Annotated in this window: 52 protein-coding genes and 3 tRNA genes (1 of these 55 running past the window's edge); 35 read left to right on the top strand and 20 right to left on the bottom strand. The window is 50.4% G+C overall.

The window, feature by feature from the left end:
* From PKH29_00935 to PKH29_00915, 5 genes are all read right to left on the bottom strand, one after another.
* Positions 1-45 carry the 5' end (the start) of a MurT ligase domain-containing protein gene (locus PKH29_00935; protein ID HNX13400.1) on the bottom strand. 1,260 nt of this gene lie to the left of the window's left edge, so the window shows 45 of its 1,305 coding nt (coding positions 1-45); the start codon lies at positions 43-45; the stop codon falls past the left edge of the window.
* A gap of 74 nt (positions 46-119) precedes the next feature.
* Positions 120-3,575, bottom strand: coding sequence for a transcription-repair coupling factor (mfd, locus tag PKH29_00930; GenBank protein ID HNX13399.1), 3,456 nt, complete (start codon positions 3,573-3,575; stop codon positions 120-122).
* Positions 3,572-4,189, bottom strand: coding sequence for an aminoacyl-tRNA hydrolase (pth, locus tag PKH29_00925; GenBank protein ID HNX13398.1), 618 nt, complete (start codon positions 4,187-4,189; stop codon positions 3,572-3,574). The genes mfd and pth overlap by 4 nt, the downstream gene beginning before the upstream one ends.
* 161 nt (positions 4,190-4,350) lie before the next feature.
* Complete coding sequence (locus PKH29_00920; protein HNX13397.1) at positions 4,351-5,310, bottom strand: ribose-phosphate pyrophosphokinase; 960 nt, start codon at positions 5,308-5,310, stop codon at positions 4,351-4,353.
* 191 nt (positions 5,311-5,501) lie between these two features.
* Complete coding sequence (locus tag PKH29_00915) at positions 5,502-6,890, bottom strand: D-alanyl-D-alanine carboxypeptidase family protein (protein HNX13396.1); 1,389 nt, start codon at positions 6,888-6,890, stop codon at positions 5,502-5,504.
* Between the two features lie 160 nt (positions 6,891-7,050).
* Here PKH29_00915 and PKH29_00910 point away from each other — a divergent pair, with 160 nt between their 5' ends.
* From PKH29_00910 to PKH29_00875, 8 genes are all read left to right on the top strand, one after another.
* Positions 7,051-8,328, top strand: a complete 1,278-nt coding sequence (locus PKH29_00910; GenBank protein HNX13395.1) for an O-acetylhomoserine aminocarboxypropyltransferase/cysteine synthase — start codon at positions 7,051-7,053, stop codon at positions 8,326-8,328.
* A gap of 19 nt (positions 8,329-8,347) precedes the next feature.
* Positions 8,348-9,040 (top strand): metallophosphoesterase, encoded by a 693-nt coding sequence (locus tag PKH29_00905; GenBank protein ID HNX13394.1) that lies wholly within the window; start codon positions 8,348-8,350, stop codon positions 9,038-9,040.
* Positions 9,041-9,064: 24 nt separating this feature from the next.
* On the top strand, positions 9,065-10,339 hold the full coding sequence (rmuC, locus tag PKH29_00900; protein HNX13393.1) for a DNA recombination protein RmuC: 1,275 nt from the start codon (positions 9,065-9,067) through the stop codon (positions 10,337-10,339).
* 33 nt (positions 10,340-10,372) lie between these two features.
* Positions 10,373-10,948 carry a GNAT family protein gene (locus PKH29_00895; protein ID HNX13392.1) on the top strand — a complete coding sequence of 192 codons (576 nt, stop codon included), beginning with the start codon at positions 10,373-10,375 and terminating at the stop codon, positions 10,946-10,948.
* Between the two features lie 23 nt (positions 10,949-10,971).
* Positions 10,972-11,973 carry a deoxyguanosinetriphosphate triphosphohydrolase gene (locus PKH29_00890; protein HNX13391.1) on the top strand — a complete coding sequence of 334 codons (1,002 nt, stop codon included), beginning with the start codon at positions 10,972-10,974 and terminating at the stop codon, positions 11,971-11,973.
* Positions 11,974-12,106: 133 nt separating this feature from the next.
* Positions 12,107-13,852, top strand: a complete 1,746-nt coding sequence (dnaG, locus tag PKH29_00885; GenBank protein HNX13390.1) for a DNA primase — start codon at positions 12,107-12,109, stop codon at positions 13,850-13,852.
* Positions 13,853-13,930: 78 nt separating this feature from the next.
* Positions 13,931-15,292 (top strand): RNA polymerase sigma factor RpoD, encoded by a 1,362-nt coding sequence (gene rpoD, locus PKH29_00880; GenBank protein HNX13389.1) that lies wholly within the window; start codon positions 13,931-13,933, stop codon positions 15,290-15,292.
* A 29-nt stretch (positions 15,293-15,321) separates the two neighbouring features.
* The gene (locus PKH29_00875) at positions 15,322-15,726 is read left to right on the top strand and encodes an Rrf2 family transcriptional regulator (protein HNX13388.1); all 405 of its coding nucleotides are present in this window, start codon (positions 15,322-15,324) and stop codon (positions 15,724-15,726) included.
* A 154-nt stretch (positions 15,727-15,880) separates the two neighbouring features.
* Here the strand turns inward: PKH29_00875 and PKH29_00870 are convergent, their stop codons facing one another.
* Together PKH29_00870 and PKH29_00865 are read right to left on the bottom strand one after the other, a co-directional pair.
* The gene (locus tag PKH29_00870; GenBank protein ID HNX13387.1) at positions 15,881-16,171 is read right to left on the bottom strand and encodes a hypothetical protein; all 291 of its coding nucleotides are present in this window, start codon (positions 16,169-16,171) and stop codon (positions 15,881-15,883) included.
* 32 nt (positions 16,172-16,203) lie between these two features.
* Positions 16,204-16,398 (bottom strand): hypothetical protein, encoded by a 195-nt coding sequence (locus tag PKH29_00865; GenBank protein ID HNX13386.1) that lies wholly within the window; start codon positions 16,396-16,398, stop codon positions 16,204-16,206.
* Between the two features lie 45 nt (positions 16,399-16,443).
* On the opposite strand from PKH29_00865, the gene PKH29_00860 reads away from it, so the two are divergent.
* From PKH29_00860 to PKH29_00825, 8 genes are all read left to right on the top strand, one after another.
* Positions 16,444-16,905: a YfcE family phosphodiesterase gene (locus tag PKH29_00860; protein ID HNX13385.1), complete on the top strand. Its 462-nt coding sequence runs from the start codon at positions 16,444-16,446 to the stop codon at positions 16,903-16,905.
* A gap of 68 nt (positions 16,906-16,973) precedes the next feature.
* Positions 16,974-17,924 (top strand): HPr(Ser) kinase/phosphatase, encoded by a 951-nt coding sequence (gene hprK, locus PKH29_00855; protein HNX13384.1) that lies wholly within the window; start codon positions 16,974-16,976, stop codon positions 17,922-17,924.
* A gap of 45 nt (positions 17,925-17,969) precedes the next feature.
* The gene (locus tag PKH29_00850) at positions 17,970-18,923 is read left to right on the top strand and encodes an ROK family protein (protein HNX13383.1); all 954 of its coding nucleotides are present in this window, start codon (positions 17,970-17,972) and stop codon (positions 18,921-18,923) included.
* A 9-nt stretch (positions 18,924-18,932) separates the two neighbouring features.
* Complete coding sequence (gene murB, locus PKH29_00845; protein ID HNX13382.1) at positions 18,933-19,832, top strand: UDP-N-acetylmuramate dehydrogenase; 900 nt, start codon at positions 18,933-18,935, stop codon at positions 19,830-19,832.
* 6 nt (positions 19,833-19,838) lie between these two features.
* A complete protein-coding gene (whiA, locus tag PKH29_00840; GenBank protein HNX13381.1) occupies positions 19,839-20,855 on the top strand; it encodes a DNA-binding protein WhiA in 1,017 nt (338 codons plus the stop codon).
* Complete coding sequence (locus PKH29_00835; GenBank protein ID HNX13380.1) at positions 20,852-24,355, top strand: DNA polymerase III subunit alpha; 3,504 nt, start codon at positions 20,852-20,854, stop codon at positions 24,353-24,355. Before whiA ends, PKH29_00835 begins: the two co-directional genes overlap by 4 nt.
* A gap of 71 nt (positions 24,356-24,426) precedes the next feature.
* Positions 24,427-25,086, top strand: a complete 660-nt coding sequence (locus tag PKH29_00830) for an HD domain-containing protein (GenBank protein HNX13379.1) — start codon at positions 24,427-24,429, stop codon at positions 25,084-25,086.
* Positions 25,087-25,287: 201 nt separating this feature from the next.
* Positions 25,288-25,536, top strand: coding sequence for a sporulation initiation factor Spo0A (locus PKH29_00825; GenBank protein HNX13378.1), 249 nt, complete (start codon positions 25,288-25,290; stop codon positions 25,534-25,536).
* A gap of 136 nt (positions 25,537-25,672) precedes the next feature.
* On the opposite strand, the gene fba is transcribed toward PKH29_00825, so the two are convergent.
* Entirely contained in the window at positions 25,673-26,608 is a 936-nt protein-coding gene (gene fba, locus PKH29_00820; protein ID HNX13377.1) for a class II fructose-1,6-bisphosphate aldolase, read from the bottom strand.
* 414 nt (positions 26,609-27,022) lie between these two features.
* Between fba and PKH29_00815 the strand changes: the two genes are divergently transcribed.
* Positions 27,023-28,084: a hypothetical protein gene (locus PKH29_00815; protein ID HNX13376.1), complete on the top strand. Its 1,062-nt coding sequence runs from the start codon at positions 27,023-27,025 to the stop codon at positions 28,082-28,084.
* 290 nt (positions 28,085-28,374) lie between these two features.
* On the opposite strand, the gene PKH29_00810 is transcribed toward PKH29_00815, so the two are convergent.
* The 3 genes from PKH29_00810 to PKH29_00800 all read right to left on the bottom strand — a co-directional run bounded on the left by PKH29_00810 (position 28,375) and on the right by PKH29_00800 (position 30,107).
* Entirely contained in the window at positions 28,375-29,034 is a 660-nt protein-coding gene (locus tag PKH29_00810; GenBank protein ID HNX13375.1) for an SH3 domain-containing C40 family peptidase, read from the bottom strand.
* Between the two features lie 361 nt (positions 29,035-29,395).
* Positions 29,396-29,935, bottom strand: a complete 540-nt coding sequence (locus tag PKH29_00805) for a GNAT family protein (protein HNX13374.1) — start codon at positions 29,933-29,935, stop codon at positions 29,396-29,398.
* Positions 29,936-30,020: 85 nt separating this feature from the next.
* Positions 30,021-30,107, bottom strand: a tRNA-Leu gene (locus tag PKH29_00800).
* A gap of 228 nt (positions 30,108-30,335) precedes the next feature.
* Here PKH29_00800 and PKH29_00795 point away from each other — a divergent pair.
* Positions 30,336-30,782, top strand: coding sequence for a DUF3788 family protein (locus PKH29_00795; GenBank protein ID HNX13373.1), 447 nt, complete (start codon positions 30,336-30,338; stop codon positions 30,780-30,782).
* 74 nt (positions 30,783-30,856) lie between these two features.
* On the opposite strand, the gene PKH29_00790 is transcribed toward PKH29_00795, so the two are convergent.
* Positions 30,857-32,215 (bottom strand): MFS transporter, encoded by a 1,359-nt coding sequence (locus PKH29_00790; protein HNX13372.1) that lies wholly within the window; start codon positions 32,213-32,215, stop codon positions 30,857-30,859.
* A complete protein-coding gene (locus PKH29_00785) occupies positions 32,205-33,479 on the bottom strand; it encodes a hypothetical protein (protein HNX13371.1) in 1,275 nt (424 codons plus the stop codon). Before PKH29_00785 ends, PKH29_00790 begins: the two co-directional genes overlap by 11 nt.
* A gap of 290 nt (positions 33,480-33,769) precedes the next feature.
* Between PKH29_00785 and PKH29_00780 the strand changes: the two genes are divergently transcribed.
* The 4 genes from PKH29_00780 to PKH29_00765 all read left to right on the top strand — a co-directional run bounded on the left by PKH29_00780 (position 33,770) and on the right by PKH29_00765 (position 38,813).
* Entirely contained in the window at positions 33,770-35,317 is a 1,548-nt protein-coding gene (locus PKH29_00780; protein HNX13370.1) for a spore germination protein, read from the top strand.
* Complete coding sequence (locus tag PKH29_00775) at positions 35,314-36,468, top strand: Ger(x)C family spore germination protein (GenBank protein ID HNX13369.1); 1,155 nt, start codon at positions 35,314-35,316, stop codon at positions 36,466-36,468. Before PKH29_00780 ends, PKH29_00775 begins: the two co-directional genes overlap by 4 nt.
* A gap of 228 nt (positions 36,469-36,696) precedes the next feature.
* Positions 36,697-37,809: an endospore germination permease gene (locus tag PKH29_00770; GenBank protein HNX13368.1), complete on the top strand. Its 1,113-nt coding sequence runs from the start codon at positions 36,697-36,699 to the stop codon at positions 37,807-37,809.
* A gap of 122 nt (positions 37,810-37,931) precedes the next feature.
* The gene (locus tag PKH29_00765) at positions 37,932-38,813 is read left to right on the top strand and encodes a carbon-nitrogen hydrolase family protein (GenBank protein ID HNX13367.1); all 882 of its coding nucleotides are present in this window, start codon (positions 37,932-37,934) and stop codon (positions 38,811-38,813) included.
* Between the two features lie 5 nt (positions 38,814-38,818).
* Here PKH29_00765 and PKH29_00760 read toward each other — a convergent pair whose 3' ends face one another.
* Positions 38,819-39,352, bottom strand: coding sequence for a DUF2284 domain-containing protein (locus tag PKH29_00760; protein ID HNX13366.1), 534 nt, complete (start codon positions 39,350-39,352; stop codon positions 38,819-38,821).
* A gap of 134 nt (positions 39,353-39,486) precedes the next feature.
* Here PKH29_00760 and PKH29_00755 point away from each other — a divergent pair, with 134 nt between their 5' ends.
* Positions 39,487-40,332 carry an AraC family transcriptional regulator gene (locus PKH29_00755; protein ID HNX13365.1) on the top strand — a complete coding sequence of 282 codons (846 nt, stop codon included), beginning with the start codon at positions 39,487-39,489 and terminating at the stop codon, positions 40,330-40,332.
* Positions 40,333-40,337: 5 nt separating this feature from the next.
* Positions 40,338-40,838, top strand: a complete 501-nt coding sequence (locus PKH29_00750) for a hypothetical protein (GenBank protein HNX13364.1) — start codon at positions 40,338-40,340, stop codon at positions 40,836-40,838.
* Between the two features lie 97 nt (positions 40,839-40,935).
* On the opposite strand, the gene PKH29_00745 is transcribed toward PKH29_00750, so the two are convergent.
* Together PKH29_00745 and PKH29_00740 are read right to left on the bottom strand one after the other, a co-directional pair.
* On the bottom strand, positions 40,936-41,568 hold the full coding sequence (locus PKH29_00745) for a thiamine diphosphokinase (GenBank protein ID HNX13363.1): 633 nt from the start codon (positions 41,566-41,568) through the stop codon (positions 40,936-40,938).
* A gap of 137 nt (positions 41,569-41,705) precedes the next feature.
* On the bottom strand, positions 41,706-42,467 hold the full coding sequence (locus PKH29_00740; protein ID HNX13362.1) for an exodeoxyribonuclease III: 762 nt from the start codon (positions 42,465-42,467) through the stop codon (positions 41,706-41,708).
* Positions 42,468-42,689: 222 nt separating this feature from the next.
* Between PKH29_00740 and PKH29_00735 the strand changes: the two genes are divergently transcribed.
* The 7 genes from PKH29_00735 to PKH29_00705 all read left to right on the top strand — a co-directional run bounded on the left by PKH29_00735 (position 42,690) and on the right by PKH29_00705 (position 48,857).
* Positions 42,690-43,478, top strand: a complete 789-nt coding sequence (locus tag PKH29_00735; GenBank protein ID HNX13361.1) for a helix-turn-helix transcriptional regulator — start codon at positions 42,690-42,692, stop codon at positions 43,476-43,478.
* 105 nt (positions 43,479-43,583) lie between these two features.
* Positions 43,584-44,177: a DUF3795 domain-containing protein gene (locus PKH29_00730; GenBank protein ID HNX13360.1), complete on the top strand. Its 594-nt coding sequence runs from the start codon at positions 43,584-43,586 to the stop codon at positions 44,175-44,177.
* A complete protein-coding gene (locus PKH29_00725; protein ID HNX13359.1) occupies positions 44,174-45,214 on the top strand; it encodes a hypothetical protein in 1,041 nt (346 codons plus the stop codon). Before PKH29_00730 ends, PKH29_00725 begins: the two co-directional genes overlap by 4 nt.
* Before the next feature lie 232 nt (positions 45,215-45,446).
* The gene (locus PKH29_00720; protein ID HNX13358.1) at positions 45,447-47,033 is read left to right on the top strand and encodes an ADP-ribosylglycohydrolase family protein; all 1,587 of its coding nucleotides are present in this window, start codon (positions 45,447-45,449) and stop codon (positions 47,031-47,033) included.
* Between the two features lie 145 nt (positions 47,034-47,178).
* A complete protein-coding gene (locus PKH29_00715) occupies positions 47,179-47,751 on the top strand; it encodes a sigma-70 family RNA polymerase sigma factor (GenBank protein ID HNX13357.1) in 573 nt (190 codons plus the stop codon).
* 92 nt (positions 47,752-47,843) lie between these two features.
* A complete protein-coding gene (locus tag PKH29_00710) occupies positions 47,844-48,113 on the top strand; it encodes a hypothetical protein (GenBank protein HNX13356.1) in 270 nt (89 codons plus the stop codon).
* Positions 48,114-48,731: 618 nt separating this feature from the next.
* A complete protein-coding gene (locus PKH29_00705) occupies positions 48,732-48,857 on the top strand; it encodes a hypothetical protein (GenBank protein HNX13355.1) in 126 nt (41 codons plus the stop codon).
* A 108-nt stretch (positions 48,858-48,965) separates the two neighbouring features.
* Here PKH29_00705 and PKH29_00700 read toward each other — a convergent pair whose 3' ends face one another.
* The 3 genes from PKH29_00700 to PKH29_00690 all read right to left on the bottom strand — a co-directional run bounded on the left by PKH29_00700 (position 48,966) and on the right by PKH29_00690 (position 52,068).
* The gene (locus PKH29_00700; GenBank protein ID HNX13354.1) at positions 48,966-49,190 is read right to left on the bottom strand and encodes a hypothetical protein; all 225 of its coding nucleotides are present in this window, start codon (positions 49,188-49,190) and stop codon (positions 48,966-48,968) included.
* A 144-nt stretch (positions 49,191-49,334) separates the two neighbouring features.
* A complete protein-coding gene (gene safA, locus PKH29_00695) occupies positions 49,335-49,898 on the bottom strand; it encodes a SafA/ExsA family spore coat assembly protein (protein HNX13353.1) in 564 nt (187 codons plus the stop codon).
* Between the two features lie 484 nt (positions 49,899-50,382).
* Complete coding sequence (locus PKH29_00690; protein HNX13352.1) at positions 50,383-52,068, bottom strand: AMP-binding protein; 1,686 nt, start codon at positions 52,066-52,068, stop codon at positions 50,383-50,385.
* A gap of 207 nt (positions 52,069-52,275) precedes the next feature.
* Here PKH29_00690 and PKH29_00685 point away from each other — a divergent pair, with 207 nt between their 5' ends.
* On the top strand, positions 52,276-52,920 hold the full coding sequence (locus PKH29_00685) for a helix-turn-helix transcriptional regulator (GenBank protein HNX13351.1): 645 nt from the start codon (positions 52,276-52,278) through the stop codon (positions 52,918-52,920).
* Positions 52,921-53,057: 137 nt separating this feature from the next.
* Here PKH29_00685 and PKH29_00680 read toward each other — a convergent pair whose 3' ends face one another.
* Positions 53,058-55,076, bottom strand: coding sequence for a right-handed parallel beta-helix repeat-containing protein (locus PKH29_00680; protein HNX13350.1), 2,019 nt, complete (start codon positions 55,074-55,076; stop codon positions 53,058-53,060).
* A gap of 170 nt (positions 55,077-55,246) precedes the next feature.
* On the opposite strand from PKH29_00680, the gene PKH29_00675 reads away from it, so the two are divergent.
* From PKH29_00675 to PKH29_00665, 3 genes are all read left to right on the top strand, one after another.
* Positions 55,247-56,947: an AMP-binding protein gene (locus PKH29_00675; GenBank protein ID HNX13349.1), complete on the top strand. Its 1,701-nt coding sequence runs from the start codon at positions 55,247-55,249 to the stop codon at positions 56,945-56,947.
* Positions 56,948-57,045: 98 nt separating this feature from the next.
* Positions 57,046-57,122, top strand: a tRNA-Met gene (locus PKH29_00670).
* Between the two features lie 135 nt (positions 57,123-57,257).
* A tRNA-Glu gene (locus PKH29_00665) sits at positions 57,258-57,332 on the top strand.
* The last annotated feature ends 339 nt before the right edge of the window (positions 57,333-57,671 follow it).

Below are 57,671 nucleotides of genomic sequence, written 5' to 3'. Positions count from 1 at the left end.
TAAGAAAGCGGCGATTTTGCCGACCAATATTGCAAAAGTAAACAAGTTCCGACCTCCCAGGGACGGATATTTTTATCTGTCCTTACGCTTTTTGAGCGTTGCCGTATATTGTACCACTTCTACATTGCGGAGTCAATTTTCGAGCCGGATAAAAATTCGAGTACGCGGGCGGCCAGAACCGCAGGGTCGTCTTTGAGCAGTTTGACATAGACATGCGGCCTTGCGCCGTTTGCGTTCATCATCACGCGGCCACGCAGCTTCTTGGTCATCTCGGGCAGGCAGGAGCGCTCTGGGTTGTTCATATAAAACACCAAACCGTCGCCGCGCTTGGAAAGCTCCGTGACTCCGCAGGCCGTGGCGCGGTTGCGCAGACGGGCGACTTCAAGCAGACGGGAGACCTGCACCGGCGGCTCGCCGAAACGATCCCGCAATTCGGCAAGAACTTCGGACTCGGCGTTTTTGTTGCCGGCAGCGGCAATTTTGCGGTAGATATCAAGCCGCTGGCCGGGCTCTTTGATGTAGGCCGGCGGGATGAAGGCGTCGATGGGAAGGTCGATAAGGCAGGGCGAATTCTGCACCTGCGGCTTTTCGCCTTTGGCCTCGGCGACCGCTTCGGCGAGGAGTTTGAGGTACATATCGTAGCCGACGGAAGCCATATGTCCGTGCTGGCGCGCGCCGAGCAGATCGCCCGCACCTCGGATTTCCATATCGCGGACGGCGATGGCGTAGCCCGCGCCGAATTCGGTGAATTCGTTGATGGCCTCCAAGCGCTTTTGGGCAATTTCCGAGAGCGCTTTTTCGGGGCGGTAAGTTAAGTAGGCATAAGCGCGGCGGGAACTGCGCCCCACGCGGCCCCGGATTTGGTGCAGCTGTGAAAGCCCCATCTTATCGGCATTTTCGATGATCAGGGTATTGACGTTCGGCAGGTCAATGCCGGATTCGATGATCGTCGTGCAGACCAATACGTCGATCTCGCCGTCCATCATCCTGCGCCAGATGCCCGAGAGCTCCTCTTTATCCATCTGGCCGTGGGCGCAGACGATACGAACTTCGGGTATCAGGGTCTGCAGTTTCGCGGCGACATAGGAGATGTCCTCGATGCGGTTATGCAGCCAAAAGACCTGGCCGCCGCGCCGCTGCTCACGGCGGATGGCGTCGGCCAACATATGCAGATCATATTCGGCGACGAAAGTGCGCACGGGGTGGCGGTCAATCGGGGCTTCGTCGATCATCGACATGTCACGGATGCCGCTGATGGCCATATTCATCGTGCGCGGAATCGGGGTTGCCGACAAGGTCAGCACATCGACCACGGGAAATTTGGTCTTCAGGGTCTCTTTTTGGGAGACGCCGAAACGCTGTTCCTCGTCGACGACAATCAGACCGAGGTCTTTGAAAGCGATGTCTTTTTGTAAGATGCTATGGGTCCCGACAACCACGTCAATGCCGCCGGTACGGAGTTTTGACTTGGTCGACGAGGCCTGTTTGGGCGTGACAAAACGCGAGAGCAGCCCCATTTCGATGCCGAAACCGCTCATGCGGCGGCATAAGGTCTCATAGTGCTGCCATGCCAAAATCGTGGTCGGGGCTAAAATCGCGGCTTGCTTGCCATCCATGACGCACTTGAACACGGCGCGCAAAGCCACTTCAGTCTTGCCGAATCCGACATCTCCGCACAAGAGCCGGTCCATCGGAACGGGTTGTTCCATATCAGCTTTGATCTCCTCGACGCAGCGCAGTTGGTCGGCGGTCTCGTCGTATTCAAAACGCTGTTCAAATTCTTCCTGCCATGGGGTGTCTGATGAGAAAGCGTGGCCTTGAATGCTTTTGCGCTTGGAATAGAGCGCGATCAGCTCGTCGGCCATATCGCGTACGGCGGCCTTGACCTTGCTTCGGGTGCGCTGCCATTCGGCGCTTCCGAGTTTATTTAATTTCACCTGCCCGTTGTCGTCGGGGCCGATGTATTTTGAGAGCATATCCAGTTGGGTCACGGGCAAATAGAGCACGTCGGTGCCGGAATAGGAGATTTTTAAGTAGTCCTTGGTCGCACCCGCCGCCGTGATGGTCTCGACACCGTTATAAAGGCCGATGCCGTGCGCCTGATGGACGACGTAGCAGCCGGGCTTGAGCTCCGAGATTGATCCGATGGCATTGGCGCGCTTGACCGTGGTTTTGACAGCGCGGGGCGGGGTCGAGGTCAACAACGAGAATTTGAGCTCGGGCAGCTCGAAACCGCCGGACAGAGCGCCGACCGCAATATGGGCTGTATTTCCGGTGAACGGTTCGTCGAGACCGTATAAAACACAGGGTTTTCCTGAGTTGGTCAGATCGTCGATCAGGGCTTTGGCAGCGCGTTTGGTCGGAACCAAAATAACCGGCGTAAAATTGCCCGCCGAGACATCGGAGAGCCATTCGTGCAGGGTGTCGGGAGAGCCGTTCCAGACGGCGTTGACGCGGCAGTCAAACGTGACGATATCCTGCACGCGGCTTGACAGCGCGGTCTTGGCAAAGTTGTCGAAAAACAGGCCGCCGCTCCCGGTTACACGCGAAAACAAAACATCTAAACTCTCGTAAAATTCATCAACACCCTTGGCGCAGAAACCCTCTTCCAGCGCGGCGGAGAGCTCACCGAGCCACCGCTTTTCAAAGCCGTTTCCGGCTTCTGCGGTGCGCGCGAAATCAAAGACGGCGCAGACAGGGTTTTGCAGATAGTCAAAGATTGTGGCGGGTTTTTTATGGACTAAATTGTAATAGCGGTCAAAGTTGATACGGCGGCCTTCCCGCAGGGCGGTCAGATCGGATTCGGCCTTGCTGCGGTAATCGCCAGCGTTTTTGGTATGCAAACCTGTGCAGAAATGCCCGAGGTCTTTTTGAAATTGTTCGGGGTCGTCTGGGAAAATCTCACCCGCCGGGACGATGTGCATTTTATCGGCCTTGGAAGTGCGGCGCTGGCTGTCGGCATCGAAAAAGGCCATACGCTCGATCTCGTCGCCGAAAAACTCGATGCGAAGGGGGTTTTCGCTGTTGGACGGATAGACGTCGGCGATGCCGCCGCGCAGACAAAACTGGCCCTTGGCTTCGACCGGATCGACTCGGACATATCCAGCTTTGAGTAAGCTCTGTACGAGGTCGTTCGGCGCGATGGTCATGCCGGTTTTGAGTTCGATCAGTCGTCCTGCAAGCACCTCGGGCGAGACGGTATAACGTGTAAACGCCTCGGCGGTGCCGATGACGGCTTTCACTTTTTTGCAGCGCGCGGCGTCGAGCACGCCGAGGGCCTCGCGTTCATATTCGTGTGAGCTGACGCCCGACGCGGTTAAAATCAATTCTCTGGCGGGCAAAACAAACACGCCGTCTGTAAACTGGCGCAGATCGGCTGCGAATTTTTCGGCCTCGCCTTCCGACGGGCAGACCACCAGCGCGGGGCGGTTTAATTCTTCACAGGTTGCCGCAAGCACCGCAGCGCGAAAAGACGGCGTGCAGCCGGTGATTGCGCACGCCTTGTGTTTTGCCGCCGAGGTTTTGATCCGGGTGATGCCCGACAGCTCCGAGAGGTGTTGCAAAATCCCTTTCATTGATCCTCTTTCGGTTCGTTTTCCGAGCGGTGATTATATGCCGCTTTCGCCTTTTCAAGCTCGCCCGCGACAATCAGCTCAATGCAGCCGCAGATATCTTCGAAAAGTCCCTCAAGCGCTTTTCTGTCCGCGTCCGGCATGGTCTGGAGAACATAGTCATACAGAGGCATTTCTTTGACGGTCTTGGCTCCGATGCCGAGTTTGATGTGCTGGAAGTCCCATTCACCGAGATTGGTGATGATGCTGGAAAGACCGTTGTGGCCGCCATCGCTGCCCCCCGTCTTAAATTTGAACCGACCCGGCTCAAGCGTGATATCATCGTGCATCACGATCACATTTTTGACCGGGATGCGGTAAAAGTTACAAGCATCGCGAACCGCAAGGCCGCTGTTGTTCATAAAGGTCAAAGGCTTTTGCAGATAACACTTTTTACCGCTGAATTTCACTTCGGCAAATTCTGACTGAAATCGTTTTTTAAATTTGGCGTTTTGCTTTTGCGCAATAAAATCGGCAGCAAGAAACCCGGCGTTATGCCGGGTGCTGCGGTATTGATCCCCCGGATTTCCGAGGCCTACAATTAAAAACAGTTCGGCTTTTTTTAAAAAGATACCCAAAGGCAAAACTCCTTCTTTAATCACTTCCGTAAGTTAACAGTTAACATTTAAAAGTGTACAATGACAAGTCATTTTCGTATAAAGCGTAAAATTAAAAGTGTAAAGTTTCTGCGTCTCCGTAAAACCGTTATAAAGTTACGAATAATTTCAAACAGATGCGTTTAATCAAATAACGGTGAAACGGGGCGGTCGTTGTAGATGCGCAGGATGGCCTCGGCAAAAACCGGCGCGATCGGCAAAATCGTGATTTTCGGGCTCTGCTTCTCCGGACTGATCGGGACCGTATCGAGCAAAACGAGTTCCTTGAGCGGGCTCGCCTCGATGCGCTCAAGCGCGCTTCCGGATAGTACGCCGTGGGTGGCACAGGCACAGACCTCCGCTGCGCCGCCCATCTCGATGACGGCTTTGGCCGCGTTGCATAAGGTTCCGGCGGTATCGACCATATCGTCGACAATGATAACCTTTTTATCCTGCACTTCGCCGATGATATTCATCACCTCGCAGACATTTGCCATCTGACGTCGTTTATCCACAATGGCGAGCGGCGTACCCAAACGCTCGGCAAATTGTCTTGCGCGTGTGACAGAACCGAGGTCCGGCGAAACCACCACGACATCGCAAAGGTCCTGTTCGTGGATTTTCTTGAAAAAGGGCGTCAATAGCGGGACACCCAACAGATGGTCGAGGGGGATGTTGAAAAAGCCCTGTATCTGGGGAGCGTGAAGATCCATTGTGAGAACGCGGTTTGCGCCGGCCGCGGTGATCAGATCGGCGACGAGTTTGGCTGAGATCGGGTCGCGCGCGTGGGCTTTGCGGTCCTGCCTGGCGTAACCGAAATAGGGGATGACCGCCGTGATGCGGGCTGCCGACGCGCGCTTGAACGCGTCGATCATGATCAGGAGTTCCATCAGATTATTGTTGACCGGATTGCAGGTGGATTGGATCACAAAAACATCCGAGCCGCGTACGGTCTCTTTGATCGAGACCGAGATTTCACCGTCCGAAAATGTCCCGACATCGGCCTTTCCGACATCGGTACCCAGTTGACGGGCAATCTGGGAGGCGACCTCCGGGGTTGAATTTCCGCAGAAAATCTTGATGTCCTTTCCATGTACCAGCATTTTCACATTCCTCCGTTTCTTTCCTTCTTATCTGTCTGTCAAGGAATCTGTAAGACCGTTTTTTATGGTGCGGGCAAAGCGCAAGACCCGAATAAAAAAAGTAAGCGACACTTTCATTTCGGATTTGCGGTTTGACCTGTGCACTGTTTTCGGTCCATAAATCACCTTATAATTTGATCATTATATTCGGCTCAGCGGAAGATGTTGCGGTTGCGCGAGCGGGAGCGGGAGCGCTTGGCGGGTTTGTGCGAAGAATAATGCGATTTCTTTTTGCGGTTATAAACGACATTCAAAACGATATAGCCGATGATCAGAATTGCCAGAATACAGGCGATGATGATCATGATGTCGGAGGAGAAGAACTTACCGATTTGGGCAAGGATATAGGACAATTCGTTGCGCGCGACCGCGTTGGCCGCGACAAGCTGTACCGTGCCGAGTGATTTATCCCCGATCAGCAGCTCCGCGCTGCCGATAACCGCTCCGGCTTCGACCGGGGCGTCGACGGTTTTGTCTTTTAAGGCGTCGTCGAATTTGACGACGATGGAACTCAAGTCGGTATTTTTCGGAACCATGGTCACAAATTCCTGCGACGGAACCAGTCCCACTTCGTCTACGCTGTCTCCGTAATTGACGGGGATGCTCTTGACAACCGTAGTCCGGGTCAGCAGTGTCTGAAGCGAATAAGTTGAGAATAGCCAGTCATACAGCGTTTTGGTCGTCTTGAACGCACCGTAGCGATCGACGGCACCGTCCGCGCCGGGAAGCGTCGATTTCAGCATGATGATGACATAGCGCTGGCCGTCTTTTTCGGCGATTGAGGCAAGGCAGGGGCCGGCAGGCGTAGTGAAGCCGGTCTTGATGCCGCGCGCGGGTTCGTAATACAGCGCTCCGCCGAGGTTATAGCTGAGCATCATATTGGTGGTGACGACCGTACGGGGGCCGTTTTTGTTCGTTGCGGGGATCGTATAGCGGGTTGAATTGATGATCTCACTGAATACCGGATACTTCAGCGCCTCTTTGGCCATCAGATAGAGGTCTTTGGCGCAGGAGTAGTGATTGTCGTCATGAAGGCCGTGCGGATTGGTGAAGTTGGTGTTGGTGCAGCCGAGCGCAGCGGCTTTTGCGTTCATGGCGGCAACAAATGCCGCAACGCTTCCGCTTGTCGTCGCTGCAGCCAAAAGGGCCGCGTCTCCGTCGCTCGCGAGAAGCATCGCATATAACATCTGGCGCATTGTGATCTGTTCGCCTTCGACCAAATTTAAAACGACGCTGCCGGAGCCCTGAATCATCGCGAGCAGCTCGCTTGTCATGGTTCCGACAGTGCCGTCGAGATCTTGGACAGTTTCGAGAATGACGATGGCCGACATGATTTTGGTCAGAGAAGCGGGATAAAGGCGCTCCTCCCCGTTCTTATCGTACATCACGAGACCGGTGTCCTCGTTGACGATGTATACCGACTCCGCCTGCGGTTCCCCGTTCGGAGCGTAGACCCCTTCGGCGGACGCCGGAAATAGAAAAGCTCCCGAGAGGATTAACAACACAGCAAAAACAGCGGCGGCGCGCTTGAATTTGCGCATAGCCCCTCACCTCCTGTTGAATATCGCCTTGCGAAATGTTATAATAGTACCGTATTTTCATCTTTTTGGATATGTACGGCTCTTACTATTTGATTATAACAAATTGCGACACAAAAGAAAAGCTTAAATTTCAAATTTCTCACGAAGGAAGAAACTCAATATGAAAGATCCGGGTTTTGACACCATCGCAATACACGGCGGATACGATCCGAAAGAAAACAATTTTTCGATGATTCCTCCGATTTATCAGACAAACGCCTATGATTTCGGCACCACTGAGCGGGCTGCGGCGTTGTTCGGCCTCAAAGAGGACGGCGACATCTATTCACGCATCTCAAATCCCACGGTTCGGATTTTCGAAGACCGCATGGCGCTGCTGGAGGGCGGTACCGGCGCGGTCGCGTTTTCCTCGGGCCACAACGCCATCTTCTCTCTGGTCGCAAATCTCTGCGAGTGCGGCGACGAGATCGTTGCAGCCCGTAAAATCTACGGCGGGGCGGTTAACATGCTTGGCCAAACCTACGCGCAGTTCGGCGTCAAGGCCAATTTTATCGACGGGGACAATTTGCTCGCCTGGGAAGAATCCATCACAGACCGAACGAAATTATTTTTCTTCGAAACCGTCAGCAATCCCGGCGCAGCCGTCGCCGATATCGCGCCGATCTGCGAAATCGCACATCGGCACGGCGTGCTCGTCGTGGTCGATTCCACGTTTACGACGCCTTATCTTTGCCGCCCGTTCGAATTCGGCGCCGATGTCGTTGTCCACTCTGCCACGAAATATATCTGCGGGCACGGCACCGCGATGGGCGGCGTTGTTATCGAGAGCGGAAAATTCGATTATTTGAATAATCCGAGATATCGCCAGTTTGCGGAGCCGGACATATCCTATCACGGCGTCGTTTTCGCCAAGGACTTCGCCAAAACGCCGTTCTGCGCCCGCCTGCGCAGCAAATACCTGCGCGACATCGGCGGCTGCATGTCCGCAAATACCGCCTATTTGATGCTGATCGGACTTGAGACGTTATCGCTGCGCATGAAAAAACACTGCGAGAATGGCGAGATCGTCGCGCAGTATCTGCTTGCTCACCCGAAAGTCAGGAACGTCAGTTATCCGACGCTGCCGAGCTCGAAATACCTGAGAGTCTGTAAAAAATATCTGCCGCGCGGCTGCGGTGCTGTATTTGCCTGCGAACTCGGCGGAGACCGCATCAAGTGTGCCGAATTCATGGATCGGCTCAAGGTGTTCGCAAACGTCTCCAACGTCTGCGACAGCCGGTCGATGGTCAACCACTCGGCTTCGACTACCCACGCGCAGCTCGACGCGAAGCAACTCGCGGCGGCCGGTATCAGCGAGGGAACCGTCCGGTTTTCGGTCGGCATCGAGGATCCGGCCGATCTTGTGGCCGATTTGGAACAGGCGCTCTCGGTTCTGTGAGCGTGGAGGTATGTAACGTATGATTTATGTGACCGGCGATATGCACGGAGATATGAAAAAGCTGAAGAACTCTTTTAAAGGGCTGAAAAAAGGTGACACGCTGCTGATTGCCGGGGATTTCGGCTTTATTTGGAAGGGTGACAAAGCCGAGGAAAAACTGTTAAAAAAGATCGGAAAGAACAAGTTTGACATCTGCTTTATCGACGGCGCGAATGAGAACCATGAATTATTGATGAAATACCCGCTTGATGAATACCGCAGCGGGGAAGCAGCCGTGATCAGCGGAAATCTGCGGATGCTGCGGCGCGGAAGCGTCTTCGAAATCGAGGGCAAGAAGATTTTTGCCTTCGGAGGCGCCAAGAGCGAAGATATCGAAAGCAAGCAAAAATGCGGCACCTGGCATGCCGAAGAACTGCCTAATGAGTTGGACTTCGAATTCGGACGCAAAAATCTCGAAAAGTACAGCTGGCAGGTCGATTACATTTTGACCCATCAGCCCTCGGCGGCGATGCTGGCTTCGATGGAGGCCGGATATGTCGACTGCGACGCTTTGCAGATTTATCTCGATGAAATCGGTAAAAAGACGAAATATGCCATGTGGATTTTCGGGCGGCTGCACCGCGACCGCAAGATCACTTATAAATGCACCGCTGTTTTCAAGGACGTGTTCGCATTGAATCCGCCGCCGTTGAAGACGAGGGAAAAGAAATAGGAAAAAACAGAGACGGAGGGAACCATGACAACCGGACAACTCCTCATTTTAATCGGAATCAATCTTGCGGGGATTATCGTCGCCGCACTGATGATTTTTTCGTTTGTGCGCAACAACTCCGAAAAACAGCAGAAAATGCTGGCAGACGAGCTCTCGCGCAACCGCACCGAGAACACCGCAGCGATGCGCGCTGGGATGGAGGGTGTGACGGGTGCGCTGATGCAGTCGCAAAGGGCTGCTTCGGACATCCAGGACAAGCGTCTGATTGAGCTGACTTCGCAACTGAAAAACAGCCAGGACACGCTGCAAAAGGCGGTCAACGAATCGCTGCTGCGCATGGACGACCGGATGAAGCTGCTCTCCGACCGGAACGAAATGAAACTCGAGCAGATGCGCCAGACCGTCGATGAGAAGCTGCAGAAGACCCTCGAAGAACGTCTGGGGCAGTCATTCAAACTGGTCAGCGAGCGGCTCGAACAGGTCAGCAAAGGCCTCGGAGAGATGCAGTCGCTCGCTAACGGCGTCGGCGATTTGAAAAAGGTGCTCTCCAACGTAAAGACGCGCGGCGTGCTCGGCGAAGTACAGCTTGGAGCGATCATCGGCGAATTTTTAAGCGCCGAACAATATGAACACGAAGTCACGACAAAGCCGGGCAGCCGCGACCACGTCGAATACGCGGTCAAACTGCCGGCCGAAGGCGGCGCGCCGGTCTGGCTTCCGATTGACTCCAAATTTCCGGGTGATACATATGCCGCTTTGCGCGACGCCTATGACAGCGGTGATAAAGATGCCGTGGAAGCTGCCGCAAAAACATTGTGCAACACGCTGAAATCCGAAGCTAAAGGCATTCACGATAAATACATATGCCCGCCGCAGACCACCGATTACGGCGTGATGTTTCTGCCGTTTGAGGGCTTATACGCAGAAGCTGTCAACCGCGGTATGATTGAGACTTTACAGCATGACTACCGCGTGATGATCGCCGGACCGAGCACGATGGCAGCGCTGCTCAACAGCCTGCAGATGGCGTTCCGGTCATTTGCGATCCAAAAGCGCAGCGGCGACGTGTGGAAAGTGCTCGGCGCGGTCAAGACCGAATTCGGCAAGTTTGCGGACACCCTTGCGGCGACCCAGAAGAAGCTCGAACAAGCCAACAATGAACTCGAGGATCTCGTCGGAAAGCGCACCAACGCCATGCGGCGTAAACTGCGTGATGTGGAGCAGCTGGACGGGCCGGAAGCAGCGCAGGTGCTTGAACTGGAGGCAGCCGGAAGCGAAGATGCGGAGGACGATAATTAACGGCACTCCGTCGGCAGAACGAAAGGAAACAATATGTATCTCGACGCATTTGAGAATTTTCCGGTCATTGAGACCGAGCGGCTTGTTCTGAGACGGCTTGAAATGCGGGATGCGAACGATATTTACGAATACGCAGCGTATAAAGATGCATTCACTTATACGGACGGTTTTCCGCAGGATTATGAAGAAGTGAAAGCAATGGTCGAAATCTGGCGCAATGAAGCGTATGAGTCCAAGCGGTTTATCCGATGGGCAATCGAACTGAAGGCCGAAAAAAAGGTGATCGGCGGGATATACATGTTCGACCCGCAATGTGATGATATCAGCGGTCGTAAGGCGGATATCGGGTATGAAATCTCACCCAAATATCAGAACAAGGGATATGCCAGCGAATCCATCCGTGCTGTCGGGCGGTATACGGTACAGAATATGGGCATCGTGCGGGTACAGGCACTGATCATGCCCGAAAACATCCCGTCAGTGCGCGCATGTGAGAAAGCCGGATTTGTCAAAGAAGGCGTTTTACGCAATTTCTGTCATTATAAAAACGGAATCAGCGGGTTCAAGTCGATGGTCATCTTTTCTTTGACACCGCAGGATATACATTAAATCAAAAAAAGGAGGCGTTTTTGTTGACGATCAGAGAAGAACTGGAGCAAAAAGAACATTTAATATTGGCTCCGAACGCCTCATTTGCCGATCAAAGCAAAGGGCGGCAGCACAACGAAAAACCCTGCGATTACCGGACGGACTTTCAAAGAGACACCGACCGGATTGTGCACAGTTCCTCGTTTTCTCGTCTCAAACAGAAGACGCAGGTGTTTTTATCACCGCGCGGCGACCACTACACCACCCGGATGACCCACACGATTCAAGTCGCAATGATCGCCCGCACGATGGCGCGCGCCATGTCGCTGAACGAAAACCTGACCGAGGCCATTGCGATGGGCCACGACGTCGGGCATACGCCGTTCGGGCACGCAGGAGAATCAGCATTGAGCAAAGTGCTTAAGGATGAGGGGGTTTTCCGGCATTATGAGCACAGCGTCCGGGTGCTGCAATGTCTTGAAAAAGACGGAAAAGGCTTGAATCTGACCGCCGAGGTTGTTGACGGGATTATCAATCACACCGCAGGAAAATGGTCGGTTTGCCTCGAAGGTCGGTTGGTGCGCATTGCTGACCGGATCGCCTATGTCAACCACGATATCGAGGACGCGGTTCGTGCCGAAATTATTAAGCAGGAAGATGTCCCCATTGAAATTCGGGATGTGCTCGGGCCGACCAAAAGCGCCCGGATCACAACGCTTGTCGCGGGAGTGATCAAACACGGCGTTGACTGTGAAGACCCCGGCCCCGGTTCAGAATTGAACAGGTATTTCGATAAATTGCATGAATTCATGTTTGAACGGGTTTACACCAATCCCAAAGCGAAGAGTGAAGAAAGTAAAGCCAAAGAGATGATCGAAACTTTATACGAATATTTTTATGAAAACCCAGAGGAACTCACCAAACGCGCGCCGGTCGACCGGGAGCATGTGTCGCAGTCGGTCGTGGATTATATCGCGGGAATGACCGACCGGTATGCGGTTAGTGTGTTTGAGGAGGTTTTTGTTCCGAGGGGATGGGGAAGATAGAAGTTCGGTGAGAATGCAGGGCGGGATGCCCTCATACCGCCTTGCGAAGCGGCAAAATTTATGAATTAACAGGAAATTATACCAAATTGGTTTGACAAAACGAAAAACCGTGTTATAATAACATATTGGTAGATTGGGGGGATATGCTCTGATTGCCGAAAACATCATCAGCGAAATCAAGTATCGCATAGACATAGAACAGCTGATCGGCGGGTATGTCCAACTCAAAAAGAGAGGCACGACTTTGGTCGGCCTTTGTCCGTTTCACTCCGAAAAGACGCCTTCCTTTACGGTTTGGCCGCAGGACGGGCATTATCACTGTTTCGGATGCGGGGCGGGCGGTGACATCATCACTTTTATCCGGCAAATCGAAAACCTCGAATATCCGGAGGCCGTCGAATTTTTGGCCAAGCGCGCAGGAGTCGAGATTCCGAAATCCGTATTTGAGCAGGATAACTCCAAACAAAAGCTTCGAATATTGGAACTCAACCGCTTTGCCGCGCGTTGGTTTCACGAGCGGCTTTTTACGCAGGAAGGAGCGGCGGGACTGGCTTATTTAAAAAAACGCCGGCTGTCCGACAAGACAATCAAGCGTTTCGGACTGGGTTTTGCACCGGCGGGATGGGACAATCTGAGAAAAGCCGCAAATGCCGCAGGTTTTTCCGACAATGAACTTGCGGGCGCATTTTTGGTTTCAAAAAAGAACGAAACCGTTGACATGTTTCGCAACCGGGTGATGTATCCGATTATTGACTCAACGGGCGGCATCATCGGCTTCGGCGGAAGAGTTCTCGACGACTCGCTGCCGAAATACATCAACTCCTCGGACACCGTTGTTTTTAAAAAAAGCCGCAATCTGTTCGCACTGAATTTCGCCAAAAAAGCCAAGGCCGGACATCTGATTTTGGCCGAGGGTTATATGGACGTTATCATGCTGCATCAGGCCGGTTTTACAGAGGCGGTGGCGACGCTCGGAACGGCGTTGACGCAGGAACAGGCGCGTTTGATGGCGCGCCACACCGACAAGGTTATCATCGCTTACGACAGCGACAAGGCGGGGACGTCCGCCACCCAGCGCGCTTACGAAATTTTACGGGAAGCGGGGCTTTCGGCCCGGGTACTCGAGATGAAAGACGCAAAAGACCCGGACGAGTACATCAAAAAATTCGGCGCTGATCGATTTGCCGCGCTGCTTGAAGGCAGTGCGGACGCTCTTTCGTTTAAATTGCGGGCGATTAAGACAAAATATGATTTGGACCTTCCGGAGGAGAAAACCGCCTGTTTGAAAGAGACGGCCTCGGAACTCGCCAATCTCGAAAGCGATGTCGAAACCGACGTATATGCCGCAAAAGCGGCGGAAGATCTAAACGCAGATAAAAAGGCGCTTTTATCCGAGATCGTGCGGCTGAGACGATCTAAGGCAAAACGCCGCCAGCAGGAAGAACTCCGGCGCAGCGGACTTCCGGCATCAGTACTTGCAAAACCGGGAGCGGAGAGTAAATTCGACGCGGTCTGCAGCGGGATCATCCGTTATCTCTTCGACAACCCCGCAGACTGCGGACGGGTCTGCACGCTGTTGCCGTTTCAAAAGCTGCCCGATCCGTTCTGGGACTCGGTGCTTGATTACGTCAAATCGCGCGCGCCCGAAGGCGCAATCGACATTTCGCCGCTCGGAGAAAAATTCACGGTCGAGCAAATGGGGAAACTGTCAAAAATGTTATCGGGTCCCGCTTCCTGTACCGATATGAATACGGTCGGAAAGTATACCGATAAATTAAAACTCGATCTGCCGATTGATTTAAATGATGAAAAACAATTGCTGGAACGCCTCAATGATCTTCAGAAAATCAAAGGCGGGAAAAATCAAAACAACGTATGACATGAGTTCAGCTCTTGATTCAAAATATTTGCAAAGAGGACCGAACCTCCGAACTTCAACGAAAGGAAGACAATAGAAATGGATGACAAAAACAAGAAAAAGAGTGCCCTGACGCCCGAGGAAGAGTCCCCGTTAAAAAAACCATCCGAAAAAACGGCAAAAGAAGGCAGGCTCGAACGGGATAAGGACGACTTTTTCGATGAGAAATTTGAAGATATCGAGGGAGAGGATAAGGCCTCCGAGGCGGGGGAAGACGAGGCCTGCGGGGTTGAGAGAGAAGAGGATTTCGACACCGAGAAAGAACCGGATGAGGATGAGGAACCGGTGACGCTCGACGATATCGACGAAGAAGCGCTCAAAAATTTTGATATTGACAAACTTGTGCTCGGTGATGACGGTGAACCCGTCACCGATGCCGAAGAAGATGAATTCGAAGAGGAGGATGCCGAACCCGAGGGCGATATTCCCGATCTCGATATTGAACCGCTCGATATGGAACCGGTTGATGATTTGCAGGAGCCGGACAGCGAGGCCATCAAAGACGTTGAGAGTTTTATCTCCGAACTCAACAACGGTCCCGATCTCGAGGCATCTTTAGCCGCCGACGGCGTTTTGATCGACGACCCGGTCAAGGCCTATCTCAAGGAAATCGGACGCGTCGGCCTGCTGTCAACCGAAGAAGAAATTGAGCTTGCCACGCGCATGGGCGAGGGCGACGAGAACGCCCGCAAACGCCTTCTCGAGGCGAACCTGCGACTTGTCGTCAGCATCGCCAAACGCTATGTCGGGCGCGGCCTTCAGTTTTTGGATTTGATTCAGGAGGGCAACCTGGGTCTGATCAAGGCCGTTGAAAAATTCGACCATACCAAGGGTTTCAAGTTTTCCACATATGCCACCTGGTGGATCCGCCAGTCGATCACCCGTGCCATTGCGGACCAGGCCAGGACCATCCGTATTCCCGTACATATGGTGGAGTCTATCAATAAGGTCAAAAAGGCGGGAAATCAGATCCTTTATAAGACCGGGCAGGAGGCGACACCCGAGCAAATCGCCGAGGCCGTAGGAATGACTACGGGCAAAGTCCGTGAGATATTACGGGTGGCTCAGGAGCCGATTTCGCTGGAGACGCCGATCGGCGAGGAAGAGGACAGCCATCTCGGTGATTTTATCCCCGACGACGACGCGCCCTCGCCTGCCGATACTGCCCATCTGACCATGCTCAAAGAACAATTGGACGACGTGCTGCGCACAATCACTCCGCGCGAGGCGAAAGTGCTCTTGCTGCGCTTCGGGCTCAAGGACGGCAGGCAGCGCACCCTTGAAGAAGTCGGCAAGGAATTCAATGTCACGCGTGAGCGCATCCGCCAGATCGAGGCCAAAGCGCTGCGCAAACTCCGTCACCCCAGCCGCAGTAAACGGCTGAAGGACTTCCTTGAATAAAACAAATCGAGCGGGAAAGGTTTTCATTTATGAATATCACCAACATGACGCTTGAGGCGGATTATGCGGTTCGAATCGTATCAGCCATGGCAGCCGCCAAATCCGTTGAAAACAACCGGCGGCTGGATGCGGGCGCTCTGGCTGAGGCCACCGGCGTCACGCTTCGGTTTACTTTGAAGATTATGCGTAAGCTCGTCGCTGCCGGTATTGCGAAATCCTATAAGGGCGTCAGCGGCGGATACGTTCTGGCCAAACCCGCCGGAGATATCTCGGTCGGAGAGGTCATCGAGGCGGTCGACGGCAGGTTCGAACTGGCGAGGTGTACCCAAAACGGCTGCAGCAACCCGAGTATGACGGGCATCTGCCGATTTAAAAATGAGTTTGACCGCATTTCCGAAATGGTTCGAAAAGAGATGGGAAAGATTCTGTTTTAAATGATAACATGCAAAAGAGCGGCAAAACCGCTCTTTTTCATATTATTTCAGTTTAAGGTAAAATGTGAAACATAAAGGGAGAATTCCGAAGGCGGCAGGATTAACCTGTGAATATCGAATTAACTTTACATTTTCACTTTACATTTGAAATATGTTATAATAGATATGCGAGCGCGGCGGAGAGGACCGGGTCGTCGGTGCCGAGGAGTATGAACAGTTGCCGAACCAGTTCCGGACTCTGCATCGGCGGATGAAACGATTTTGACTGTAAAAATACTTCTTCCTGTGCGGCACCGCTTTGCGAGGAAAATGTCGGCTCGGGGGAGTTTTGTTCGGGGGTCTGTGAAGCGGAATAGGATTCTTTTGCTCTGCGCTGCATCTCCATGACCCGTTTCATTGCATCATTCTGCATTTTAATCAGGTCTTTTTCATTGTATTCAGGCATTTGGTCTTTACCCTCCTTTAAAAAGGTTTTAGTTATTCCCCGGAAGGTTCTGTGGTTTTCAGGTATTTGACGAGCCCGATGGCGGCGGGAAGCCGCTGTCGGCGGTCGGACGTTAAAAACGGGCCGAGCGCGGTGAGCAGGCGGATATGCGGGTCCGGCGAAGAGTCGGTCTCAGCCTCGTCCAACAGCCGTTTAAGGGCATCCAGATCATTTTGCGTCAACGGCATGCAATCATCTCCTTTGAGAAACAATATGCGGACAGGAGCGAAATTATGAAGATCATAGTGATGTCCGACAGCCATGGCAACGCAGATGCCGTACAAAAAGTGATTGCCCGAAACCCGGACGCCGACGGATTTTATCACCTCGGGGACGGATGGCGCGATTTTGCGTTTCTGATTCCGGAGAAAGGCGCCTTTTGCATCGGCGTCAAGGGGAACTGCGATTACAGCAGCGATCTGCCGCAAAAAGACGTCAGGGTGCTCGAAGGGGTTCGGATTGCGGCTGTGCACGGCGAGGATTTTCACGGGATCGCCGATGCGGTTTTGCTGGCCGCAAAATTTCAGGCAAAAGTGGTTTTACACGGGCATACACATGTTCCGAACATCGATTTTGTCAACGGGATCTTTGTCATCTGCCCCGGAACGTTGAAATTCGGAGCTGATCAGACTTATGCCGTGCTTACGATCAAAAAAGGCATATTTAAGCCCGATTTGATCTGTTTGCGGGAATAAAACCCGGAGGTTGAAAACCCGCGGGAAATACGGTATAATGCGATGCGAAAGGGGCGTTTTTATTGAGCATGTATACGGTAAAGCTGTCAAAACTGATTTCGGAGTTCGGCCTCGTTCCGGTGACGCTGCCGGATGTACCCGAGAATATTTTGATCTCATCTTGCGAAGTCAACCGCCCCGGCCTTCAGCTGCTCGGGTTTTTCGAGTACTTCGACAGCACCCGTGTTCAGATTATCGGGCTTGCCGAGCTTACCTTCTTTAAAAATATGACCTCCGGGCAGCGCGTCAAAGGTGCTGAGGAATATATGGCGAAAAAGCCGATTGCGGTCATCTTCACCCGCGATATGGATCCGATGCCGGAATTTGTTGAAACAGCCAAAAAGTACGGAGTCGCATTACTAAAGACCGCTGAGCAGACCTCCCAGTTTATGGCTGCTTTGATCGCGCTTTTGAATGTGGAGCTCGCCCCGCGCATAACCAGACACGGCGTATTGGTCGAAGTCTCCGGCGAGGGTATATTACTGCTCGGAGACAGCGGGGTCGGAAAGAGCGAGACCGCAGTGGAACTCATTAAGCGCGGGCACCGGCTGATTGCCGACGATGCGGTCGAGATCCGGCGCGTGTCCAATAAAACGCTGGTCGGTTCGTCGCCCGAGAATATCCGCCACTTTATCGAACTGCGCGGCATCGGCGTGGTCAACGTCCGCAGATTGTTCGGTATGGGCGCAGTCAAAGCAACAGAGAAAATTGACCTTGTCATTGAGCTGGAGCCCTGGGATTCTGAAAAGATCTATGAACGACTCGGGGTCGGCAGCGAAACAATTGATATTCTGGGCATTTCGATCCCCTGCCTTACGATTCCGATCAAACCGGGCCGGAATTTGGCCATCATCATTGAGACCGCTGCGATGAATAACCGCGATAAAAAATTCGGATACAACCCGACGAAAGAACTGATGACGCAGCTCGGGCTGGACAGCAAAGAATTCGAAGAGATGGCCAGGCATAAAGAACTCTGAACGTGAAAATAAAGAAATTGAATTCATAAAAGGACGGAAGGAAACATGTATTATATCGGAATCGATTTGGGCGGCACCAACATCGCGGTCGGAGTATGCGACGACCAATATAAAATCGTCGGGAAAGCGTCTGTAAAGACAAACCTGCCGCGGCCCGCCGAGGAGATCGCAGCCGACATGGTCACAGCGGCAAAAGCGGCCGTGGAAAACGCAGGCCTTACGATGACTGACATCAAGTGGGCGGGCATCGGCGCGCCCGGTTCCGTCGAACCCAAGAGCGGCGTGATCATCTACAACAACAACCTGGGATTCAACAACGTCCCGATTGCCGACCTCGTCCAAAAGGGACTTGGCGTCAAAACCTATGTTGACAACGACGGAAACGCGGCTGCTTACGGTGAGATGCTGGCAGGAGCAGGCAAAGGGGTCAAAGATCTGGTAGCCATTACTCTCGGCACCGGCGTTGGCGGCGGTATCATCATCGATCAAAAAATCTACGCGGGATTCAATCATGCGGGTGCGGAACTCGGGCATATGGTCATCGAAAAGGACGGCTGGCCCTGCACCTGCGGGCGCAAGGGTTGTTTCGAGGCCTACTCTTCGGCGACCGGTATGATCAAAATGACCAAACTCGGCATGCAGAAACACCCGTCTTCGATTATGTGGAAGCTCTGCGGCGGCAATTTAGACAGCGCCGGAGGCAAAACCGCGTGCGACGGCGTACGCAAAGGCGACGAAGCCGCCCAAGAAGTTTGGGATAAGTATCTCGACTATCTGGCTTGCGGCGTCATCAGTTTAATCAATATCTTCCAGCCGGAGGTGTTCTGCATCGGCGGCGGAATTTCAAAAGAAGGGGATTTTTTACTCGAACCGCTGCGGGCCCGAATCGCAAAGGAGACTTACAGCCGGAGCGGAATTCCCCAGACCAGAATCGTCGCGGCAACGCTTGGCAACGACGCGGGCATTATCGGCGCGGCATTTTTGGGGAATATTCGTTAGGAGGTCATCTTGACCGGAAAAGCGGCCTTTTTCTGCGAGCGTGAAAAAATCGAATACCGAATTAACGAGCCGCTGAGCGAACACACCAGTTTTCGCATCGGCGGCCCTGCCGCATTGTTTGCGGAGCCCGATACGCCCAAAAAGGCGGCTGCTTTACTCGGTTTTTGCGCCCGGAATGGGATCAAACATACAATGATGGGACGCGGCAGCGATTTGCTGGTCTCGGATGACGGTTATGACGGCGTTGTGATTCGAATCGGCGAAAAAATGGGCGATATGGATATCGACGGCAATGTGATTACGGCACAAGCAGGCGGCTCACTGGCAGGATTGTGCCGTTTTGCGCAAGCCAATCATTTGTCGGGTCTGGAATTTGCGTTTGGAATTCCGGGCAGCATTGGCGGCGGGGTCTATATGAATGCGGGGGCCTACGGCGGCGAACTAAAGGACGTTATCACCGAGGTCGGTTACTGCGGTGCCGACGGTGAGACAAAAACGTTGAAAAAAGAGGAATGCGGGTTCAGTTATCGGCATAGCTTTTTTACTGATAAAGATTTATTGATAGTATGGGCAAAGTTTGCGCTTGTGCCGGGCGACAGTGCTGTGATTGCGGCAAAGATGGCAGACATTCAGGGAAAACGAATCGATAAACAACCGCTCAATTTTCCCAGTGCGGGCAGCGTTTTTATGCGTCCGCCCGGTTTTTACACCGGTGCTCTGATCGAGCAGGCCGGGTTGAAAGGGAAACAGATCGGGGGCGCGCAGATCAGCGAAAAACATGCCGGATTCATCATCAACACCGGTGATGCTACCGCGAAGGATGTAAAAGAGTTAATCGCTTTGATTCAGGATGAGATCAAACGCCGAAACGGGGTGGACCTTGTCTGTGAGATCAAGTTTTTGGAGTAGATTCAGATGTCTTTCTGCAATGAGGTGAAAAGCAAGCTCTGCGAACTTACGACACCTGCTCAATACGGGCGGGCGTTCGGTAGCGGGCTGCTTTTTTTACACTGCGGACGTCATAAAAACTACCTGCTCAGAACCGAAATTCCGGGCGCAGTGATTGCGCTCGGAGAAATTTTTGAACACGTAACAGGACATGTCTTACCCGTCGAACTGCGCTCGACCGGTGTACGCGCTGCGGTGCTGCGCTCTGAGGAGCCACGCTCTGCAAAACGGCGGGAATACCGCCTGAAACCGGCGAGAAACCCTAAAATGTCGCACTCTGCCGATCCGATGAGGGCGCTTACGACAGTAGACTTTGCGAAGCCGGAAGAACTGTCCAGAAGCCGGATTTTTTCGGTGTTCAATCAGTTCGGCGAAGACGGTACGCTCGATAAATCTTTGTTTGAAAATCCCGAACAGGCACAGCATTTTTTACGAGGAGTGTTTATTTCGGCAGGGCTTGCCGCTGACCCGGCGTGTGATCTCCATCTGGAGTTTTCGGGGCTGACCGAGCGGGCGGCTGGAGAACTTTCAAGGTTACTGGAGACGTTGGATTTCCGCCCATTAATCACGAAACGGGGCGAAAAATGGGCGGTGTATTTCAAGGACGGAGAGCAGATTGAGTACTTACTCGCCGCACTCGGCGACACCGGAGCGATGTTCGAATTATCCAGCCTGCGCATTCGCCGCGATATCTCGAATAATCTGAACCGTCAGATCAACTGCGACGCGGCTAATTTGGGTAAGTCGAGGAACGCAGCGGAAAGACATATCGCGGCAATCCGATATATCTTTTTAAAACAGAGCCCCGACTATCTGCCGGCAGAACTGCGTACAACAGCTTTGGCACGCGTGGAAAATGACGACGCCTCGCTTTCGGAACTCGGCATTTTACTGGGCATCGGGAGAAGCGGGGTCAACCACCGGCTGGCAAAGATCGTAAAAATCGCGGAAGATCTTGCTGTAAAGGAGGGTGAAGCTTTATGAACTCTCAATTTATTCATTTACATCTGCACAGCGAATACAGTCTGCTTGACGGAGCTTGCCGCATCGGCAAACTGCTGAAACGCTGCGAAGAGCTTGGGCAGACTGCCGTCGCCGTCACCGACCACGGCAATATGTTCGGGGCAGTCGAGTTTTTCAAAGCCGCAAAAGCCGCCGGAATCAAGCCCATCATCGGCTGTGAGGCCTATGTCGCGCCAAGGGCAAGGTCGGACAAGCAGAAGAGCGACGAGAATTCGCAGCACCTGATACTGTTGTGTAAAAATGAAACCGGGTATCAAAACCTGATCTATATGCTCTCCAAGGGGTGGATGGAAGGATTTTATAACCGTCCGCGTATTGATAAAGAATTGATCAAAGAGCACGCCGGGGGACTGGTCGCGCTGTCTGCCTGTATGTTCGGAGAAGTTGCGGCGAAATTGCGCCAGAACGATTTTACCGGTGCTCTCGAAGCTGCGGTATGGTACAAATCGGTATTCGGAGAGGACTATTACCTCGAGATGCAGGATCAGGGCATTCCCGACCAAAAGGGAATCAACGCCGGGATTATGAAGGTGGCAAAACGGCTCGGCATCAAGGTCGTCGCCACCAACGACGTTCATTATGTGGATAAGTCCGACGCCCGTGCGCAGCAGATTCTCGTCTGCATCCAGACCAACACCAACGTCAATGATCCTTCAGCGATGGAGTTTCCGACCAAGGAGTTTTATCTGAAATCCGAAGCTGAGATGGCGGAGCGGTTTGCTTACGCGCCGGAGGCGATCACGAACACCCTCGAGGTGGCGGAGAAATGTAATTTCGAATTTGAATTCGGCAAGACCAAACTGCCGCACTTTGACGTACCTGCGGGGTTCACCCATTTTGAATATCTGAAAAAGTTATCTGATGAGGGGCTGGCGAAACGATATGACGGGCAAAGCTGCGGTGAGGCCCAAAAGCGGTTGGATTATGAACTCTCCACCATCGAAAAGATGGGCTTTACCGATTATTTTTTGATCGTCGCCGATTTTATCTCCTATGCCAAGTCACGCGGGATTCCCGTGGGACCGGGGCGCGGTTCGGGTGCAAGTTCTCTGACGGGATATTGTCTCGGCATCACGGGTGTCGATCCGCTGCGCTACAATCTGATGTTCGAGCGGTTTTTGAACCCCGAGAGAGTCAGTATGCCCGACTTCGACATCGACTTCTGCCAGGAGCGCAGGCAGGAAGTCATCGACTATGTGATCGCGAAATACGGCACCGAACACGTCGCTCAGATCGTTACGTTCGGCACGATGAAGGCCAGGGCGGCGATTCGGGATGTGGGCAGAGCGCTCGGAATGAGCTATGCCGCCGTCGATGTGGTCGCCAAAAAAGTGCCCCACTCGATGTTCGGCACGCTCGAGGATGCCTTTAACGCGCCGGACAGCCCGTTAAAACAACAGTGCGACAACGACACGCAGGCAGCGGAACTCGTCGCGGCGGCAAAAGAACTCGAGGGCATGGCGCGCCATGCATCGACCCATGCCGCCGGTGTGGTAATTACCGATAAACCGGCTTATTACTATGTGCCTTTGGCCCTCAACGGCGCTGCAGTCGTGACCCAGTACACGATGAACTATCTCGAGGAACTCGGTCTTTTAAAAATCGACTTTTTGGGGCTGCGGTATCTGACGGTCATCCATGATGCGGTCGAGTTGGTGCGTAAAAATGAGCAACAGCCGGAGTTTGACATCAACAAGATCCCCGAGAGCGACCCGAAGACCTATGCGCTGATCGGAAAAGGCGACACCGACGGGATTTTCCAGCTTGAGTCGGGCGGCATGCGGCAGCTGCTCGTTGACATGAAGCCGAGAAACCTTGACGACCTGATGCTGGCCATTTCGCTGTACCGGCCCGGGCCGATGAAGGCGATTCCGCAATATTTAGCGGGGCGGGCTAATCCGAAAAATATTCATTATTTACACCCAAAGCTTGAAAACGCGCTCAAAGATACCAACGGCATATTTGCCTATCAGGAACAGGTGACGCAGGTTTGCCGTGACCTTGCCGGATTTTCTTACGGGCAGGCCGATCTGGTGCGCAGGGCGATGGCAAAGAAAAAGCAAAAAGAGATGGTGCGTCAGCGCGAGCGGTTTGTGCACGGCGAGAAGGACGAAAACAGCAATGTCATTGTGCCGGGCGCGGTGTCCATGGGTATCGACGAGCAGACCGCGAATCGGATTTTTGACGATATGGAGACCTTTGCGGGGTACGGTTTCAACAAATGCCACGCGGCGCCTTATGCGCTGATCGCCTATCAGACCGCTTATCTGCGTACGCATTGGTATAAAGAATACATGGCCGCGATGATCTCGAGCATGATGGGCGACGTCAAGGCGACGCAGTATATTGAGGACTGCAAGCGGCACGGGCTGAAAATTTACCCGCCGAACGTCAATGAGAGCGAAAAAACCTTTGTGCCCGCCCAAAACGGCATCCGGTTCGGGCTGCTCGCAATCAAGAATCTCGGAAGTGCGGTGATTGATTTGATCGTCGCCGAACGCAAACGCAAAGGGCCTTATCATACATTTTATGATTTCTGTTCGCGGGTTTACGGGCGCGAGCTGAACAGCAGAGCGCTGGAATCGTTGATCAAAGCAGGGGTATTTGATACGCTTCCGGGTACGCGCAGGGCGATGATGTCCGCATCGGGACTGATTTTAGAGGAACTAGCCGAACGTGACCATGAGAATGTGGAGGGGCAGTTAGGGCTGTTCGAAAACACCGAAAAGCCGCCCGAGACAGAGCTGCCCGATGCCGCCGAGTTTTCGAAAGATGAAATTTTAGCCCAGGAGCGCGAAGTGACCGGAATGTTTCTTTCGGCACACCCTCTGGACAAATTCGAGGGGCTGAAACGGCAGCATAAGATTCCGGACATCTCCTCTTTGCTCGGTGAAAATGCCCCGGAACTGGACGGCAAACATATAGAGCTGCTCGGCGTGGTCGCTTCAAAAACCGTCAAGATGACGAAAAACGGACAAAATATGGCCTTTGTCACAATAGAGGATAAAACCGCTGGAATCGAAGTCGTGGTGTTCGCCGATTTATACGGAAAGAGCGCCGATTTACTGACGAACGGCAAAGCCCTGTCGTTTTCGGGAAGAATTTCGGTTCGCGAGAGCGACACAGAGGAACAGGACACCTATGAAGTTAAATTGATCGCCGCGGCAATCTCCGCACCGGACGACAGCAATCTGCCGCCTGTGCCAAAAGAGGAGCCGGAACCGGTTACGGATACCAAAGCGGGAATTTATCTGCAGCTTTTATCCAAGGACGATCCGAACATGGAACAGGTCAGATACATCGTTCAGTTCTGCCCGGGCGATACACCGCTCTACTGTTATTTTAAAGACGATAAAAAACTTGTCAGAGCGCCCAGGAATCTTTGGGTCGTACCCACTGACGGGCTGCTGCGCCAATTTAAATCATTGCTCGGGGACGAAAACGTTAAACTTTTAAAGTGAAAAAAGTTTTCAGATCAAGGAGTTCTTTTAATAAAATAATATCGAATCGGAAAAGGAAGGAATAATGATAAATGATTACATTCGAACAGGTAAAAAATAATTCCGCCGTCAAAACCTACATCACCCGCGCGGACGAATCGCTGATTGCGCTCGGCTACACCGAACACAGCTTTTCGCATGTACTGAAGGTTGCCTCGACTGCCAACTATATCTTAACGACACTCGGTTATTCTGAGCGTGAGATCGAACTCGCCCGGATCGCGGGATATTTGCACGATATCGGCAACCTCGTCAACCGCATCGAGCATGCCCAGAGCGGTGCTGTGATGGCATTTCGGATTTTGGACAATATGGGTGCAAGCCCGGAGGATATCGCGACCATTGTGACCGCCATCGGCAACCACGACGAGGGCACCGCCGAAGCCGTCAACGCGGTCGCCGCCGCATTGATTTTAGCCGACAAGACCGATGTGCGCCGCAGCCGTGTACGCAATCGTGATGTCGCAAAATTTGATATCCATGACCGGGTGAATTATTCGGTCAAGAAGGCGACGACTCAGATCAACGAAGAGAAGACCGCTGTTGAGCTTAAGCTGACCATCGATACCGGCCGTTTTTCAGCGATCGAATATTTTGAGATCTTTCTAACCCGGATGCTGCTGTGCCGAAAAGCCGCAGAAAAATTGGGGCTTGAATTTCACGTCATCATCAACGGACAGCGGCTCGTATAAATACTCAATATCTTTAAAGATTTTATTTTTTCCTTCACCTTTCGACATGTTTCGATAATCGCAATGTGATACCCTTTATTCAGTGGACGAGCTCGTGCCTGCAGCGGGGGCGCGGCGCGGAAACCACGCGAGATTTCGAACAAAAAAGTATGTGAAATTGTTCGAAAAGAAATACATAGCGAAGAAAGGGACAGGATGGGTATGAACAAGGAAAAAATTGCGGGTGTTCTTGAAAAAGTGGCTTTACTTAACGGCGTCACGGTAGAGGAAGTCCGCAGAGAGATTGGTATGGCAATCATGGAGGGAATGTCGAATCCCGATCCGAAAGCCAAAGCCAACTGGGCTGAGATGGAAGCCGATCACGGAATCCTCTCCCCCGAAGACGTCATCGACTGCCTGGTTCAGCGGGCGCAGAATTTCGCCCGAAACAGGGAAGTGGATTATACTTAAAAAAGAACCCTCCGAAAGGAGGGTTCTTTTTTAAAGAGATTCATGTTCGCTGCAGTTTCCGCCATCGCGTTTCCTTTTGTCCATCACAAATTTAAAAAGCCGGTACAAATCGTACCGGCCTTTTGATTTCAGGTGTTTACGCTTTGCCTGCGCAGCCTAAAACTTCGACGAGCTTATGCTTTACAAGCACTTTGATGTTCTCACGCGCGGGTTTGAGGTATTGGCGCGGGTCGAAATGATCCGGATGCTGAGCGAAATACTGACGGATCGTGCCGGTCATCGCAAGACGCAGGTCGGAGTCGATGTTGATCTTGCAGACCGCGCTTCTGGCTGCCTGGCGCAGCTGATCCTCGGGAACGCCGATGGCGTCGGGCATATTTCCGCCGTTGTCGTTGATCATCTTCACGAATTCGGGCATGACGCTGGAAGCGCCGTGCAGAACGATCGGAAAGCCGGGAAGGCGTTTGGTGACTTCGTCGAGGATGTCAAAACGAAGCTGCGGTTTGGTGCCGGGTTTGAATTTATACGCGCCGTGGGAGGTGCCGATGGCGATTGCGAGCGAATCGACGCCGGTGCGGGCGACGAATTCCTCAACTTCCTCGGGGCGGGTATAGGACGAATCTTCGGCGCTGACATTGACAGCGTCTTCGATGCCGGCCAGACGGCCCAGTTCGCCTTCGACAACAGCGCCTTTGGCATGGGCATATTCGACTACTTTTTTCGTCAGCTCTACATTTTGGTCAAACGAAAAATGGGAGCCGTCGATCATGACCGAGGTAAATCCGCCGTCGACGCAGGATTTGCACAGCTCGAACGTATCGCCGTGGTCCAGATGGACGCAGATGGGCAGGTCGGTTTCGATGAGCGCGGCTTCGACCAGTTTCATCAGATAGGTATGGTTGGCGTACTTACGCGCGCCGGAGGAAACCTGAAGAATCAACGGGGCATTTTCTTCTTTGGCGGCTTCGGTGATGCCCTGGATGATCTCCATATTGTTGACGTTGAACGCGCCGATGGCGTATCCGCCGTCATAGGCCTTCTTAAACATCTCTTTGCTTGTTACTAACGGCATATTGACTGCTCCTTTTCACGAATGAGTCGAACGTTGGTTCTTGTGGTATTATATCCCGAAATCGATTTTGTGTCAACGGGCGGAGCCGGCTCCGTGTTATCTGGAATACCGGTTGCCGCAGCGAAAAATATCTCCCGTCATCATTTTAATTCAGCGCCCGTTACAAGATGCCGCATTTAAAGCGGGTTTGCGGAATTTTTTTAGCTCTGTGGGAGTATTAGGTATAAATTTTATAATATGCCCATATTCATAAATTTTATACATAAATCGAAATAATTTTTTAATTCGGTTGACATTGACGCAGGGTTAAGTGTTACAATAAATTCTGGGTCGAAGGGAACGGGACAGAATTGATGAAGATCACCGATGTTTCGGCAAAATCAAAAGCGATGCTACAATCAGCGGAGGATGAAAATGAGACAAAGCAGCAATCGATTACTCGATATTCGGGGGATCGCAAACGGAATGGAGGGGAAAAACTATCCGTTCGACGATTGCATGGCATTTATCATGGAGCGAAAGTCCCTCAATGAGGGATCGGGCGAAAATCAATTGGATTATTGGAATTTCTCTTGGATAACGGGGGACGGTTTAACGCAAATTTATGACAAAAATCCGTCAACACTCTGCGAATATTGCGTATCGGGGTTTCGTGCCGGGGAGAAACATATCCGTTATGTATTTGACGCCATCGGTTATGATTATACTTACATCACCGCCGAACAGATCAACTCGGAAAAAGAACGATATAGACAAAAGGTAATGGCGTTTATTGATAAAGGCATTCCGGTTCTTGTCAGAACCACGATGGCCGATACGCCGACGGCCAATTCCGAATTCACCTATTGCCTTTTTGTCGGATATGAGGATAACGGAAACATATTGTTGTATACCAACCCTTATGATAAAATTGTCAGATATGAAACCGGAAATACCGTGAAACAGGACTGGATTTTTATCGGCGATAAAAAACACGATGTTGTTTATGCAGACCTTGTCTTTGCTGCGGTTAAGAAGATGCGGATTTGGCTGACATTGCCCGAAAGCGACGGAAAATGCTACGGGGCGGCAGCATTTCGCGCCTGGGCGGATGATGTTGAAAACGAGCGGTTTGAAAACGAAACCGATTTATGGGCGAATTACGGGGTCTATTTTTGCAGCATGGCGACAAACGCGTGGGCAAACAATATCATCGACGCACCGCATGCCTCTCTTTTACATCGATTTGCGGAGCTCAATCCGCAATCCAACGATATGAAAAATCAAATAGCCGCTCAGTTCTTCAGAATCGGAAACGGCGACGGCAAGGGCGGAATTTGGAGAGAGCTCCAAAACCTCGGCGGTGGGTTTAATGTCTCAAATGAGGTTATGAAAGACCCCGAAAAGCGCATCAAAATCGCCGCTCTGCTCCGTGAGGCTGCAGGATGTTTCGACCGGTTGGTTGAAATTTTAGATGAGGGTTTAAAGAGGTTTTAGGTCGTTAAAATTACTTAAAGGAAGTGCATTTTATGCTAAGTCTTTACCGTTGATGTGAGTTTTGACGGAAAGAATTATAGACTCTGCCCCTCTTTCCCCCGCCATTCATGGGAAACATACAACACCGAATTAATTAATGTTTTATTTAAATATCATGATTTGCAGATGAAATATCAATCGATAAAATAATCCATTAAAAAGATTTTTTTCGAAAATATCCTTACTGGAATAAAAAAGAAAACCGCTTATTGATAGAAAATCTATCAATAAGCGGTTTTGATTTTGGCATGTTATGCGTTGATAATTCTTCTGGCGGTCATATATCTTGACGACCAATAAGTGTTCGTGAGAGATGCCATTTTTACATACCCCGCGCCGGACTGGGCGCTGATGAAGTTATTGTTGCCGATATAGATGCCAACGTGATTGATGTTGTTCAGTCCGCCGTCCGTGTCAAAAAACACGAGGTCGCCGGGTTTCAGATTTGCCCTGCTGACCGCAACACCGAGCGAGGACTGCTGTGAAGACGAATGCGGAAGCGTGATGCCCGCTTTTGCGTAGCTGTAAACGACCAGGCCCGAACAATCCATACCGTTCAATGTTGCGCCGCCGAATACATAACGAACACCGATTGCGCTGTTTGCCGCGTTCACGACAATTTGCTCTTTGTCGTTCGAAACGGTTATGTATTGTCCGTATACCCATCCTGTTGTGCCGTTATATGAGATTTGGTACCAGCCGTTGCTGCTGCCGAGGATGGAAATCTGCGTGCCGTTTGCAAGCCTGCCGATGATGGGTGCCGTACTGCCGGTAGCGGAACGCACATTCAAGTAGCTTGAAGTCGCAACGCGCACAGTTCCGGTTGTTGCCGCAAAAGCGGCGAATGCAAACATGCTGACCACTATCAGCAATGCCGCCAGTGTGCTGATCATTTTCTTGTAAATTTTCATGGGTTCCTCCTTACCGTTTCACATGACGTTTTATTTAAATTTTGTTTTTTTGCAAAAATAAAAAGACCTTTGCAAATTACTTTTCGTCGTAATCATGCAAAAATCTTTATGTCATGTGACAAAGATTTCGCTCTTGTGAGCCGAGTTAGATTATAACGCTAAGTGTTATGACAGTCAACCCATTAAATGATTCCTGATCTGCCAAGCGGTGGAAAGAGAGAACAAGCGATTTTCATCACATAAATAAAGAACGAATTGAAGTGAAGCAAAAAGCGACGTGAAGCGTTGGCTTGCGCCGAAGTGAAGTATTTCGCCGCGCGAAACGTGAAGCCCAAGCAGGGGTGGTTTAGGTATCTGCAATCTATCCTAAAAACTCGTTTTCAAGTATACTCATGTAAATCTTATCAACATACTTTCCGTTTATGAAAAGCACCTCCGGCAATCTTCCGACTTCTTGGAATCCTACCTTTTTGTAGCATTTGATACCGCCGTAATTATCCGAATGTACGGTAAGATTTATACTATGAAGGTTCATTGTCTTAAATCCATAGCTAAGTATCAGTCGAATAGCTTCGGCACCGTATCCTTTGCCTCTTTGTTCCTCGTTGCCGATAAAGATACCAATATAGGCGTTGCGGTTTAGATGATCTATGTTGTGAAGACTTATGCTTCCTATCAACACATCATTGTCAAGAAGAACTATCGCAAAACGATGCATATTTTTGGGTGGTTCATAAAGCCAATTCAAATCACTTTTTGATGAAACCATCAGAGGATATTGGCCGAAATTTACTGCGAGCGTTTTATCCTCATTCATCCATTTTAAATAAGTATCAACTTCATCCGAGTTGACGGGTGAAAGATATAAGTGCTCTCCGATAATCTTCTTATAATATTTCATTGTTTTCTCCCAATATAAACTTCCTGCCGATAGCATAAGAACGCTGACTTTGCTACTCATCGTATCAAAATTAGCGTTCTTTTAGTGGTGCGGGTAACAGGACTTGAACCTGCATACTCTTGCGAGCATATGGACCTGAACCATACGCGTCTGCCAATTCCGCCATACCCGCAGATAAAAAGCGTTTCGGAAAATCCGAAAGTGCAAGAGTTATTATAAAACAAAACACGCGAATCTGTCAAGCGGGAAATATAGAATTTTTCGACAGACAGCAATTCTGAGTTATCAGTTGCTATTTTCGGAGCGGTATGGTATGATAAAATTACAAAATATTCAAAATACCCGATAAAACACGAAGTAAAGCAAGGCGTAGATTTTGTTATAAGGACGGTGAATCATCATGGAACAACAAGAATGGAATAAACTTTTCCTGAAGGACAAAGAACCGACGTTGCTCGATATCGCAGAGTATGTCGGGCCGGTCAAGGGGCTGTGGCTGTCGCTGATCGAGTATTTTGAAACCGCTTATAAGATTAAACCGAAGCTGACTTACAGCGGGTGCAGCGGAATGCCCATGTGGAACGTCAAGTTTCAAAAGAGCGGACAGGCGTTCGGGACTTGGTATCCGCGCCGGGGGACATTTTATGTGATGATCATCATCGGGTATAAGCTGGACGCGCAGATGGAGCTGCTTTTGCCGGTGCTCGGTGACTATACCGCCGAATCGTACCGCAAGGCGGGTGATTATATGAAAATCGGCAAATGGATGATCCTCAAAGCGGACAGTGAACAAGTTTTTGAGGATTATAAAAAGATTTGCGGATTGAAGCTGGCGGCGAAGCAATAAATGTGAATTAAGTGATATTAAAGCAAAAGCGTTCCGTTTTAGCGGAACGCTTCTTGTATTTATATTCTGTGAAATTATTTCTCCCCGGCGAGGATGGCGTTGTAGGTCTTTTCGTCGAGTTGGTAGCGTTGGACGAGCAGGATGGCTGCGATAAAAATCACGGCAGGGATCGGGCCGATTAACAGACGGATGGTGAAAAGCGCGGAATCCGTCTGGGCGACCTCATTCGGCACAAAACTGGCAAGGCTTAAGAATGCACCCGAGAGGGCCGCGGCAAGCGCGACACCGATTTTGGAAAAGAAGGTCCACATGCCGTAATAAGCGCCCTCCTTGCGGCTCTTGGTCTGTACTGCGTCCACTTCCACCACGTCGGGCAGCATGGCGAACGGTGGCACATAAGCAAAACCGAGACCGATGCCGGCGATGGCCATCACGACAAACGTGAACGTCATGCCGAGAATGTGCGCGAAGAAGAACATCCCGAGGCAGCAGACCGCAAGAATACCGAGCGCAATCTGATAGGTGCGCTTTTTTCCGATGCGCTTGGAAATCAGCACCGAGACCGGAATACAGACCATGGCGACGCCGAGCAATAAAATCATGGCAATGGTGGTCATGCCTTCGTTTTGATAGATGTATTTAAAATAATACACTAGCATGGTCTGGACAAAGGTGAGGCCGGTGAGGTTCAGGGTATAGACCGCGGCGAGCCGCATATAGTGTTTGTTTTTAAAAACCACCGCAAACGTTCCGAAAAATTTTTGTTTTGAAATAACGTGATTTTGTTCGGTCTCGCGTACGGTGAAAAAGGTGATTAAAATCGTCCCCGCCATGATGATACCGAAAATCAAACCGACATTCGAATATCCCTTATGGGTGTCGCTTGCCGCATTCACGATAGGCAGGACAATGGCTGCGCCCAATATGGTGCCGATAACCGCAAAACTGAACCGGAAGCCGTTGAGGGACGTTCGCTCCTTGAAGTCCTTGGTCAGATCGGGCGTCAGCGAGCCATAGGGGATGTTGACAACCGTGTAGGCGGTGTTCAGCAGGCAGAGCGCAAAGAGTGCCCAGAGAAAGCCGAGTGTCTGTCGGTTTTGAAAATCGGGCGCGGAGAAGAAATACCACATTGATAAAAGTAACGGTAATGCGCCGAATAAAAAATAGGGGCGGCGGCGTCCCCAGCGGGAGCGGGTTCGGTCTGAGATATAGCCCATCATCGGGTCAGTGACCGCATCCCAGAACTTGCCGATTAAAATGGCTGCTCCGGCGAGCGCAGAGGCGATGCCGACAGTGTCGGTCAGATAGATGAGCGAATAAAAACCCATCGCGGTAAAAAAGAGGTTGCCCCCCAGATCACCGACTCCGTAACCCATTTTGACCCCAAAGGGCAGCTTGGTCTTTTTTACGGCTGTTGTTTCTTCATTTTTCATGATGATACACCTTTATACATTTGATAAATTTATTGGCTAGTTCATCGGTTACATTGCGGGCGGTCTGTTTCGGGTTCTTGTGGTAATCGGGAAGCCGTTCGGTGAGGTCGAGGCAGTCGCCCGGTACGATCACCGCTTTTTTGCGGATTTTGTTGGGGCGGGTGGTGATGTTGCCGCCCATCAAGCGAAACGCGAGGTCTTGGAGATTAATCACGGATTCGACGATGCGGTCAAAAGAGTTCGGGTCACTTTTGAGATAATTAAGGTCGTAGTAAGACATCAGGTCGAAAAGCTCCATATGACGCATCGCATACCAGGCCTCTCCGGTGCGGCGGTGCGCAAGAGCGGTCTCCAACGGGATGAGGGTTTCGATGGGTTTTTCCGGGTAGATGCGGTCCCAGCCCTCAAGACGCACGCGGTACATGCGCTGAATAAAGGAATCGTCTTTTGCGTTCAGCCCCAATATGTTTTCGGCGAATTCGATCACAAACGGCAGAAGGGCCTCCCAGCGGCGCTGTTTGTTTGCTTTTTCGCTTTCGCCTGCGGTCGGGTTTTGCGGCCGATAACCGAGCGCTGTGTAATATTCTTCGGCGACGTCCAAAATGCGGTTTTCGAGGGCTTCGATACGCGGTAATATGTCATTATATGATGTTGGAGTCATACCACAGAGAGATTCGAGGTGATCGAGAGCGGCAAGAACTTTCTTTCGGTCGCGCGAATCGTATTGGTAATGCACCGAAATCGGAAGAATGCGGACCTTTTCGGGGCGGGCGGCTTTTTCAAGTTCGCTTGCGCACCAGAAGCCGATGCGTACCGTTCCGGGCTCGATTCGGGGCAGGGTCTCGCTGTGATAGGAAATTTGGCCCTCGGGGGCGATGCCGAGCGGAGAATTGCCGTCCCGAAGGACCGCCCTGATATTTTTCATGCTCACAGGTTCGGCTTTGACGTGGTAGACCGGCAAAGCGCCTGCGCGCGGCAGGATAAAACGGATGAATCCGCCGCCCCAGAGCGGAACGGCGTAATCGTGAACCAGGCGAATGGGGGAGCTGCAGGGAAGCGGCGTCTTCAGCTTTTTCGCTAAGCGCGGGAGGAGGTAATTAAATACATAAGAGAGCAGCTGGGGTTCGTCGCCGTAGGGGTGGCGGAAAGCGACGATCAGACGCGTCTTTTTTTGTTGGAAGTCCCGGAGGGCCTCGATAATTTTCTCGGGGATTCGAATCTCTGTTTTTTCAAAGGAGAGTGCCAAACGGAGATATACGGGCATTAAAAAACGGCCGGCAGAAAGCAGCGGCCCTGATGGTTGTGAAGGCGAAAGCTTTTTTCGTGTCTGCGCTTTGGTAATCGGCTTTGCGGCCAGCCCCGTTTTCGACATAGTTTCCCCAATATCGCGATTGTTACGATTATTGTACCAAACGGCCGATTCGGTGTCAAGAGAAAGACTGCCGGTCAAGACGAACATCATTGAGACGGTTTCCATCCGCTCTGTCGGGCATGCGTTTGCATATTTCGACGTTCAACAACAAAAACTATGGCAAAACATGCGGAGGTGAAACCTTGTTTTTGGATAAATGGCTGCACAAAAACGATAAAAATCCGGGGACAAAAATAACTGAAAACGCGGAGAAGTTGATCGAAGGCGGTTTGTCCGATAAACTTGAAGATAATATCGAGCTCTTTCAAAAGCTTTTTGCAAATGACGATACCTTTATCGTTAGAAAATTCGAAAACAGAAACAACCCCGATATCTGCTGCTGCCTGATGTCCATGGACGGCATGATCAACGTGAGCATCATCAATGAAAATATCATCAGGCCGGTTACTGCTTATGAAGATAAAAAAGAAGGGGATTTGTTCAAAACATTATCCGAGCAGGTGGTTCAGTCAAACGATGTCACCGCCTCGGAAGATATCAATAAAATGCTTGAGGCAATTCTTTACGGCGATACGCTTTTATTTGTCGACGGTTACAAGCGCGCAATGATCATCAATACCAAAGGATGGCCGTCGAGAAGCATCGCGGAACCGGATTTGGAAAAAGTGTTCCTCGGCCCCAAAGAGGGATTTACCGAAGCTATTATGCAAAATGTCGCCATGGTGCGCAGAAAAATCCAGATAAACGATTTGAAATTTAAATTTCGTACGGTCGGCGCGAGAACCCGCACGAAGGTCTGTATTTGTTATATCAAGGGCATCGCGCAGGAATCGATCTTAACGGAATTGGAAAAACGTCTCGATACCATCGATATAGACGGTATATTGGATTCGGAATACATCAGGGAATTTATCACTGACGCGCCGTTATCTATATTCAATACCATTTATCGGACCGAGAGGCCGGATACCGTCGCGGGCAAACTGCTGGAGGGCAGGTATGCCGTGATTGTTGACGGAACTCCCGTGGTCCTTACGCTGCCCTGCTTATTTATAGAAAACATACAGACAAACGAGGATTACTACCTGCAGTTTCAGGCCTCTTCATTTAATCGGATTCTGCGTATTATCGCTTTGTTCATCACAACCTGTCTACCCGCTATTTATCTCAGTTTAATCACTTTTCACCAAGAGCTGATTCCGACAACTCTGCTCACAAGTATTTATTCGGCTAGGCAAGGGGTTCCGTTCCCGAGCGTCATTGAGCTGCTCGGGCTCATCATCATATTCGATGTTATTCGCGAGGCCGGAACGCGGATGCCTTCGACAATCGGCCAAGCCTTTTCAATTGTGGGGGCTCTCGTATTGGGACAGGCGGCCGTCGACGCAAAATTCATCAGCGCGCCCATTGTGATCATTGTCGCGTTCGCCGGCATCACCAGTTTGATGTTGCCCAAAATGATCAACACGATTATCATCATACGGCTTTTATTGATTATTATTTCTGCGCTTATGGGGTTATACGGTTTTCTGTTCTTGTTTACCGGAATTTTAGTGCATGCGTTCAGCCTTCATTCGTTCGGCGTCCCATTTATGTCCTATATCAGGACCTTCGACAGGGGAGACTTGAAAGATACGATGATCCGTATGCCCTGGTGGCTGATGAATTACCGCCCGAGATTGATTGCGAATGACAGGAAAAGACAAAAAAAAGAGGATAAGCGCACATGAAAAAGCGGGCGGTATTGTTTTTGTTGATTGTTCTCTGCCTGGTTACGACCGGTTGTTGGAATTACAGGGAAATCAATATGCTTTCCATCGTTGCGGGGGTCGGCGTTGACCGCGACGCTGCCTCCGGTGATTATGTTTTATATATCGAGATTATAGAGTCCGGCTCGGCTTCGAAAGGCCAGTCGTCACCGGAAGGCAAAATTGTGGAGACCAGAGGAAAAACCGTGTTCGATGCGGTTCGGAATACGATTCAGGTCTCCGGAAAACGACTGTTTTGGAGTCACGCGCAATGCATCATTGTTGGTGAGGGTCTGGCGAGGCAGGGGCTTCTTGATGTGCTCGACTGGTTTTACCGGGATGCCGAAATACGTCTGACCACACATCTGCTGGTCGCAAAGGATGCATCGGTAAAAGACATTATGACTTCCAAAGGCATCGTCAACGAAATTTTGTCTTATGAAATCAACGATAAAATCGATAATTCGGACAATGTTGAAAAATATACAAGGGTTCAATTATATAAAGTCATAAAAATGCTTGAATCGGAGGTCCCTTACGCCTTTGCTCCCTGCGTTACAATGAAGCCGCAGGATGAGATGAAGTCGGCGGATATCTGCGGGACCGCGATTTTCAAAGGGGATATCCTCGTGGGTTATTTGGATTCGGAGGATACGAAATATTTTTTATATGTCATCGATAAAGTTAAGGGAGGTTTGTTGGTCAACTACAATTATCAAAACGACCCAATTGCGGATATCACCCTGGAGGTGTTCGACAACAAAACCACGGTCAAACCCGTTTTCAGTGACGGCATTTTAGCCGTTGGTATCAGCACCGAGACCGAGGCGGCGATCGGGGAAAGCGGGCCAAATGCAAGCTACGCCGATATAGCGGGTATGACGGCTCTGACGGAAGACATGCAGCTGTTTTTGCAAGAAAACATCATCCGCGTCGTTCAAAAGGTGCAAAATGAATTCGACACCGACATCTTCGGGTTCGGGCAACTGGTTTATGCGGAAAAGCCCGACATTTGGAAGCAATATAAAGACGATTGGGATAACGGTTTCAAGAATCTGCAGTTCAGCGTGACCTGCAAAATCAAAATCAGGAACAGCGCCCAGGCCGGAAAAAGTTTAAAGGATCAACAGTAATGGGCGAGGAAATTGTGATTTTTACTGTGTTGTATGCGGTGTTGATATTTACGGATTTGGTGCCTGTATATCGCTCGAAAAGTAAGAAGGCGATTTTTTTCTGCACCGGATTTTTTGCGCTTGCCTTCATTTTGCAAGTTTTAATTATTTTCAAAGTCGAGCTTCCCAGATATGCGGATTTGTTTCAAACCATTTACGATTTCATAACCGGTAAAGGGGGGAAATGAGTTGGGAAAAGAAGTGATCACGGCGAAACAGGCGATTGCGATGCTGGTCATGTTCGAATTGGGCAGCGCTTTGATTCACGCCACCCATGCGAGAGACAATCAGGACTTTTGGCTCTCCTATCTTGCCGCAACGGTTTTTGCGTTGTTTACCTTTTTCATATATAGCCGTATTATGATCCTCTACCCGGGGAAAAACCTGCTGGACATCAACAGGGAACTGTTCGGGAAAGTCGCGGGAAGCATCATTTTCGCAACTTATATCTTTTACGCATTCTCTCTCGGCGCTTTTGTGACGCGGCATTTCACGGAGGTCATTCAGATAACATCTTTGCCGGAAACGCCGCAATATGCGTTTGCGATTTGTATCATTCTCACCTGTATTTATATCACGAGAAACGGGGTCGAGACCTTCGGGCGCTGGTGTTTGTTCGCGCTTCCGGTCATTATTGCAATTTTCTCACTGACAGTAGTCGTTTCGGCTTATCTGTTTGATTTTCAAAACTTAAAACCTGTTTTGCAGAGTGACGCATTTTTAATAGCGGATAATGCGTTTAATAATTATTCACTGCCGTTCGGAGAGAGCGTCGTGTTCCTTTTGGTGATTGATTCCCTGAATTTCCGTAAAAAAACGCTGAAAGTTTTTTATATCGGCTTGATATTGGGGGCATTCTTAATTGCGGTTGCGACGTTGAGAAATATCCTGGTTCTCGGCATGGAAAACATTCAACTTCTGACCAGCGCATCAATCAGCGCCGTCAGCATTATTCAATTGACCTCCTATTTAGAGCGAATTGAAATAATCGTCATCATAAATCTGATCATCTGCGGAATTGCCAAGATTGCGGTGTGCTTGGCGGGAGCCGTGAGAGGGACCGCGAAGCTTTTAAATCTCAATTCCGAAAGACAGCTTGCTGCCCCAATCGGACTGTTGATGCTGATGCTTTCGATCAACGTTTTTAAAAACGCCATGCAGCTGAACGAATGGTTCGACGTCTACAGATGGATTTTTCTCCCGGTTCAGGTGCTCTTTCCCCTTGTGACTTGGGTCATTGCGGAAATTAAAACGAAAGTTCATAAGAACAAAAGAGTAAAGGCTGTCGAACAAGAGAATTAAGGTTTTAGTTTCGTATGCGGAAAAGAGCTTAGCATAAAAGCTTAGGCCTATTTTATTTTGGCGTTTGGTATGGTATAATCTAACAAATATTTCAGGGAAATGAGAGGCAAAAAGATAGATTGATGTTCAAAGTGGCTTTGTTACAAATGATTTCGGCGAAGACGCAGGATGAAAATCTCGAAAAGGGGATTGCTTGGTGCAGAACGGCTAAGGCAATGGGGGCTGATCTGGCGCTGTTTCCCGAGATGTGGAATAATGGGTATGTGTTTCCGTCCGATATCGAAGAATTCAAAAAGAGCGCCGTTGGAAGAAATAGTGATTTTGTCAGTACTTTTGCCGAATTGGCAAACGAATTGATGATGGCAATCGGGATTACATACCTTGAACAATACGAGCCGCTACCGAGAAACACGCTGACGGTGTTTGATCGTTTCGGCAGGCGGGTATTGGATTATTCGAAAGTGCACACCTGCGATTTCGATGCCGAGCGAAATCTGACGCCGGGTGAGGACTTTGGGGTGTCGGAGTTGGATATCGAAGAAGGCAGCGTGAAGATCGGGGCTATGATCTGCTATGATCGGGAATTTCCCGAGAGCGCAAGGATTTTAATGCTCAAGGGCGCGGAGGTTATCTTGGTGCCGAACGCCTGTCCGATGGAAATCAACCGGCTTGCTCAGCTCCGGACGAGGGCTTTTGAGAACATGCTCGGGATTGCAACGGCGAACTATGCTTACGGTCAACCCGATTGCAACGGGCATTCTTCGGCTTTCGACGGGGTTGCCTATGGGGAAATCCGTCCCGGAACGGTCGAATCTAGGGATATGCTGATCGTCGAGGCGGGCGAGGCAGAGGGGATTTATCTTGCGGCGTTCCCGATGGATAAAATTCGCGATTACAGGCGGCGCGAAATTCACGGCAACACCTACCGGCACCCGGACAAATACCGCCTGCTGGTCTCGGAGGAGATAAAAGAACCGTTTATTAGAAGGGACTACAGAAAATGAATCATTTAATCGTTATATAATAACATTCCGAAATAGGTGACGGTGTTTGCGCCGTTGATATAGTTTATTTTTGCAGTTTCGGCGAGTCCCGCGACCAAGATGCCGAAGCCCTCAACTGAGGGAAACAGCTTGTCGGGGAAACGGCAGGGGCTGTCGGGATAAGTACATTTTTCGCAACGATTACAGCTTTCATTCGAAAGCAATAAAAAGTCGTTTATTTCTTGTTTAACGAGTTCATAAATCTTGTCGCAGGTCTGTTTAAAAGCCGCGTGTCCGGCGCGCATCCCCTCAAAATCAAATGAGTCCTCGAGAGGGAAAATCTGATTGAAAACCAAGGCATGGGCATAGGACAAACATTTTACTCGGCATTCTTCCATCTTGCCGACGGCGGGCGGACAAGCCCAAGTCGTGCCGTAGCTGCGGCAGGCGTTGTCCTCGCAAAGTTTGCGCACTTCCGGCGAAAATGGGATTTTCGCGGTTGAAATCATACCATGTTGGCTGATCCCGAGGGCGATTATTTGATCTTTATCAATATTCATATAAAATCCTCTAACTAATTATCACGGATGAAAACCGATTTCAGCATAACATAATCCGCTTTAATTTTCAATCGAGCAAAAATTATCAAGCAACGTTATGGAAGATGTTGTATGATCAGATCGGCGGTGATGACATGAACGGTACCGAGATCATTCAAAAGGCGATCGACTTTTGTGAGGAAAACCTGACCGGCGAGATCACCGTAGACGAGCTTGCCGCGCGTTCGGGCTATTCGGTCTATCACTTTTGCCGGATGTTTCAACAGGCGGTCGGTTGCGGGCCGATGGAGTATCTGCGCAGGCGGCGTCTGTCCGAGGCCGCCGTCGCCATCGCCTCGGGCAGGGACTACATCAAGGACGTCGGGTTTAACTGGGGGTTCAACTCCCATGAAAATTTTGTGCGGGCGTTTCGGGCGCAATTCGGCGTGACACCATCGCTGTTTCGGCAGACTCAAAGCAGTTTGAATCTGTTTCACCCCGTAAAATTGGGTGAACGGCGGTTTGAAATTCCGGGGCCTGCTGTGCGCTTTACCGTCAAACCCGCTTTCAAGGTCGCGGGATTTGCCTGCCGCACGACTTTCCGAAAGGGCGCGAACGGAAAAGACGCGCCCTGCCACTGGAACCGGTATCATGCTGAGCGGCTTTTTGAGCAGATCGGAAAACCGACCGACCCGGCGACGCGGTGGGACATCGGGATGCTATTCGACTATGACGAAAAAACAAGAGATATTTCTTATTTGATCGGCATTGAAGTCGACAACTTTGACGGTGTAAATCCCGAATGCACCAAGCTGACGATTCTATCGGCGCAATATGCGGTGTTCAACACCCCGCCCGCAACCACCGAAACGTTTGTCAAAACAATTTACCAGACATGGGGTTATATCTACGGTGTATGGTTTCCACAAACGGGGTTTACGCACCTGAAAGCGAATGAATTTGAGACCTATTTCCGCTGCTGCCGGGTCTCGACGGCGTAGAGAAGATGAGCAAGTCGCTCGATAACTACATCGGCATCGACGAACCGGCGGAGATTATATTTGAAAAGTGCATGAAAGTGCCGGACACGATTTTGGCGGACTATTTCCGCCTGACAACCGATGTTGCCGAAAGCGTATTTACGCCGTTGGTCGAGAGGGATATCCGGCAGGCGCATTTTGTGTATGCGAGAGAGATTGTCCGGCTGTATCACGGGGAGACGGCGGTCGAAGCCGCCGAACAGCGGTATTTGTCGGTCGCCTCCGGCAAAAATCCGGATCAGATGGAGATGCTGACGGTCACGGAGAGCGAAATATCGGTTATTTCGCTGCTGCGGATGGCCGGATTCGCCGCTTCCAACGCAGATGCCAAACGGCTGATCGAGGGCAAAGGCATTAAACTGAACGGCGTTGTCGTGGAGGACATCGACCGCCGTGTGAACTGCGACGCCGTGTTGAGCCGGGGGAAGAATCGGTTTGTAAGGGTGAGGTTTGAGAAAGAGGATTGACAGGTTCTCAAATAATAAGCGCGCCGGTGAAAACCGGCGCGCTACATAGTTTTTATTATTACCCGTAACTGTTATAATTCCGAGATTCTTCGTATGCTCAGAATGATAGCTTTATTTCCTTCGGATAAATCACAATCAAAGTGCCTTCGCGGACGGAGATTTCGGAGAGCACGCCGGTGAATTCGTTGCTGACTCCTAAGGGGTAGGTGTTATATAGCGTCGCGTCTGTGAGCGGGTATTTGAGGCCGCGCTCATAGACGCCGGTGCAAACTTCCGTATGCGCAAACGCCGAGACCGTCCCTTGCGCAGTGGCCGGGAAAGTGAGTTTGTCGTTATGGATGGCGGTGATTACCGCGTCGCGATCGAAAAGGTACCCTTTGCAGCCCTGTTGCGCCAGATCGGCGATGCACTGGATGTTGGCAAGGGTATGGTCGAGACGCCCACCCGTGCCGCCGTAGATATGAAACACGCGAAAACCGCTATTTTTGCCCTCCCTCAGAGCCGCGACCATGTCGGTATCGTCTTTTTTTTTAGGCAAGACGACGGTTTTTACGCCGGAAGCCGGTTTTTCGGACAGCGAATCGAAATCGCCGACCACGAGATCGGGGGCGAGGCCGTGCTGTTCAAGATAAATCAAGCCGCCGTCCGCGGCAATGACGAGATCGCCGGGAGCGGGAACGGGCGGCGGGCCGTAATGCTCACCGGCGCCGAAGATGTAGCAGGTCGGCATAATTAGACCTTCTTTCGAAGAGATAGATCTTATAATTCAAAATTCAGAGTTAAGAATTCAGAAGCGCGGACGGGGGAACCATCCTGCCCGCTGCGGCGGGCACTTCTTCACAGAGGAGAATATTTCATCCGTCCTACTTAAGATGGCAATTCTAAAATCAATCCGACGGGGCAGTGGTCGCTGCCGATGACTTCCGAATAGATGATGCTGTCTTGGACGCAGTTCGCGAGCCGTTCCGAGACAAGAAAATAGTCAATGCGCCAGCCGGTGTTGCGCTCCCGCGCTTTGAAAATGTAAGACCACCATGTATAAGCATTGGGTTTATTGGGATAAAGCAGGCGGAAAGTATCGACAAAACCGGACTGCAAAAGAACAGTTAATTTTTCACGCTCTTCATTGGTGAAACCCGCGCTGCCCATATTCGGCTTGGGATTTTTAAGGTCGATCTCTTTATGCGCGACATTCAGGTCGCCGCAGACAATCACGGGCTTTTGTTTGTCGAGCGCGGTCAGATAGTCACGGAATGCGTCTTCCCAAAGCATCCGATAGGGCAGACGCGCCAATTCGTTTTGAGAGTTGGGTGCATATACGGTGACGAAATAAAACTGTTCGAATTCCAGCGTGATCACGCGGCCCTCGCCCGAATGTTCGGCGGTGCCGAAATCGTAGGAGACGGAGAGCGGTTCAAGGCGGGTGAAGACCGCCGTGCCGGAGTAGCCTTTTTTCTCGGCGCTGTTCCAATAGGACGTGTAACCCGCAAATTCGATATCGGCTTGCTCGCGCTGCATCTTGGTCTCTTGGACGCAGAAGATGTCGGCGTCGGCAGCGGTGAAATATTCGGGAAACCCCTTATTCATGACGGCGCGCAGGCCGTTGACATTCCATGAGATAAATTTCATATGTTTTTCCGTCCCTTGCTTGTGGTCTGATTTTATTATAACCCGGATTGCTCAAGGGGGCAAGTATTTGGCTAATCCAACTCACGGTTGGGAAATGTACAAAGAAGTCCAAAAAACGCGTCATTGTTTTTACAGGAATTTATCATTATAATCAAGACAAATAGTTCGCTTGCGAACTTTAGGCGGCAAAATACTTTTTGCCGCCGGGACCTACCAACAAACTTGTTTGGAGGAATAACCACGTCGATTAAAATCAACGAACAGATTGCGTTTTTGCGTAAGCAAAAAAATATCACGCAGGAGGAACTGGCGCAGGCGCTCGGAGTGACCAACCAATCGGTCTCGAAGTGGGAGAACGGCGCTTGCTGCCCCGATATCGCGTTGCTGCCGGAGATTGCCGCCTACTTCGGCGTGACCACCGATGCGCTGCTTGGATATAAACCCGCCGACTCACTCGGGGATGTGTATTTGAAAATCAAGGCCTTGTTTCAGGAGTCGCCCGCCGAGGAGAGTTTTGCGCTGGCGTTCAAGCTGGGATTTATATTGCATGAGGGCGCGGTTTCGAGGGGCTACAAGGGCTTTGTGCCGTGGGACACAAGCCGGGATCGGATCGCTGAGAACGGGCTCGGGCAGTGGGGATTTTCGGCCTGCAGCGAACCCGAGGGTGTTTCGGTGATGAAGGGCAACACCATCTTGATCGCGAACGGCAAGATCGAGCGCCCCGTTTCGGCTGCCGAGCTGCGGGATATCCACAGCTTTTTGCAGACGTTTGAAAACAAAGACACGTTGAAGGTGATTTTCGGGCTCTGCGAACTGACAGCGAAGGATTACAGCGTATACATCACTGTAAAAGAACTTGCCGAGGCTTGCAAATTGCCGGTCGAAGACGTGGAACATGCGCTCGGAGAACTGCCGACCCAAATCGGAACCGCAAAAGACGGGAGCGAGGGATATCGCATCGAGGGCAGGTATATGCATATCCCGACGGTATTGCGGCTGCTCACCGCATAATAAACAAAGAAAGACAGAACCTTCGCAGCGAAAATGCTGCGGGAGTTTTGTTTTTTCAATGCAAATCATGATATAATCGGTTCAGAATGAATTCGGGGGGATTTTATGGGAATCTGCGCAAGAGAGTACCCGCTGTTTTCTGCCTGCGGACTGAACTGCGGCTTGTGTCCGCGTTTTTTTACCGACGGTCCTTCCCGGTGCCCGGGCTGCGGTGCCGAAGGGTTTTCGCAGAAGCACCCTTCGTGCGGCTTTTTATCGTGCTGCCGCCGCCATGAAGTCGAATATTGCGGACTGTGCGCAGAATACCCCTGTGCACGATATGACGGGGCCGAACAATACGATTCCTTTATCACCCATCAAAACCAGATGAAGAATTTCGAAAAGATCAAAGAGATCGGTTTCGAGGCTTATCGGGTTGAACTGAATCGTAAAGTCACACTGTTAAATAAATTACTTAACCATTTCGACGACGGTAAAAGAAAGAGTTATTATTGTCTGGCAGTTAATCTGATGGAGTTGGAAGATATCGAATTGGTGATACAACAGTTTACTGCTCACGGTCAATCCGATACGCCAAAAGAAAAAGCTGCGGCGGCGGTCGGATTATTCGAAAAAATTGCGAGTAAACGCGGAGTGACGCTGAAGCTGCGCAAACCGGAGCCGAAAGCGGAAAAAGAAGCAGGGAGAAAAGCGTTATGAGATATGCGATTTTATATCATCCGGGGCATAACCGGGTCTATTTTGAGACGGCTTTAAAACTGGCGCTGTCGGAGTTTGATATTGCGGCAAAACGGCTTTCCTCGAAGTGTTGCGGACCTCAGAATAAAAATATCGGCGGGAACGAATACCTCGTGTTTGAGACGGCGGGGGAGTTGTCGGAAGATGATATCAAAATCGTCTCGGGATTGTCATTCGTCTATGCGCTGTTTGCGCTGGAGGGTGAAGACGGCGGGCTGCGGCTGCGTCCGATTTTGCGCTCCGACGAGCACTTTGTCGAAGAGGGCATCAGCGCGATGCTGAAATACACGGGGAAGACCAACGAAATTTTTACACGGATGATGATCAACATCGCGCGATATTCTCAACCCTGCGACGAGCCTCTGAAATTGCTTGATCCGCTGGCCGGGAAAGGCACAACGCTGTTCGAGGGACTTATCAAGGGTTATGATGTGTACGGCATCGAAATCGGTGAAAAAGTCACCTTGGAAGCGGTGCGGTTTCTACAGAAGTTTTTAGAGACCGCGAAATATAAGTTCGAATATAAAACGGTGCGAATTTCGGGTTCGAACAAGTCGTTTACCGCGCTGCGCAGCACCTTTGAGATTGCGCGAAACCGACAGGAGCAAAAAGAAGGCAAGATTAAAACTGCGGAATTGATTGCGGGGAACGCGCAGTTTGCGGCGCAATACTATAAAAAGAACTTCTTTCATATGATTGTCGGCGACCTGCCCTACGGGGTTCAGCATACCAATGTGACCGACGAAAAGCAGTCCGCGATGACCCGCAGCCCCGCCGAACTGTTAAAGGTTTGTCTGCCGGGGTGGGTGGAAGTGCTGCGTCCGGGCGGCTGCATGGTTCTTTCATGGAACAGCAATGTGCTTGCGCGTGAAAAGATGGCGGAGCTTTTTGAAAGGAAAGGGTTGACTGTTTTAAACGACGGCCCGTATGCGCAGTTAGAGCATCGGGTGGATCAAGCCATTTTAAGAGATATCATTGTCGCAAAAAAAGGCAAATAAGAATGAATCCCACCACTGTTACAGACGATAGACGAATTACAGAGTAATTCGTCCGGGGAATTCACAATGTGAATTCCTTGCCCCCATTCCCTTTAACACCGTGCCGTTCTTGGCACGGCGGAAGGCAAGACAACCGCAGGTTGCTTTTTCTATTCCACCGCGGGTGGTGGATTTCGAACCGGAAGCGGCTATAATTGAGTTATACAGGAGTTTATCCGGGAGGTAATGAGATATGACTATCGGAAGCAAAATCGCAGCGCTGCGCGCCAAAGCAGGACTGACGCAGGAGGAACTGGCGGACATTCTGCATGTCTCGCGGCAGGCGGTGCAAAAATGGGAATCGGACACGACAAGACCGGAACTGGACAAGCTTGTCGCAATCGCCGAATATTTTAATGTCACGCTCGACGGATTGGTGTGCGCCAAGACCGCCGCTAATAATGACGAGGAACTGCGTTTTAATCGGGAATTTGTACCGAGTTATGCCGACATGCACGGGTGGGAGGTCTATTCAGCCAACATCCACATCGAGTGTGTGCAGATGGCGGACGAGGGATATGATATCGAACCCTATAAAAAGCTCGCCAACGAGATCAGCCTGCTGCCGCCCGGAAAAGCCCGTGAGGAAATGGCCGAGATTTTATACGGGCTTTTGAAGAGCTGCAAAAAGCAGGAGGGCTACAAGTTTAACGAGCCGTCCGATTTAGAAGGTATCAAGGCATTATGTGAGGGCAGTTCGGACAAAGCCGCTCCGGTTGACATAAAAACATTGAAAGAGAAAATCAAGGGCGCATGGCTTGGGAGAATTGCGGGTTGTTTGCTCGGGAAACCCATTGAGGGTATTCGTACAAAAGAACTGATTCCGCTGCTCAAAGAGACCGGGAACTATCCGATGCATCGCTATATAACGGCCGATGAGATCACCGATGAGATTGCAACGAAATATACGTTCCCGATTAAAAAGCGCAGTTATGCAAAGACCATTCCGAATGCGCCGTCCGACGACGACACCAATTACACCGTGATGGCGGCGACCCGGCTGCTCCAAAAATACGGGCGGGAATTTCAACCGATCGACGTGGCAAAATGCTGGCTCGCGAATCAGCCGAAGGACGCCTACTGCACCGCCGAGCGGGTGGCATTTGTCAACTTTGTAAACGGTTTTTATCCGCCGGTTTCGGCGATTATTAAAAATCCGTTCCGCGAATATATCGGCGCGCAGATTCGGGCCGACTATTTCGGCTATATAAACCCCGGTGATCCGGTCGAGGCCGCCGATATGGCGTGGCGGGATGCCTCGATTTCGCATGTGAAAAACGGCATCTACGGCGAGATGTTCGTCGCGGCGATGATTGCCGATGCGGCGGTGACAAGCGACGTTCGGAAGATCATCAACGCGGGACTGCGGCAGATTCCGATAACCTCGCGGCTTTATGACGAGATTCAAAAACTGCTTGCTATGATCGACAACGGAGAGAACGCCGAGACCTGCATGGCGTGGATTCATAAAAACTATGACGAGGGTACGGGATATCACTGGTGTCACACGATTTCGAATGCGCTGATTGTGGTTTCCGCCTTGATTTTCGGGGGGCTTGATTTCGGGAAGTCAATCTGCCTTGCGGTACAGACCGGATTTGACACCGACTGCAACGGCGCGACCGTCGGCTCGATTGTCGGCATGGCGATCGGCGCGGCGGGCATTCCGAAACACTGGACCTCGGTATTCAACGAAAAAGTGGACACTTCGATTTTCGGCGTCGGAACGGTCTCGGTTGAAGAGATGACGGAATTGACGATGAAACACATTAAAGGCTGAATGAAATAAATATCATCAATGAGAATGAGGGATATGCGGAGATTACCGCATATCCCTTTTTCGCCGCATCACCCGCCTTGATAACCGGCCCTTCTTATGATATCATACAGAGGGAACAGGCATTAAGGTGTAAATGGGGTTAATCATGCTTATAACATTATTGACTTTGGCTGACAACGGAGATGACCGGTTGTTTTTCGCGCAAATTTATGAAAAAAACGAAAAACTGATGCTTGTGATTGCAAACCGGATTCTGCATTCTAAGGAAAAGGCGGAGGAAGCGGTTCAGGACGCTTTTGTCAAAGCGATTGAGCATCTTTCGGAACTGAAACGAAAAAACGAAGAGGAATTGAAGGCCTGGCTGATTGTTGTCGTCAGACACATCTCGCTCAATACCGCGAAAAGAGAATCCCAGGTGGAGTATTTTAACCCACAGGATTGGTATGCGGCGGAAACAGACAGAACGATTGAAGGTTTTAAAAATGAGATCAATTACCGACGGCTGAAAGAGTCAATAAGAGAATTGCCATCGGTGTATGAAGATGTTTTATATCTGCGCATTGTGTGCGAGTGGAGTTATGAAGAGATCGAACGGGAACTCAATATCGAAGAAAAAATCCTCGGAACCCGCATCAAGCGAGGTAAAGAAATGTTAATTCGTAAACTGATGAGAGAGGAAAATATAAATCAACTCCAAAATACGAAAATTTCCAAATAAATTTTTATCAGGTGTCAGAAAACAGCCTTCTTAATTGTTTTATATAGTGAAGGGGAAAAGTTCCCTTAAAATCCGATTGGGAGGATTAAAAAATGGGCGATCAATTGGATGCGGTACTGAAAGAGGCGCTGACGGACTCGCTGCTTTCTGACTATGCGGGTGTCATTGAGAAAGCAGAAGGTGAAAATGTCTCGTTCAGCAAACGGTATTTAACACGGAAAGAACAGATGCTGCGCCATCCGGAGGGGTTTGTAAAAAAACACCGTCGGTATGTCGCCGCCATAATATTCAGAGTCGCCGCAGTGGCGGTTATTATTCTGATGTCGCTGGCCGCAGGCGCCGCGCTGGTCAAAGGAATTTGATATCGTAAGAAAAAATAAAATCATTAAAAACCCATATATTTATGAAAGCGGTTTCGTCGGAAATGAGCTCGAAACGGTTAAATAGGCCGGTCGAGAAGTAGTTTTCAATCGTAAACTGCTTATATTTTCGGTTGAAGAACGCGCCTTTTATCTGATCTATTCGCATGTCGAAGATCAGTAAAAGGATGAGAGTGATAATCCTGCTGTAAAATAAATGGAAATCTCTTTCTGATAAAAGTTAAAATATGGCTATTTAAAGCCGTAAGGTATATTTTTCATCTATTTGTCGAAATATGTCGAAATATTTTTTAACAATTTTTTTATTGAAATGTAAGAAAACGGCCTTTTCGATTGTTTATATATGCAGAGGGGAAAACCATGGTATCCGGTCCCAATATTAAGCAGTGCAGGCTGCAGCCGCAAATGACCGGATGAAACGGGGTTTCACCGTGCATTCACTAAAAAACAAAACAAAATTTCGAATGGAGCAAAAAAGTCATGTTGAGTTTCGGCAAATTTCAGTACAAAACAGCTTGCGAAAAGTACACGGACTGCCAGGCGGGATCGCATGAGGGTTATGCGATTATTGGGCGGGAGCGTTTCCGGAGTGGGATATGCATGCTCCGGGACGTTACGACTTCGCGTGAAACTGCAGACACACTGGTCGATTTAATGAACAGCAATCAGGTGGACTTGTGCCAAATGCAGGAAATTACGGAGGATTTGTTGGCAACCATCTCTTGAAGTCTATTGTATACCTTTTTAAAAAATAAACCGGGCGTCCGATGTCGTGACGCCCGGTTTTTGCTAGATTGGCCGCATTTTGTTTTTCATTTCTATTCAAGCAAAATGTTATCGTCTTGCTTTCCGCTTTGGGTCAATTGGGCGCGGCGGTTTTAAACCGGCAGCTTCGAGCGCCCGCGGCCATGGGCCGAAATACGCTTTGATTGCAACAATTTCTTCGACTGAAAAATCACCGCGCTGAGGATAACGCTTAAGCCTCTTTTCGGAAAGCGACTGTTGTTTTTCGCGCAAGAGGGCTATACAGGCATCTTTATCGAATTTTTGACCGGTCATAAAGGTTTCCTTTCCTCTTACGTGAATTCAAATTCTTTAAAATGATTTCGTTGTTATCCTATCATTTGGGCAGAGCAATGTCAATTCATTCGTCATAAAAACGCCGCCCGGGTGACGGAGCGGCGATAAAAAATTATTAAATGATTACCCGATGAACATCTGGGACCAATAATAGCCCTCTTCGAAGAAACCGACGCCGATCTGAGTGTAACTTGCGTTCAGAATATTCGCCCGATGTCCCGGAGAGTTCATCCAACCGTCGAAGACGCTTTGCGGAGTTGTATAACCCATCGCAATGTTTTCACCTGCACTTCGGTAAGTGATGCCGAAGGCTTTCATCATATCGAACGGCGAGCCGTAAGTCGGGCTCGTATGCGAAAAATAGTGCTTATCGTGCATATCCTGCGCCTTATAGCGGGCAACGCGTGCCAGCTGCCAGTTGATGGTCAGCGGTTTCAGACCGTTGGACTTTCGGGCTTGGTTCACCAGGTCCACGACCTTTTGCTCATACGCCAGTTGCTGGGCGTCCGGCAGCGGGATCTTGATGACTTGATCGGGGTAGATCAGAGCGGGATTTGTAATCTGCGGGTTGAGCGCGATGATCTCACTGACGCCCACCTGATACTTGACGGCAATCTTCCATAGGGTGTCACCTTTGACCACTTTATAAGTGGCGGTCTGCGCGGCCATCGGGAAGACCGATATCATAAACAGCAAAATTGATGCCAAAAGAACCGACAATGTCGTTTTGAATTTTTGTTTCAAATTCACACCTGCCTGTTTATTTATTTTGACAAAATCAATATGAAATCTCAAAGAGATTCCGTCGGTTAGTATGCGCAAAAACGACTTTTGAATTGTCCCAAAACGCGCAAATGTATGCCATTTCACATGGAAAGCGCTCCGTGTTTTGAATTCTCATTTTTCGCCGTTTTAAAAATTAAAAAAATTCAAAAAGCGAAGTTTGATTTTTCTCCGGATTCATGATAAAATAAAAACGGTTTGGTAATTTTATCTTAAGGTAGATTTAAGCAAAAAAGGAAAATCGCAATAGTAGTTTCAAGAATAGACGAATTCGGTTCGGAAATAAAAGCCGTATGCATTTGATGATTGCACACGGCTTTTTGAGTTTTTAAATTAACATTTCCGGTCCGAATGGTGCGCCGAGATCGCAGCTCCCTATCTTTAGCGCTTAACTCGCATAGTTGCGCTTGATTTTGTTGGTCGTGGTCTTGGGGAACGGTTCCGTGCGGATGACGACTTTCGAGATCATCTTATACGGCGGAAGGCCCGCGCAGGCGCTTTGAATTTCGCCGAGAACATCCAGATTCGAGTGGTCGCTGACGCCCTCTTCGCAATAAATTTCTGCGATCAACGAAAACTGCTCGCCGTGTTTACTTGCGTCGGAACTCACAATGACATCGGTGATGTAGGGCAGGCGGGCAATGTAGGCCTCGATCTCCTCGGGATAGACGTTTTTGCCGTTCGAGAGCACGATAATATTCTTTTTGCGGCCTGTAATCAAGAGCTGGCCGTAATCGTTCATACGGCCGTAGTCGCCGGTATAAAACCAACCGTCGACTAACACTTTGGCGGTCTGTTCGAGGTTTTTATAATAGCCCATCATCACGACGTCGCCGCGCACACAGATTTCGCCGGTGCCGTCTTCGGTCTCATTGTCGATTTTGATGTCGACACAAGGCAATTTAACGCCGACCGTCGTGGGATCATTGAAGGTGTCATTGTTAGCCGAGACCAGCGGCGAGCACTCGGTAATGCCATAACCGTTGATCAGGTTGATGCCGATGGCGTTGAAAAAATCGCCGACTTCGGGCCGGATCGGAGCGCCGCCGCACACGATCTTGATAAGCCGCCCGCCGAACTGCTCGTGGATGTTTTTAAACAGCTTGCGGCGGACGTCGATGCCCACTTTGAGTAGGGCATTTGAAATCTTGATTGCTTTGTCAAAATCCTGACGCTTGCCGGTCTTGTCGATGCTCTCGTTGATCTTTTTATAGAAAAACTCCGCGAATGCCGGAACCAGATAGACATAGGAGGGGTGATATTGCATCAGATTCTTTTGGACATTGCGGATTTTATCGTTGATGCAGATTGTGGAATGGTGGTGCAGTGAGACCAAAATGCCGCTGACCGCCTCGTAGGTATGGTGATAGGGCAGTACCGAGAGGCAGGTGTCATAGACCGTCGAGACCTGGAGGCCGTAATAAATGCTCGAGACGAGGTTGTGTTCGGACAGCATGACTCCTTTTGCCATGCCGGTCGTTCCGGAAGTATACACCAGCATACGTAACTTCATCGGGTCGTTTTGTAGTATATCGTACTCATGCTTATCCATGGACTTGCCGTTCTCGAGTAGAGTGTCGAAGTCGTACAGACGTAAAGTTCCAATTGCCGCGTCGGTCTTGTCAAAACAAATCACGTTCTCGATGTCGGGCAGGCGGTGTGCGTTTTCCTTGAGAATCGGAAGGTAGTGCGCATCGCAGAAAACCGCGCGGCTGTCGCTGTGAATGAGAATGTTGATGATGTCGTCGGAGGGAAGCTCTTTGTCGATCGGAACGAATACGCAGGCGCTCTTGACCACGGTCAGGTAAGTCACAGCCCAGCGGTAGCTGTTAATGCCGATGCATGCGATGTGGTCGGTGCGATGCCCGAGATCGGTCAGAGCCGCGCCGAGAGCTTCGGTATCGGATAAAAATTCGGAGTAGGTCTTTTCGTAATCATGCTCGTTTTCTTTATAGCGGAATGCGACAGTATCGCCGGCTTCGGCGGCGGATTTGTCCAGCATTTCACGCAGGGTTGAAAATTTTTCAACCTGATAATAGGTGATTTTACCCTTCGGTTTTCTCGATTTTGCCATTAAAAATGCACTCCCTTCGGAATATGTTCTGCTTTATTTTTATCGCATTTTGATTCCGAATACCACCTACTGTTGCCGAATGTGTTTCTACCTTGCAAATAGGGGCGGTAGAGACGGTTTTGAGTGTCTCTACTGTTGGTAGAATTTCGCGTTATACAGCCAAATTTCGCTGTTGCATTTTAAATTTTGATGTGGTAGAATATTACCATGGAAAACCTGAAACACTTAATCTCGCAAAATATCGCATCCCTGCGCCGTGCGGCCGGAATGACCCAAATCACTCTCGCGGAAAAGCTGCACTACTCGGACAAAGCGATATCAAAATGGGAGCGCGGCGAGTCGCTTCCCGATATAGCCGTTTTAAAAGAGATCGCCGACCTGTTCGGGGTGACGGTCGATTTTCTGTTATTTGAACATACTGATGACAAACTACCCGAGCCCGAGGTAATGCCAGACGAGATTGCCGCCGCACGCCGGAAAAACCATGTGACCATCGCTTTATTGGCGACTGCAGCGGTCTGGTTAGTGGCAACGATTTTGTTTGCCGTGTTATATCTGATCGGTATCAAATTGCGGCTCTGGACGATTTTTATCTATGCGGTGCCGATTTCTTGCATTGTGGCTCTGGTGTTCAATTCGATCTGGGGCCGCAACAAAAAGTGGAACTATTTGATTGTTTCGCTGTTGATGTGGGGCATTTTGTTTTCTCTTTATATTCTGTTTTTGGAGGAAAACATCGCCCTGATTTTTACGATCGGCATCCCGGGACAAGTCATCATTTTAATATCGACACAATTGCAGCAGACCAAACGCATGATTCAAAATTATTTCCCGCCGAAGGGGAAAAAATAGGCGAATTGAAATGAAAAATCGGCGGCGGACGTTTTCTCGTCCGCCGCCGGGTTTTCATTTATTGAGGGGATATCATTTATATTTATAGTTGTTAACGGTATATTGGCTTTTTCACTTTAAATTTTACATTTTAAACTTTACACTGACCTCGGCCCGACGTTCGAGACATCAATCGGCTTGAAGCCAAGAGCAAAGGCAGGGGAATTCGGTTTCAGGGTGAAATCAAAGTGTTCTGGGTTGACAAACATGGGATCGGCGACGACGCTGTCCTCCTCGTTTTCATAGGACTTGATCTCATCGAATTTCCGGAAGCCGGGCAGGTCGAGCATCATTGGCTCGGCGGATTTGGTGTCAAAATAGAGATTCTTGCGCAAACAGATCGTGCGGTCGGTGATATGGTTTTGTTCGGCGTTGGGTGTGTAGCAGAAGGAATACATCGGCTTACCCGCCGAATAGAATAGATTGCCCTCGGCGATTAACGACAGGTGCCGTTCGAACCGCGAGATGCGCAGCAGATTGCGGCCGGCGAACGCGAATATATTGTTGCGGATGGTGTTGCCCGCGCCGTAGTGCTGGTGGCAGCAGTTGTCGGAGAGGTTATAGCAGATGTTGTTCTCCATTAAAACACCCGCGCTGCCCTCGTCGGTATACAGGCCCCAACCGCCGTATTCGCGGTCGTTGATGTCGTGAATGAGGTTGTTGCGCACGACCGTTCCGGGCTGCGCGCCGAGTAAATAGACGCCGCCCATGTCGGAGAGGATGCCGTGACCGAGGTCGTGGATGTGGTTATAGGCGATCAGGTTGTCGCGGGTGACGCTCGGGGTATAGCCCCAGACCCAGCCGCCCGAGACGCCGCTGTAATAGAGGTCGCCGATTTCGTTGTGGACAATCGTGTTGCCGTAACTGTTCATAAACAGCACGCCGCAGGCAGCCATATGACGGCGTCCGCAGTGCAGAATGCGGTTATCGGAGATGAGGTTATGATGGTTGATGCGAGCGGGGTCGAAATAGGCCGTACCGCCGTTGAGTTTGATGCCTCCCGCGCCGCCGTCGGTGAACTCGTTATTCAAAATGCGGAGGTTGCTGCAGCCGTCCTCGGCGCAGATGCCGTAGAGCCCGTAATTTGCAAACCGGCAGTTCTCAATCGTGATGTTTTCGGCATAAGTCAGATTAATGACGCCTTTTGCACCTGCAACACCCTGTCCGTCGGAAGCCGTCGGTATGGCAGGTTGGCCTTCATGGATTTTGGTCGAACCAACATAATCGCCCCGGGTATGAGAAAACGTCAGGCCGCGCAGTGAGACACCTGTAACCGGAGAGAAGCCCTTTGCGGCGCGGTTGTCTTTTTCGATACCGTGCAGCTCAAACAGCGACGATACATCGGGCGCGTATGCTACAAGGGTTTCGGGGGTTTGATTTTTGTCGCGCGGGACATAATACAGCATACCGGACGGGCGGTCGAGATACCATTGGTTCGGCTTTTTGAATAGTTCCGCGACATTTTCGAGGTAATATTCGATGTCTTTATGAATCTCAAAGCGGCTGGTATATTTGAACGTGAGCTTTCCCGTTTCCTTGTCATAGGACTCAATGGGGGTGTGCTCGTCAATCCAATAGTGGCAGAAGGAGACGATGCAGTTGGTGAGATTCTTAAAGTCCTTGATGTCCTCTTTTTTAGCGATCATCCACTTGGAACCGTGGTGCAGGACCTCGCTCTCGACCTCGACAGAGAGCTTGTGCAGATAACCGGTTTCGGGATAACGGGTCAACTCGGCACGCGTGTCGTCGACCCAGAGGTCGGTGAAATCCCATTTGCCTGTTTTGATGTCGTCGAGACAGACCGAGAAACAATCCGTGCCGTTGAATTTTGCCTTTTGAAAACCCGTGATGGGCCTTGCGCCACTGATGACGACCGGTTTGTCGTCATAGGGCTCAATCACCAGATTGCCGACGGGGTTTTTGATCAAAAGCGGCTCGGATAAAAAGTATTCGCCGCCGAAAAGTTTGATTGTGACGGGTTGAAGCTGGCCCGCTCCGCGCAGTTCCTCGACGATCAAGAGTGCTTTTTTCAAATCGCCGATGGGTCGGTCAGAACGGAGTCCGTCGCCTTTGCCGCCGACGGATGCATAGATGGTGGAAATCTCATTGCAGTTCATGGAAAGTTTTCCTTTCTTGACAAAGAAATTCATTTATTCTATATTATAACAGAGGTGTATTTGACGGTCAAGGACAAATGACGACTAAAGTATACCCATTCTTTTTCATCGCCAAGATTTTGATAAATCGGTTTTCATTGAGACAACACGGAAGGGGAGTTAGATTTCGGATGAACGAACTTGTATATAATGTGCCGGAAATGCGCGATCTGCGCGAAATGATGACCCGGAGCGTACGGGACTATCCCGACAATGTCGCTTTTCTTTTCAAACGGGGAGAGCGTGTGATCGAAATCTCTTATGACCGCGCGATGCGGGAGATGATCTGTCTGGCCACCTATTTGAATTCCCTTGGGCTTGAGGGCAAAAAGGTCGCCGTCATTGGCAAGAACAGCTATGATTGGGCATTGACCTATCTGGCGGTCTGCTGCGGCGTCGGCGTTATTCTGCCCATCGACAAGGAACTCAAGAGCCACGAGGTTCAGAACATCCTCGATATCTCCAAAGCTGCCGCGGTGATCTATGCCCCCGAGGTCAAAAAGACGCTGGATGAGTGTACAGGCGATTTCAAACGCCTCTCCACCGCCGATTTTCCCGAGTTCAAACGGGTTGGGCAAACGCTGCTCGACGCTGGCGACAGATCTTATGACCGGCATCATGTCGATCCGTTCGCACTTGGTATTCTGCTGTTCACGTCCGGCACCACCGGCGTCGCAAAGGGCGTCATGTTATCCCAAAACAACATCATGTCCGACGTCATCAGTGTGAGAAAGGTGATCTCCCTCTCGCCCGAAGACCGCTCGCTTTCGGTATTGCCCCTGCACCACACCTATGAGTGCATGGCTGGTTTTCTGACGATGCTCTACGGCGGTGCAAGCATCGCGTACAACGAGAGCTTGCGCACGATTCCCGCTGATTTGCAGCTTTACAGCCCGACAATTTTTATCGGGGTCCCGTTGCTGTTTGAGAATATGATGGCCGGAATCATTAAAAAATATCGGGCCATCAAAGGCGGGGCGGCAGTATTCGCGGCGCTGAAAACCATTGCAAGACCGCTTGGCACCGAAGCAAGGCGCAAGCTGTTCCCGTCGGTTCATAAGTTCTTCGGCGGAAAACTGAGAAGATTAGTTTGTGGTGCTGCCGCTTTGAATCCCGAGACCTTCAAGAACTTTGAGCTGTTCGGTTTTGAGGTACACGTCGGTTATGGTCTGACCGAGACCTCGCCCGTGTGCATGATGCACGGCGATTTCTACCGCAATCCCGACGACATCGGAATGCTGCTTCCGGGTATATCGGCACAAATCGTCGATCCCGATAAAAACGGCGTTGGCGAGCTGGCTGTCAAAGGCGGCAACGTGATGCTCGGATATTATGAAAATCCCGAAGAAACCGAAAAGGTCATGCGCGACGGTTGGTTTTACACCGGTGATCTGGCACAGCAAAAAGAAAACGGCGCTTTTAAGATCGTCGGACGCTGCAAGAACATGATCGTTGTCGACAACGGCAAAAAGGTCTTCCCGGAGGAACTGGAGTATTATCTCGAGGAAGACAAGTTTGTCAAAGAAGCACTGGTCTGCAGTCAGACGGCTGAAGACGGGAGAGTTACGATCTGCGCACGGCTGTTTCCTGATTATGATGCCGTCAACGAGGCACTGATTGAGCGGGAAATCTATCCCGATGACCCCGGCTATACCGACGCGGTCAAGGACATGATGCGCGATGCAGTTTTACGTGCCAATCATAAACTTCCCCATTATAAAATGGTTAAATTGATGGCGGTAAGAACCGCGGAATTCGATAAAACCACAACGAAAAAGATCCGGAGAAACGCGCCCGAAAACCACGCGGACGAACTTTTCCCAATCGCCTGAAAATCGATTCAGCTTCTCTCAAGTCCGAGGAAAGTTGTGATAAAGTGCTTGACAGCCGCCGTCTGTTATGATATGATAGCAAAGCGTTTCGCACAGACGGCGGCGTAGCTCAGCTGGCTAGAGCATCCGGTTCATACCCGGACGGTCATGGGTTCAAATCCAATCGCCGCTACCAGAGATGCAAAGGGGATATCCCCGATTGAAAAATCCGCTCAGCGGATTTTTTAAAGTGAACACGCGAAGCTTGTTCAAGAGAGAGCAAGGCTTCCAAGCGGTTTAATGATGTGAAAAGCGTCTTTAAAACGCTTTTGGCCCGTTGGTCAAACGGTTAAGACACGGCCCTTTCACGGCTGAGATAGGAGTTCGATTCTCCTACGGGTCACCAAAGAAAAGCACTCGCAGAATCTGCGGGTGTTTTTTAATTGACAGAGTTTTTTCTTCATAGGGGAATAATTACTGTGATTCGGGACTATCTCATTTTAGACGCCCCTCCTGAATGAGAAACGCCTTCGGGCGGAATTCTGAATTACAATTACATCGCAACTTTCCTCAACGGAAAAAAAGTTTAAAAAGGAGTATGCCTGCAGGTTTATTGAAATGCGGAATACACCGCATGTTGGTTTGCCAAGCGAAACATCAATAATCATCATTAGTGGGGCAGCTTTCGATATGTTGGTTTGTCAATGATGTGTTACAAAAAAGATAAGAAAGAATCTCATTGATA

It is taken from the genome of Oscillospiraceae bacterium (assembly GCA_035353335.1).
GTDB lineage: Bacteria > Bacillota > Clostridia > Oscillospirales > JAKOTC01 > DAOPZJ01.
The sequence above is the reverse complement of the archived record's forward strand: the minus strand, read 5'-3'. Positions and strand labels throughout refer to the sequence as shown.

Bases quoted from the DNA above. Each gene is read 5' to 3' on its own strand.
- hprK (HNX13384.1), top strand. From the start codon at position 16,974: ATGTATACGGTAAAGCTGTCAAAACTGATTTCGGAGTTCGGCCTCGTT.
- PKH29_00765 (HNX13367.1), top strand. From the start codon at position 37,932: ATGTTCAAAGTGGCTTTGTTACAAATGATTTCGGCGAAGACGCAGGAT.
- PKH29_00905 (HNX13394.1), top strand. From the start codon at position 8,348: ATGATTTATGTGACCGGCGATATGCACGGAGATATGAAAAAGCTGAAG.
- PKH29_00720 (HNX13358.1), top strand. From the start codon at position 45,447: ATGACTATCGGAAGCAAAATCGCAGCGCTGCGCGCCAAAGCAGGACTG.
- PKH29_00710 (HNX13356.1), top strand. From the start codon at position 47,844: ATGGGCGATCAATTGGATGCGGTACTGAAAGAGGCGCTGACGGACTCG.
- whiA (HNX13381.1), top strand. From the start codon at position 19,839: ATGTCTTTCTGCAATGAGGTGAAAAGCAAGCTCTGCGAACTTACGACA.
- PKH29_00750 (HNX13364.1), top strand. From the start codon at position 40,338: ATGAGCAAGTCGCTCGATAACTACATCGGCATCGACGAACCGGCGGAG.
- PKH29_00790 (HNX13372.1), bottom strand. From the start codon at position 32,215: ATGAAAAATGAAGAAACAACAGCCGTAAAAAAGACCAAGCTGCCCTTT.
- PKH29_00910 (HNX13395.1), top strand. From the start codon at position 7,051: ATGAAAGATCCGGGTTTTGACACCATCGCAATACACGGCGGATACGAT.
- PKH29_00705 (HNX13355.1), top strand. From the start codon at position 48,732: ATGCTCCGGGACGTTACGACTTCGCGTGAAACTGCAGACACACTGGTC.
- PKH29_00775 (HNX13369.1), top strand. From the start codon at position 35,314: ATGAAAAAGCGGGCGGTATTGTTTTTGTTGATTGTTCTCTGCCTGGTT.
- PKH29_00860 (HNX13385.1), top strand. From the start codon at position 16,444: ATGAAGATCATAGTGATGTCCGACAGCCATGGCAACGCAGATGCCGTA.
- PKH29_00755 (HNX13365.1), top strand. From the start codon at position 39,487: ATGAACGGTACCGAGATCATTCAAAAGGCGATCGACTTTTGTGAGGAA.
- PKH29_00865 (HNX13386.1), bottom strand. From the start codon at position 16,398: ATGCCGTTGACGCAAAATGATCTGGATGCCCTTAAACGGCTGTTGGAC.
- rpoD (HNX13389.1), top strand. From the start codon at position 13,931: ATGGATGACAAAAACAAGAAAAAGAGTGCCCTGACGCCCGAGGAAGAG.
- PKH29_00850 (HNX13383.1), top strand. From the start codon at position 17,970: ATGTATTATATCGGAATCGATTTGGGCGGCACCAACATCGCGGTCGGA.
- PKH29_00745 (HNX13363.1), bottom strand. From the start codon at position 41,568: ATGCCGACCTGCTACATCTTCGGCGCCGGTGAGCATTACGGCCCGCCG.
- PKH29_00785 (HNX13371.1), bottom strand. From the start codon at position 33,479: ATGCCCGTATATCTCCGTTTGGCACTCTCCTTTGAAAAAACAGAGATT.
- PKH29_00760 (HNX13366.1), bottom strand. From the start codon at position 39,352: ATGAATATTGATAAAGATCAAATAATCGCCCTCGGGATCAGCCAACAT.
- PKH29_00805 (HNX13374.1), bottom strand. From the start codon at position 29,935: ATGAAATATTATAAGAAGATTATCGGAGAGCACTTATATCTTTCACCC.
- PKH29_00715 (HNX13357.1), top strand. From the start codon at position 47,179: ATGCTTATAACATTATTGACTTTGGCTGACAACGGAGATGACCGGTTG.
- PKH29_00675 (HNX13349.1), top strand. From the start codon at position 55,247: ATGAACGAACTTGTATATAATGTGCCGGAAATGCGCGATCTGCGCGAA.
- mfd (HNX13399.1), bottom strand. From the start codon at position 3,575: ATGAAAGGGATTTTGCAACACCTCTCGGAGCTGTCGGGCATCACCCGG.
- fba (HNX13377.1), bottom strand. From the start codon at position 26,608: ATGCCGTTAGTAACAAGCAAAGAGATGTTTAAGAAGGCCTATGACGGC.
- PKH29_00915 (HNX13396.1), bottom strand. From the start codon at position 6,890: ATGCGCAAATTCAAGCGCGCCGCCGCTGTTTTTGCTGTGTTGTTAATC.
- rmuC (HNX13393.1), top strand. From the start codon at position 9,065: ATGACAACCGGACAACTCCTCATTTTAATCGGAATCAATCTTGCGGGG.
- PKH29_00835 (HNX13380.1), top strand. From the start codon at position 20,852: ATGAACTCTCAATTTATTCATTTACATCTGCACAGCGAATACAGTCTG.
- PKH29_00920 (HNX13397.1), bottom strand. From the start codon at position 5,310: ATGCTGGTACATGGAAAGGACATCAAGATTTTCTGCGGAAATTCAACC.
- PKH29_00895 (HNX13392.1), top strand. From the start codon at position 10,373: ATGTATCTCGACGCATTTGAGAATTTTCCGGTCATTGAGACCGAGCGG.
- PKH29_00815 (HNX13376.1), top strand. From the start codon at position 27,023: ATGAGACAAAGCAGCAATCGATTACTCGATATTCGGGGGATCGCAAAC.
- PKH29_00870 (HNX13387.1), bottom strand. From the start codon at position 16,171: ATGCCTGAATACAATGAAAAAGACCTGATTAAAATGCAGAATGATGCA.
- PKH29_00795 (HNX13373.1), top strand. From the start codon at position 30,336: ATGGAACAACAAGAATGGAATAAACTTTTCCTGAAGGACAAAGAACCG.
- safA (HNX13353.1), bottom strand. From the start codon at position 49,898: ATGATATCGGTCTTCCCGATGGCCGCGCAGACCGCCACTTATAAAGTG.
- PKH29_00685 (HNX13351.1), top strand. From the start codon at position 52,276: ATGGAAAACCTGAAACACTTAATCTCGCAAAATATCGCATCCCTGCGC.
- PKH29_00680 (HNX13350.1), bottom strand. From the start codon at position 55,076: ATGAACTGCAATGAGATTTCCACCATCTATGCATCCGTCGGCGGCAAA.
- PKH29_00810 (HNX13375.1), bottom strand. From the start codon at position 29,034: ATGAAAATTTACAAGAAAATGATCAGCACACTGGCGGCATTGCTGATA.
- PKH29_00875 (HNX13388.1), top strand. From the start codon at position 15,322: ATGAATATCACCAACATGACGCTTGAGGCGGATTATGCGGTTCGAATC.
- PKH29_00830 (HNX13379.1), top strand. From the start codon at position 24,427: ATGATTACATTCGAACAGGTAAAAAATAATTCCGCCGTCAAAACCTAC.
- PKH29_00690 (HNX13352.1), bottom strand. From the start codon at position 52,068: ATGGCAAAATCGAGAAAACCGAAGGGTAAAATCACCTATTATCAGGTT.
- PKH29_00725 (HNX13359.1), top strand. From the start codon at position 44,174: ATGAGATATGCGATTTTATATCATCCGGGGCATAACCGGGTCTATTTT.
- PKH29_00730 (HNX13360.1), top strand. From the start codon at position 43,584: ATGGGAATCTGCGCAAGAGAGTACCCGCTGTTTTCTGCCTGCGGACTG.
- PKH29_00740 (HNX13362.1), bottom strand. From the start codon at position 42,467: ATGAAATTTATCTCATGGAATGTCAACGGCCTGCGCGCCGTCATGAAT.
- PKH29_00825 (HNX13378.1), top strand. From the start codon at position 25,288: ATGAACAAGGAAAAAATTGCGGGTGTTCTTGAAAAAGTGGCTTTACTT.
- PKH29_00700 (HNX13354.1), bottom strand. From the start codon at position 49,190: ATGACCGGTCAAAAATTCGATAAAGATGCCTGTATAGCCCTCTTGCGC.